The 57,671-nt window shown below is 71.9% G+C and carries 48 protein-coding genes (2 of these 48 only partly in view); 28 read left to right on the top strand and 20 right to left on the bottom strand.

The genetic code is table 11. The features are described 5' to 3' along the window. On the top strand, positions 1-1,058 hold the 3' portion of the coding sequence (locus A3Q37_RS03995) for an XdhC/CoxI family protein (RefSeq protein WP_065477550.1). The gene continues 85 nt to the left of window position 1, outside the view; 1,058 of the gene's 1,143 nt are visible here — the last part of the coding sequence; its start codon lies beyond the left edge, outside the window; its stop codon occupies positions 1,056-1,058. A 204-nt stretch (positions 1,059-1,262) separates the two neighbouring features. Beyond that, positions 1,263-4,928, top strand: coding sequence for a S8 family serine peptidase (locus A3Q37_RS03990; protein WP_079137646.1), 3,666 nt, complete (start codon positions 1,263-1,265; stop codon positions 4,926-4,928). A gap of 58 nt (positions 4,929-4,986) precedes the next feature. On the opposite strand, the gene A3Q37_RS03985 is transcribed toward A3Q37_RS03990, so the two are convergent. Beyond that, positions 4,987-5,847, bottom strand: coding sequence for a DUF3626 domain-containing protein (locus tag A3Q37_RS03985; protein ID WP_065477548.1), 861 nt, complete (start codon positions 5,845-5,847; stop codon positions 4,987-4,989). 73 nt (positions 5,848-5,920) lie between these two features. Here A3Q37_RS03985 and A3Q37_RS03980 point away from each other — a divergent pair, with 73 nt between their 5' ends. Next, entirely contained in the window at positions 5,921-6,586 is a 666-nt protein-coding gene (locus tag A3Q37_RS03980; RefSeq protein WP_065477545.1) for a hypothetical protein, read from the top strand. Between the two features lie 94 nt (positions 6,587-6,680). Here the strand turns inward: A3Q37_RS03980 and A3Q37_RS03975 are convergent, their stop codons facing one another. The 3 genes from A3Q37_RS03975 to A3Q37_RS03965 all read right to left on the bottom strand — a co-directional run bounded on the left by A3Q37_RS03975 (position 6,681) and on the right by A3Q37_RS03965 (position 9,828). Further along, complete coding sequence (locus tag A3Q37_RS03975) at positions 6,681-8,234, bottom strand: peptidoglycan-binding protein (protein WP_065477543.1); 1,554 nt, start codon at positions 8,232-8,234, stop codon at positions 6,681-6,683. A 245-nt stretch (positions 8,235-8,479) separates the two neighbouring features. Beyond that, the gene (locus A3Q37_RS03970) at positions 8,480-9,211 is read right to left on the bottom strand and encodes a nitroreductase family protein (protein ID WP_065477541.1); all 732 of its coding nucleotides are present in this window, start codon (positions 9,209-9,211) and stop codon (positions 8,480-8,482) included. 158 nt (positions 9,212-9,369) lie between these two features. Beyond that, positions 9,370-9,828, bottom strand: a complete 459-nt coding sequence (locus A3Q37_RS03965; protein ID WP_065477538.1) for a nitroreductase family deazaflavin-dependent oxidoreductase — start codon at positions 9,826-9,828, stop codon at positions 9,370-9,372. Positions 9,829-10,077: 249 nt separating this feature from the next. Between A3Q37_RS03965 and A3Q37_RS03960 the strand changes: the two genes are divergently transcribed. From A3Q37_RS03960 to A3Q37_RS03950, 3 genes are read left to right on the top strand one after another with little or no spacing between them, the layout of a single operon-like run. Further along, positions 10,078-10,311, top strand: a complete 234-nt coding sequence (locus A3Q37_RS03960; RefSeq protein ID WP_030585195.1) for an acyl carrier protein — start codon at positions 10,078-10,080, stop codon at positions 10,309-10,311. Then, entirely contained in the window at positions 10,308-11,573 is a 1,266-nt protein-coding gene (locus A3Q37_RS03955; RefSeq protein ID WP_065477536.1) for a beta-ketoacyl synthase, read from the top strand. The genes A3Q37_RS03960 and A3Q37_RS03955 overlap by 4 nt, the downstream gene beginning before the upstream one ends. 22 nt (positions 11,574-11,595) lie before the next feature. Continuing rightward, positions 11,596-12,516 carry an alpha/beta fold hydrolase gene (locus tag A3Q37_RS03950; RefSeq protein WP_065477534.1) on the top strand — a complete coding sequence of 307 codons (921 nt, stop codon included), beginning with the start codon at positions 11,596-11,598 and terminating at the stop codon, positions 12,514-12,516. A gap of 39 nt (positions 12,517-12,555) precedes the next feature. On the opposite strand, the gene A3Q37_RS03945 is transcribed toward A3Q37_RS03950, so the two are convergent. Further along, positions 12,556-14,967 (bottom strand): endonuclease/exonuclease/phosphatase family protein, encoded by a 2,412-nt coding sequence (locus A3Q37_RS03945; RefSeq protein ID WP_065477532.1) that lies wholly within the window; start codon positions 14,965-14,967, stop codon positions 12,556-12,558. A 548-nt stretch (positions 14,968-15,515) separates the two neighbouring features. Here A3Q37_RS03945 and A3Q37_RS03940 point away from each other — a divergent pair. The 8 genes from A3Q37_RS03940 to A3Q37_RS03905 all read left to right on the top strand — a co-directional run bounded on the left by A3Q37_RS03940 (position 15,516) and on the right by A3Q37_RS03905 (position 26,905). After that, the gene (locus A3Q37_RS03940; protein WP_065477530.1) at positions 15,516-16,823 is read left to right on the top strand and encodes an ROK family transcriptional regulator; all 1,308 of its coding nucleotides are present in this window, start codon (positions 15,516-15,518) and stop codon (positions 16,821-16,823) included. 377 nt (positions 16,824-17,200) lie between these two features. Further along, entirely contained in the window at positions 17,201-17,701 is a 501-nt protein-coding gene (locus tag A3Q37_RS03935; protein WP_065477528.1) for a flavin reductase family protein, read from the top strand. Positions 17,702-17,723: 22 nt separating this feature from the next. Beyond that, complete coding sequence (locus A3Q37_RS03930; protein WP_065477526.1) at positions 17,724-18,806, top strand: ABC transporter substrate-binding protein; 1,083 nt, start codon at positions 17,724-17,726, stop codon at positions 18,804-18,806. Between the two features lie 73 nt (positions 18,807-18,879). Further along, entirely contained in the window at positions 18,880-19,773 is an 894-nt protein-coding gene (locus A3Q37_RS03925; protein WP_065477523.1) for an ABC transporter permease, read from the top strand. Continuing rightward, positions 19,749-20,498, top strand: coding sequence for an ABC transporter ATP-binding protein (locus A3Q37_RS03920; protein WP_065477522.1), 750 nt, complete (start codon positions 19,749-19,751; stop codon positions 20,496-20,498). The genes A3Q37_RS03925 and A3Q37_RS03920 overlap by 25 nt, the downstream gene beginning before the upstream one ends. A 163-nt stretch (positions 20,499-20,661) precedes the next feature. Beyond that, positions 20,662-22,038: an LLM class flavin-dependent oxidoreductase gene (locus A3Q37_RS03915; protein WP_065477520.1), complete on the top strand. Its 1,377-nt coding sequence runs from the start codon at positions 20,662-20,664 to the stop codon at positions 22,036-22,038. Further along, positions 22,035-25,874: an ABC transporter ATP-binding protein gene (locus A3Q37_RS03910; RefSeq protein WP_218064543.1), complete on the top strand. Its 3,840-nt coding sequence runs from the start codon at positions 22,035-22,037 to the stop codon at positions 25,872-25,874. The genes A3Q37_RS03915 and A3Q37_RS03910 overlap by 4 nt, the downstream gene beginning before the upstream one ends. Continuing rightward, on the top strand, positions 25,871-26,905 hold the full coding sequence (locus tag A3Q37_RS03905; protein WP_065477518.1) for an aldo/keto reductase: 1,035 nt from the start codon (positions 25,871-25,873) through the stop codon (positions 26,903-26,905). Before A3Q37_RS03910 ends, A3Q37_RS03905 begins: the two co-directional genes overlap by 4 nt. A 28-nt stretch (positions 26,906-26,933) precedes the next feature. Here the strand turns inward: A3Q37_RS03905 and A3Q37_RS03900 are convergent, their stop codons facing one another. After that, positions 26,934-28,013, bottom strand: a complete 1,080-nt coding sequence (locus A3Q37_RS03900; RefSeq protein WP_065477516.1) for a glycoside hydrolase family 5 protein — start codon at positions 28,011-28,013, stop codon at positions 26,934-26,936. A gap of 234 nt (positions 28,014-28,247) precedes the next feature. Here A3Q37_RS03900 and A3Q37_RS03895 point away from each other — a divergent pair, with 234 nt between their 5' ends. Both A3Q37_RS03895 and A3Q37_RS03890 read left to right on the top strand, forming a co-directional pair. Then, complete coding sequence (locus tag A3Q37_RS03895; protein ID WP_065477514.1) at positions 28,248-29,702, top strand: MFS transporter; 1,455 nt, start codon at positions 28,248-28,250, stop codon at positions 29,700-29,702. A 41-nt stretch (positions 29,703-29,743) separates the two neighbouring features. Further along, complete coding sequence (locus tag A3Q37_RS03890) at positions 29,744-30,796, top strand: glutathione S-transferase family protein (protein WP_065477512.1); 1,053 nt, start codon at positions 29,744-29,746, stop codon at positions 30,794-30,796. Between the two features lie 10 nt (positions 30,797-30,806). On the opposite strand, the gene A3Q37_RS03885 is transcribed toward A3Q37_RS03890, so the two are convergent. Then, positions 30,807-31,685, bottom strand: coding sequence for a DMT family transporter (locus tag A3Q37_RS03885; protein WP_255311726.1), 879 nt, complete (start codon positions 31,683-31,685; stop codon positions 30,807-30,809). Positions 31,686-31,806: 121 nt separating this feature from the next. On the opposite strand from A3Q37_RS03885, the gene A3Q37_RS03880 reads away from it, so the two are divergent. After that, a complete protein-coding gene (locus tag A3Q37_RS03880) occupies positions 31,807-32,943 on the top strand; it encodes a winged helix DNA-binding domain-containing protein (protein WP_065477507.1) in 1,137 nt (378 codons plus the stop codon). 29 nt (positions 32,944-32,972) lie between these two features. Here A3Q37_RS03880 and A3Q37_RS03875 read toward each other — a convergent pair whose 3' ends face one another. Beyond that, a complete protein-coding gene (locus tag A3Q37_RS03875) occupies positions 32,973-33,815 on the bottom strand; it encodes a response regulator transcription factor (RefSeq protein WP_065477505.1) in 843 nt (280 codons plus the stop codon). A 129-nt stretch (positions 33,816-33,944) separates the two neighbouring features. Here A3Q37_RS03875 and A3Q37_RS03870 point away from each other — a divergent pair, with 129 nt between their 5' ends. Together A3Q37_RS03870 and A3Q37_RS03865 are read left to right on the top strand one after the other, a co-directional pair. Further along, positions 33,945-35,621 (top strand): AMP-binding protein, encoded by a 1,677-nt coding sequence (locus tag A3Q37_RS03870; RefSeq protein WP_065477502.1) that lies wholly within the window; start codon positions 33,945-33,947, stop codon positions 35,619-35,621. Further along, entirely contained in the window at positions 35,618-37,225 is a 1,608-nt protein-coding gene (locus A3Q37_RS03865; protein WP_065477498.1) for an AMP-binding protein, read from the top strand. Before A3Q37_RS03870 ends, A3Q37_RS03865 begins: the two co-directional genes overlap by 4 nt. 33 nt (positions 37,226-37,258) lie before the next feature. On the opposite strand, the gene A3Q37_RS03860 is transcribed toward A3Q37_RS03865, so the two are convergent. From A3Q37_RS03860 to A3Q37_RS03850, 3 genes are all read right to left on the bottom strand, one after another. Then, on the bottom strand, positions 37,259-37,456 hold the full coding sequence (locus A3Q37_RS03860; RefSeq protein WP_010072609.1) for a hypothetical protein: 198 nt from the start codon (positions 37,454-37,456) through the stop codon (positions 37,259-37,261). 9 nt (positions 37,457-37,465) lie between these two features. Continuing rightward, positions 37,466-38,095: a GNAT family N-acetyltransferase gene (locus tag A3Q37_RS03855; protein ID WP_065477497.1), complete on the bottom strand. Its 630-nt coding sequence runs from the start codon at positions 38,093-38,095 to the stop codon at positions 37,466-37,468. 81 nt (positions 38,096-38,176) lie between these two features. Then, the gene (locus A3Q37_RS03850) at positions 38,177-38,887 is read right to left on the bottom strand and encodes a hypothetical protein (RefSeq protein WP_065477495.1); all 711 of its coding nucleotides are present in this window, start codon (positions 38,885-38,887) and stop codon (positions 38,177-38,179) included. Positions 38,888-39,147: 260 nt separating this feature from the next. Between A3Q37_RS03850 and gcl the strand changes: the two genes are divergently transcribed. After that, positions 39,148-40,932 (top strand): glyoxylate carboligase, encoded by a 1,785-nt coding sequence (gene gcl / locus A3Q37_RS03845; RefSeq protein WP_065477493.1) that lies wholly within the window; start codon positions 39,148-39,150, stop codon positions 40,930-40,932. Here gcl and A3Q37_RS38285 read toward each other — a convergent pair. Next, complete coding sequence (locus A3Q37_RS38285) at positions 40,820-41,755, bottom strand: alpha/beta fold hydrolase (RefSeq protein WP_369691441.1); 936 nt, start codon at positions 41,753-41,755, stop codon at positions 40,820-40,822. The genes gcl and A3Q37_RS38285 overlap by 113 nt on opposite strands. Positions 41,756-41,860: 105 nt before the next feature. Here A3Q37_RS38285 and A3Q37_RS03835 point away from each other — a divergent pair, with 105 nt between their 5' ends. Further along, positions 41,861-42,421, top strand: a complete 561-nt coding sequence (locus A3Q37_RS03835; protein ID WP_065477491.1) for a TetR/AcrR family transcriptional regulator — start codon at positions 41,861-41,863, stop codon at positions 42,419-42,421. Between the two features lie 495 nt (positions 42,422-42,916). Here the strand turns inward: A3Q37_RS03835 and A3Q37_RS03830 are convergent, their stop codons facing one another. The 8 genes from A3Q37_RS03830 to A3Q37_RS03795 all read right to left on the bottom strand — a co-directional run bounded on the left by A3Q37_RS03830 (position 42,917) and on the right by A3Q37_RS03795 (position 52,992). Then, positions 42,917-44,374: a catalase gene (locus tag A3Q37_RS03830; protein ID WP_065477489.1), complete on the bottom strand. Its 1,458-nt coding sequence runs from the start codon at positions 44,372-44,374 to the stop codon at positions 42,917-42,919. A gap of 233 nt (positions 44,375-44,607) precedes the next feature. Beyond that, positions 44,608-45,501 carry a 2-hydroxy-3-oxopropionate reductase gene (locus A3Q37_RS03825; RefSeq protein ID WP_065477484.1) on the bottom strand — a complete coding sequence of 298 codons (894 nt, stop codon included), beginning with the start codon at positions 45,499-45,501 and terminating at the stop codon, positions 44,608-44,610. An 88-nt stretch (positions 45,502-45,589) separates the two neighbouring features. After that, positions 45,590-46,429: a TIM barrel protein gene (locus A3Q37_RS03820; protein WP_065477481.1), complete on the bottom strand. Its 840-nt coding sequence runs from the start codon at positions 46,427-46,429 to the stop codon at positions 45,590-45,592. A gap of 252 nt (positions 46,430-46,681) precedes the next feature. After that, entirely contained in the window at positions 46,682-48,130 is a 1,449-nt protein-coding gene (locus A3Q37_RS03815) for a cellulose binding domain-containing protein (protein WP_065477958.1), read from the bottom strand. A gap of 49 nt (positions 48,131-48,179) precedes the next feature. Continuing rightward, the gene (locus A3Q37_RS03810; RefSeq protein ID WP_065477479.1) at positions 48,180-49,790 is read right to left on the bottom strand and encodes a beta-N-acetylhexosaminidase; all 1,611 of its coding nucleotides are present in this window, start codon (positions 49,788-49,790) and stop codon (positions 48,180-48,182) included. Between the two features lie 61 nt (positions 49,791-49,851). Then, a complete protein-coding gene (locus tag A3Q37_RS03805) occupies positions 49,852-50,697 on the bottom strand; it encodes a carbohydrate ABC transporter permease (RefSeq protein WP_065477477.1) in 846 nt (281 codons plus the stop codon). Then, positions 50,694-51,686, bottom strand: coding sequence for a carbohydrate ABC transporter permease (locus A3Q37_RS03800; protein WP_065477475.1), 993 nt, complete (start codon positions 51,684-51,686; stop codon positions 50,694-50,696). The genes A3Q37_RS03805 and A3Q37_RS03800 overlap by 4 nt, the downstream gene beginning before the upstream one ends. Positions 51,687-51,723: 37 nt before the next feature. Further along, positions 51,724-52,992 carry an extracellular solute-binding protein gene (locus tag A3Q37_RS03795; RefSeq protein ID WP_065477474.1) on the bottom strand — a complete coding sequence of 423 codons (1,269 nt, stop codon included), beginning with the start codon at positions 52,990-52,992 and terminating at the stop codon, positions 51,724-51,726. 281 nt (positions 52,993-53,273) lie between these two features. On the opposite strand from A3Q37_RS03795, the gene A3Q37_RS03790 reads away from it, so the two are divergent. The 7 genes from A3Q37_RS03790 to pucL form a co-directional block, all read left to right on the top strand. Next, entirely contained in the window at positions 53,274-54,113 is an 840-nt protein-coding gene (locus A3Q37_RS03790; protein ID WP_065477472.1) for a GntR family transcriptional regulator, read from the top strand. A gap of 124 nt (positions 54,114-54,237) precedes the next feature. Further along, entirely contained in the window at positions 54,238-55,446 is a 1,209-nt protein-coding gene (locus A3Q37_RS03785; protein ID WP_176711338.1) for a lactonase family protein, read from the top strand. Between the two features lie 122 nt (positions 55,447-55,568). Further along, entirely contained in the window at positions 55,569-55,808 is a 240-nt protein-coding gene (locus A3Q37_RS03780) for a hypothetical protein (protein WP_065477470.1), read from the top strand. Then, positions 55,805-56,203 carry a helix-turn-helix domain-containing protein gene (locus A3Q37_RS03775; protein WP_065477468.1) on the top strand — a complete coding sequence of 133 codons (399 nt, stop codon included), beginning with the start codon at positions 55,805-55,807 and terminating at the stop codon, positions 56,201-56,203. Before A3Q37_RS03780 ends, A3Q37_RS03775 begins: the two co-directional genes overlap by 4 nt. A 164-nt stretch (positions 56,204-56,367) precedes the next feature. Then, positions 56,368-56,904 (top strand): 2-oxo-4-hydroxy-4-carboxy-5-ureidoimidazoline decarboxylase, encoded by a 537-nt coding sequence (gene uraD / locus A3Q37_RS03770; RefSeq protein WP_065477466.1) that lies wholly within the window; start codon positions 56,368-56,370, stop codon positions 56,902-56,904. Positions 56,905-56,924: 20 nt separating this feature from the next. Next, the gene (gene uraH, locus A3Q37_RS03765) at positions 56,925-57,314 is read left to right on the top strand and encodes a hydroxyisourate hydrolase (RefSeq protein ID WP_030710199.1); all 390 of its coding nucleotides are present in this window, start codon (positions 56,925-56,927) and stop codon (positions 57,312-57,314) included. Between the two features lie 7 nt (positions 57,315-57,321). Beyond that, positions 57,322-57,671: the 5' portion of a factor-independent urate hydroxylase gene (gene pucL, locus A3Q37_RS03760; RefSeq protein WP_065477464.1), read on the top strand. 574 nt of this gene lie beyond the right edge of the window; only the first 350 of its 924 coding nucleotides appear in the window; its start codon is at positions 57,322-57,324; the stop codon falls past the right edge of the window.

The following is a 57,671-nucleotide window of genomic DNA, read 5'->3' as shown; positions in this document are numbered from 1 at the left end:
GCGCGCCCCGGCAGCCCGGCGCGGCCCTCGCCGTCGACCGCGACGGCACGGCCGTCGGGTCGGTCTCCGGCGGCTGCGTGGAGGGGGCCGTGTACGAACTGTGCCAACAGGCCATGGAGGACGGCCGGCCCGTCCGTGAGCGCTTCGGCTACAGCGACGAGGACGCCTTCGCGGTCGGCCTGACCTGCGGCGGCATCATCGACATCCTGGTGACCCCGGTCCGGGCGGACGACCCCGCCCGGCCGGTGTTCGCCGCCGCGCTCGCGGCCGCCGCGGAGGGGACGGCGGCCGCCCTGGCCCGGGTCACGGACGGGCCCGAGGACATGCTCGGCCTGCCGCTCCTGGTCCGCCCCGACGGGAGTTACGAGGGCGGGCTCGGCGGCCACCCGGCGCTCGACCGGACCGCCGCCGCCGAGACCCGGGCCCTGCTGGACGCGGGCCGCACCGGACCGCTCGCCATCGGCGCGGAGGGCTCCCGCTGCGGCCGGCCCATCGAGCTGCTGGTCGAGTCCAGCGTGCCGCCGCCCCGCATGATCGTCTTCGGTGCCATCGACTTCGCGGCGGCCCTCGTCCGGGCCGGGAAGTTCCTCGGCTACCGGGTCACCGTCTGCGACGCCCGCCCGGTCTTCGCCACCGCCGCCCGCTTCCCCGAGGCCGACGAGATCGTCGTCGAGTGGCCCCACCGCTACCTCGCCGGGACCGAGACCGACGCCCGTACCGTGCTCTGCGTCCTCACCCACGACGCCAAGTTCGACGTACCGCTCCTGGAGGCGGCCCTCCGGCTCCCGGTGGCCTACGTCGGCGCGATGGGCTCGCGCCGCACCCACCTGGAGCGCAACGACCGCCTCCGCGAGGTCGGGGTGTCCGAGCGCGAACTCGCCCGGCTGCACTCGCCGATCGGCCTCGACCTCGGCGCCCGTACGCCGGAGGAGACGGCCCTGTCCATCGCCGCCGAGATCGTCGCGGTCCGGCGCGGCGGCAGCGGCGTACCGCTCACCGGGGCCCACACCCCCATCCACCACGACAGCAGCGGACAGCCGCTCGCCTCGGTGGCCTGAAACGCCCGTCACCACCCCGTCCGTCCCGGGCGGGTTACCGCCACGGCGGTTTCCCGCCCGCCCGGAACGCAGCGGTCACCCCGGATCAACCGGTAGATCAGCTGCATGACTTCTTCCCCCTCCTCCGTTCCCGGCCGGGCGAGATCCGCTCGCCCGGGACGCAGAGCCCTGCTCCTGGCGACCTCGGCGGCCCTCCTGGGCGGCATGCTGGTCCCCTTCGCCGGTGCGGGCACCGCAGGCGCGGCCCCGGTACCGGGCGCCGACGCCCAGCGCCCCGCCCCGCGCACCGAGAGCCATACCGTCACCCTGGTCACGGGCGATGTCGTGCGGTACGTGGACGGCCCCGGCGACCGGGACACCGTCACCGTGGACCGCCCCGACGGCGCGAGCGGCGGCGTCCGTATCCAGCAGGCGGGCGAGGACGTGTACGTGTTGCCCGACGAGGCCACCACGCTGATCGCGGCGGGCACCCTGGACCGGCGGCTGTTCAACGTCTCGGCCCTGGTCCGGATGGGGTACGACGACGAGGGCACCGGCGCCATTCCGGTCATCGCCACCTATCCGCCCGCCCGCGCGAAGACTCTGCCCGTGGCCCCGCGCGGCGCGAAGAAGGTCCGGACTCTCGCCTCCATCCACGGGGCGGCGCTCAGCGCCGACAAGGACGGGGCGCGCACGTTCTGGGACGCCATCACCCGTACGCCGAGCGCCCGTTCGCTCGACGGGGGGATCGCGAAGCTCTGGCTGGACGGCCGTTCCGAGGCACTGCTCGCCGAGTCTGTGCCGCAGGTGAGGGCCCCCGAGGCGTGGGCCGCGGGCTTCGACGGCAAGGGCACCAAGGTCGCCGTCCTGGACACCGGCATCGACGCCGGCCACCCGGACGTCAAGGACCGCCTCGTCGGCTCCCGCAGCTTCATTCCCGGCGAGGAGGTCGACGACAAGCACGGCCACGGCACGCACGTCGCCTCCACCATCGCCGGATCCGGCGCGGCGTCCGACGGCGCGAACAAGGGCGTCGCCCCGGCGGCCGACCTGCTCGTCGGCAAGGTCCTCAGCGACGAGGGCTCCGGCGCGGACTCCGGGATCATCGAGGCCATGGAGTGGGCGAAGGCCGAAGGGGCCGACATCGTCTCCATGAGCCTCGGCTCCCCGGTGCCCGACGACGGCACCGACCCGATGTCGCAGGCGGTGAACTCCCTCTCGGCGGACGGCGGTCCGCTCTTCGTGATCGCGGCGGGCAACGCGTACGGGGCGGGCACGATCGGCTCGCCCGGCTCGGCGCAGCAGGCGCTCACCGTCGCCGCCGTCGACAAGGGGGACGGCCGCGCCGACTTCTCCTCCATGGGCCCGCTGGTCCGCTCGCACGGACTGAAGCCCGACCTGTCGGCCCCCGGCGTCGACATCGTCGCCGCGGCCTCGCAGTCCGTCCCCGGCACCGAGGGCATGTACCGGTCGATGTCCGGTACGTCGATGGCGACGCCCCATGTCGCGGGCGCGGCAGCGATTCTGAAGCAGCGTCACCCCGACTGGACGGGGCAGCGCATCAAGGACGCGCTGATGACCTCGTCCAAGAAGCTCGACGCGTACACCCCGTACGAGCAGGGCACCGGCCGGCTCGATGTGAAGGCGGCGATCGACACCACGATCGAGGCCACCGGCTCGGTCGAGGTCGCCTCCTACACCTGGCCGCACAGCCCGTCCGACGAGGTCGCCGAGCGCACGATCACCTACCGCAACACGGGTGACGCGGACGTGACGCTGAACCTGGCCACCGACACGGACGAGGCGGCCTACACGCTCTCCACCGACCAGCTGACTGTCCCGGCGGGTGGCACCGCCGAGGCGGTCCTCTCCCTGGACCCGGCGAAGGTCGCCGTCGACACCACCTTCTCCGGCCAGGTCGTCGCCACCGACGCGGCGGGCACGGCGGTCGCGCACACCGGCTTCGCGCTCACCAAGGAGAAGGAGCTGCACGATCTGACACTGAAGCTCCGCGACCGCTCGGGCAGGCCGATGGACGGCCTGGTCGTCCTCGGTGAACTGGGCGACCCGCAGCTCGGCCTCGTCCAGATCAGCGGCGGCGAGACCACGCTGCGCCTGCCGCCGGGCAACTACACCGCCTGGGCCTCCGTGGACGTCGACGGCGACCGCCCGGACTCCAAGGCGGTCGCGTTCCTCGCGGCCCCCGAGACGATCCTCACCGGTTCGACCACGGTCACCCTCGACGCGTCCAAGGCCCGCAAGGTCAGCGTGCGCACCCCGAAGGAGACCGAGACCCGCCAGCTCCGCTACGACATGGCGCGCACCGCACCGAACGGCACCGTCCAGCGTGACGCGTACCAAATACCGCTCACCTACGACCAGTTGTGGGCGAGCCCCACGAAGAAGGTGAAGGAGGGCGACTTCAGCTTCCTGACCCGCTGGCGGCAGGGCGAGGAGCTGATCGACGTCGAGGCCGACGGCCGTGACGTACCGGTCCACGTCCAGGGCGGCGCGGCGGTGGCCGAGAACAGCAGGCAGAAGCTGACGGCGGTGTACGCGGGCAAGGGCGCACCGGCCGACTACCAGCGCCTGAACGCCCGCGGTAAGGCCGTCGTGATCACCCGCAGCGCCGGTGTCACCCCCGCCGAACGCCTCGCGGCCGCGCTGGCCGCCGGGGCCAAGGCCCTGTTCGTCGTCAACGACGAGCGCGGCGTGGCGATGGAGAGCTACACGCCGTGGGGCGAGCAGACGACGATCCCGGTCGCCTCGGTCCAGAAATCCGCAGGCGAGAGCCTGATCAGCGCGGCGAAGCGCGGCAAGAAGATCCAGACCAACCAGAAGAAGTTCGCGGACTACCTGTACGACCTGGTGGACCGCCACGACGGCACGATCCCGGACCGCTCACTGGCGTTCGCCCCGTCGGCCAGGCAGCTGGCGAAGGTGGAGAACACCTTCTACGGCCACAGGAAGACGCTCGGCGGCGGCTACCGCTACGACATCCCGGACTACGGTCCCGGCCTCGGCTTCGAGGAGTACGAGCAGTTCCCGGACGTCCGCACCGAATGGGTCAACCCGCTGCCGGGCGACTCCTTCTGGTACGAGAACCACTCGGTCCTCAACGCCGACCAGTCCGACCGGGCCCACGAGATGCGCAGCGCCGAACTGGACTACCGGGCCGGCAAGGACTACCGCGCCGAGTGGTTCGCCCCGGTGACCCGCCCCCGCCTGGGCACCGGCTACTGGGGCCCGTTCCGCACGGTGAACAACGACCTCCAGTTCAACATCACCCCCTGGACGGACGCGGGCGCCGGCCACTCCGGCTCGATGCCGGAGAACGAGTACGACACCACCTCGTACGCCTTCTACCAGGGCGACACGGAGCTGAAGAAGGGCGCGGGCCGAGCGGGCTACATCGGCGACCTCTCCGCCGAGAAGCGCCCCTACCGCCTGGTCATCGAATCCGAACGCGACGCGAAGACCTGGAAGACATCGACCCGTACGCACTCCGAGTGGGGCTTCGTCTCCGGCGCCCTGGACGAGTCCGTCCCCTACCAGGCCGACATCCCGCTGCTCCAGCTGGACTACGCCGTCGACACCGACCTGGCGGGCGACGTCCGGGCGGGCCGCACGACGGAGATCGGCATCGCCTCCGGCACCCAGGAATGGCTGCCGGACGCGGTGAAGGCGAACAAGGCCACGCTGTCGGTCAGCTACGACGACGGCAAGAGCTGGACCGAGGTGAGGCTGAGCAAGAAGAAGACCGGCGAGTGGACGACGAAGCTCCGCACCCCGTCGAAGGGCGCGACCTCGGTCTCGCTCAAGACCCACGCGGAGGGCCCGGGCGGCCTGGTCGTCGACCAGGAGATCATCCGCGCCTTCGGCCTGAAGTGACGCGCTGACCTGGTCCCGCACCCCCTGGGGAGGGAGTGCGGGACCAGGTGTGTCGGGCTCAGGCCGGCAGGACCGCGGGCACCCGTCCGAACCGGGCCAGCAGATGCCAGACCCGCTTCAGGTCCTGCGCGTCGTACCGGCCGGCCCGCACCGCGTCACCGATGATCCGGGCGTCGAGCCACCCGTCGACCGCCAGGGCGGAGCCGAGGGCGACGAACTCGGGCCCCCGGTAGCCGGGATGCCGCCGCAGCTCCGTCACGGAGAGCCGGAACCCGGGATGCCACTCGACGGGGCAGGGCAGCAGGCGGGCCGCGGCCTCCACCGCCGTCCCCCGGTGGGCCGGGTCGAGCACCAGCGCCTCCACGTCGCGGTCCAGCCGGACCGGGGCGTGGATCTGCGCCTCGACGTAGTCGTCCAGGGCGTCACGGTCATCCGCGGCCGCCAGCTCGACGAGCCCCGACATCCGGGCCGCGACCCCGAAGTGCACGGGTTCCGCGGCGCTGTCGGGGTAGCAGAACGTGGCCGCGCCGAGGACCTCCGGCACCAGCCTGAAATGCGCGGAACCGAACCGGGGCGCGCCGCCGAACGGCGTACGACCCAGGTCCAGCGCCCCGTAGACGGGCCGCTCGACGGGCTCCGCCCGGTCGTACGCGCCGCCGAAGATCCGGCTCTCCCAGCGCCACCGGTCGCCGCCCGGGTGCGCGGTGAGCCCCCCGTTGCTGGTGCCGGTCACGAACTGGGAGACGTACAGACCGTCCCCGCCCAGCCGTTCGAGGATCGGCATCCCCGCCACCGCCCGGTCGGGGTGGAAGTTCAGGGTGACGCGCGGCCCGGGGGCCAGGGGAGCGCCCGAGGACAGCGAGGAGACGTGCTCCAGCGCCCGTCGGCGGGGAGAGGGGACCGGGAGATCGGCGTTCATCGTGACAGTGTGCCCGGACGGGTTCGGGGGAGCACTTGAATACCCGGCCCGGCCGGTGCGGTTGGATATGCCCATGAGCGTTCACGATGTGGCCCGCGGGCTGCCGGGCATATCCGCCCTCACCGATCTCTGCCGTTCCCTGGCGATGCTCGACGCGATCCTGTGTCCGGAGTGGGACCACCGCTGGCACGGCTTCGACGCGCAGTGGTCGCCGACCGAGGCGATGGCCTCGATGCGGGACGGGGCGGGCGGGGAGTACTCCGTCGTCTTCTCCGCCGCCGGCGCGTACGCCCGGGGCTTCGACCACGAGTCGCCGATGAGCCCGTACGTGGACGACGCGCCGTGGCCCGGGGTGCTCGACGAGGTGCCCGAGGTGTTCCGCCGTTACGTCGACGAGCCGTCGTTCTGCGACGAGTTCGGGCTGCCCGTCGTCACCGCCTGCCTCTGGCGTGAGAGCGGCGACGAGCGCTGGCGGGCGGGGGACGTGGAGTTCCCGGAGGAAGGGGAGGACTCCGACGGGGCCGACTGGCTCTTCCAGCTCCTGGTGACGGGGACCCCCGAGTCGTACCGCGAGTGGGCCGAGGACCACTTCGAGGCGACCGTCGACCTCGAAGCCGTACGCCATGTCTACGCGCTGCGCCCGCTGACGGACGAGATCGTCGCCGCGCTCAATCCGGAGCGGGTCCCCGCCGAACTGGCGGAGGACATCAAGGAGATCGGGTATCCGGTCGGCGCGTGAGTCGGTGAGCCGGTCGGGGCCCTCGCGGCCCCTTGCCCGCGTACGGGCCCGGGCTGGCCCCTCCGTGTTCGGAGAGGCCCGCCCGGGCCCCTGTTCACTTGCCGTTCTGCAATGCCTCCCACGTGGCCGGGCCGACCTCGCCGTCCACGCCCAGCTTGCGGGTGGTCTGGTAGCTGCGGACCGCCGTGTCCGTGGTCGGGCCGAAGCTGCCGTCCACGCCCACCGTCTTGCCCAGTGCCGCCGTCAGGGCGCGCTGGAGGCGCTTCACCGCGTCGCCCGAACTGCCCTGCTTCAGCAGCGGGGTCGTGCCCGCCGACAGCAGGGCCGTCCAGGTCTTCGGGCCGACCTTTCCGTCCGCGTCGAGGGAGCGGTCCCGCTGGAACGCCTCCACCGCGCTCTTCGTGGCGGGGCCGAACTGGCCGTCCACCGCGCCCGGGTTGTACTCCTGCTCGGTCAGCAGCGTCTGGACGGCGGTCACCTGCGGGCCCGACGAGCCGGACTGCTGGAGGGTGTAGAGGGGGAACGTCAGACCGTCGCCGCCGTTGCCCGGGTCACCGCCGATCAGCTCCATGTAGTAGTTCCAGTCCCAGTGGGGGCCGGGGTCGGTGTGGTCGTTGCCGGGCACCTCGCTGTGGCCGACGATGTGCGCCCGGTCCTTCGGGATGTTGAACTTCGCGCTGAGGTGGGACGTCAGCGCGGCCGACGAGCGGTACATCGCGTCGGTGAACCAGGCCGGTTCGTCGACCCACCCCTCGTGTTCGATCCCGACGGACGAGGCGTTGGCGCTGCGCGCGTGCCACGCCGTGTCCTGGTCCCGGACCGTCTGGGTGACCTCGCCGTCCGACGACCGGATCACATAGTGGGCGCTGACCTGGGACGCCGGGTTCTGGAACCAGCTGATGGAACCCGCGTACGAGCCCTGGGTGACATGGACGACCACCTTGTCGACGGTCGCCGTGCGGTTTACGGCGAAGTTCTCGGCGTGGGCCGGCACCCAGCGTGCCGAGGGGTAGTCCTCGCTCTGCGCGTAGACGTCCGACGCCGACACCTCGTCCTTGTCCGGGTCGACCGGCCGCGAGGGTACGAGGACCTCCTCGCCGCCGGCCACCGTCGCGGACACGCCGTCGGCGAGGAAGGCGAAGACCGCGTCCGCGTAGAGCGCGGCGGCCGGGCCGTCGGCGGCGCTGTAGCGGGCCACCGCCGGATACCAGGCGTTCACGTCCCGGCGCTCGGCGGCGTCCAGGCCCAGCGCGTCGGCGTGGTCGCGCAGTACGGCCGCGCCGCCGAGGATGTTGGCCGTCGTGTCCCGGCGCAGCCGGGCCGCGCTCTCGCCGGTCAGCTCGGCGGCCTTCTCCAGCGAACGGTTGGCGGGGTTGCTCGCCAGGTGCATCACGCCGTAGCCGTTCGCCTGGCTCGGCTTGCCCGCGTGTCCGTTCAGCCGGGACTCGCCGTAGCCCACGGCGGCCAGCAGATCGCGCGGTACGCCGTACTCTTGCGACGCCTCGGCGAAGGCACGGTTCATCGGATCGGGCGTGTCCGCCCGGGGCGCGGCGTTCGCCGGCTGCCCGGTGGCGAGAAGGGCCGCGGCGGTGAGGGCCGCCACGGCACAGGCGCGGGCCCGGGTTCGGGCGGCGGTGCGTAGGCGCATCAGGGCTCCTGCTCTGTGGGAGGAAGAAAAAAGCCCTCGGGCCCGGGTGGGCCAGAGGGATGCCGAACCCGGCCAGGCTATCGATCTGAGTGGAGCATGACAAAGGGGCGCACCGCTGTCCCCGCTGGCAACATCCTGCAAATTCCCGGGAGTTGGCCGAGCCGCTGCGCCTGTCGGGTGACATCGAGCGTCACCCGACAGGGGTGCCGGTACCGGTTGACGCGGAGCGAGGGGGCGCCCAGCCGTTACCAGCGGTCGCGGTGGATGACGTCCGCCACCGGCCGCCGCCGGACCGGCCCGAAGTTACCCGCGGGCCACCCCACCGGAACGGCGGCGAACGTCGCCATGTCCTCCGGGATGCCCAGCTCCTTCTTCCACTCCTGCTCCAGCATCAGATGCCAGATGGTGATGTTCGCCGCCAGCCCCAGCCCCCGCGCCGCCAGCAGCAGGTTCTGCACCCCCGGATAGACGCAGGAGCCCTCCGCCAGCGCCTGGAACCGGGTCTGCGTGGTCATCATGTGCTCCGTGCCCGCCGGGCCGAGCGCCCGCGCCGACGCGGCGAGTCCCTCCTCGTCCAGGCGCGGCTCCGGGAACCGGTAGCACGGCACGATCAGCACCGGGGTGTCGGCGAAGTGGTCGCGCTGATACTCGATCGCCGCGACCATCCGGCCGTACGCCGCCTCGTCCATGCCCTTGGGCGCGTACTTCCCGGTCGTCGCCAGATACGCGTCCACGCACCGCTTCCACAGCGGGGCGAGCCGTGCCATCACCTGGCGGTCGGTCACCACCACGTACTCGTAACACTGCATGTTGCCGCCGCTGGGCCCCCAGACGGCCGCCTGTATCAGCTGCTCGACCAGCTCCTCCGGCACCGCTTCCGGCTTGAGGCGGCGCATGGCGCGCATCGTGGACATGGTGGCGAAGAGAGCGGGGCCGCCGAGGGCGGACGGGTCGGCCTGAACCGTTTCCATAGTCATGATCGCGGAGTTTACGGTTCCGAACGGCGCGCCAGAAGGGTTCGCGGCAAGGGCTCTTGGCACATGCCCCGGCGGCTGCCCCCGGCGGCCGGACTTCGCGCCCTTTGCACCCGACCGCCCGGGCACCTGGCCCGCCGTCCCACCCCCGGCCCGCCGGCTCAGGTCCGCGTGAGCCGCACCACCGGGATGTCCCGGTCCGTGCCCGCCTGATACTCCCCGTAACGCGGGAACAGCTCCACCAGCCCCGGCCAGACCCGCGCCTTCTCCTCGGCCGGCAGTGTCGCCGCGACCGCCCCGAACCGCTCGGTCTCCACCCGCAGTTGGACCTCCGGATTCGCCTGGAGGTTCAGATACCACAGCGGCGGACGGTCCGAGCCCCCGTTGGACGCCACGATCAGATAGTCCTCGCCGTCCCGCCCGTACATCAGCACCGTGCGCCGCACCGTCCCGCTGCGCCGGCCGACGTAGTCCATCAGCAGACAGGGGACACCGAGCTGGGTCGTGCCCTTCGTGCCGCCGGAGGACTCGTACAGCTCGGCCTGCCGGGCGACCCAGTCGGCGGGGCTCAGCGCGACCTCCGCGGTGTCGTCGCGATCGCCGTCCTGCTCGGCCGTCATGGGCTTCTCCTTCTCTCGTGCGCTCCCGTACGGGCTCCGCCCCCATCCTGGCACCCCACCCGCGCCGCACCCCGGATTCGTACACCTGGACAGCCCTCCCACCGCACGGGGGAACGCGGACCGGGAGGCCGCCCGCGAAGGCGTATAAAGGGTCCTTCCGGAGCAGCCGGCGTCCCCCGATGGCCCCTCCCCCCACCTCCCCTCACCACGCGGCAGGCGTCACCGCGTCACCGAGCCCAGGAGAGCCGCATGAGCACGTCGGAAGAGATCAGCACGCTGCTGGTGACGAAGTTCGGAACCGACCCCGAGGCCATCCGCCCCGATGTTCCGCTGCACCGGCTGCGGCTGGACTCCCTCGCCCTGGAGGAGCTGCGGCTGCACATCGAGGACCGGCTCGACGTGGACCTGGAGGACGTCGCGCTCACCTCGCGCGACACCGTCGGCCGCCTCGTCGAGGCCGTGCACGGGAAGGTCACCGCATGAGCGCGGCCGCCGCGGCTCCCTACCGCCGGGCCCCGCTCGCCCCGTTCGCCGCCGCCGTCACCGGGGTCGGCCTGGTCACCTCGGCCGGTACGGGCGTGGCCGCCGCCTGGCACGGCGTCACCGAAGGCCTCGCGCCGGCCGCCGCACCCCGGCCCGAACTCGACGGTCTGCCCTGCGACTTCTTCTACTCCGTCACCGACTGCGACCCGGCGGCCGTCCTCGGCGTCGCCACCCAGCGGCTGATGGACCGCTTCGCCCAGTTCGCCGTCATCGCCGCCCGTGAGGCCGTCGCCGACGCCGGACTCGACCCGGCCGTCTGGGACAGCGCCCGCGTCGGCGTCGTCATCGGCTCCGCCCACGGCGGACTGCCCTTCTACGACGAACAGGCCGCCGCGCTCGCCGCGCGCGGCCCCCGCCGCGTCTCCCCGAAGCTCGCCCCGCTCAGCGTCGTCAACGGCGCGGCCAGCAGCGTCAGCCTGGACCTCGGCGTCCACGGACCCAGCCAGGCCGTCTCCACCGCCTGCTCCTCCGGCACCGTCGCCATCGGCACCGCCCACCAGATGCTCCGCTCCGGAGCCTGCGACATCGTCATCACGGGCGGTGCGGAATCCACCTGCACCCGCCTCCTGCTCGCCAGCGCGTGCAGCCTCAAGGCCGTCTCCACCCGCCGCGAGGACCCCGCGGCCGCCTGCCGCCCCTTCGACACCCACCGGGACGGCTTCGTCGTCGGCGAGGGCGCGGGCCTGCTCGTCCTGGAACACCCGGACCACGCCCGCGCCCGGGGTGCCACCGTCCGCGCCCACGTGAACGGTTACGGGGCCTCCAGCGACGCCCACTCCGCCGTCGCCCCGGACCCCGACGGCCTCGGCATCGAACGCGCCCTGCGCACCGCCCTCGCCGACGCGGACCTCTCCCCGGCCGACGTCGGGCACGTCAACTCCCACGGCACCTCGACGCTCTCCAACGACCTGATCGAGGCGACGATGCTGCGCCGGGTCCTCGGCGACAGCCCGCTCGTGACCTCCACCAAGGCGATGACCGGCCACACCCTCGGCGCGGCGGGCGGCATCGAGGCCGCGCTCACCGTGCTCGCCCTCCAGCACCAACTGGTCCCGCCGACCGTCAACCTGGACGCCCCCGACCCGCGGATCCCGATCGACGTGGTCGCCAAGGAAGCCCGCGCCGCCGCCTTCGACTGCGCCGTCAAGACCTCGCTCGGCTTCGGCGGGCACAACGCGGCACTCGTCCTCACCAGGTCCTGAGCGGAAGGGAACGCAGCAGCACATGCCCGAGGAGATCATCCGGACCCTGTCGGCCGACGGAGTGCGCTACGGCTACCGCGTCCTGCCGTACGACCGGAGCGGCGGCGCCACCCCCCGTACCGAACCGACGCTCATTCTCGGCGGCGCGCTCCAGGGCATGTTCGGCTGGCCCCAGATGGACGACCACCTCGGCCCCGCCGCCGACGTCGTCACCGCCGACCTGCCCGGCATGGGTGGTGCCGACCCGCTCCCGCCCGGGCCCAGCGCCGATCTGCTGCGCCGCGCCGTCCTCGGCATCGCCGACGACCTCGGCGCTCCCCGGCTCAACGTCTTCGGCTTCTCCTACGGCACCGCCATCGCCTTCGGCTTCGCCCAGCACCATCCGGAGCGGGTGGCCCGGCTCGCCCTCGGCGGGGTGCCGGTCCACATCGACGCCGCCCAGGTCGCCTGCTGGGAGCGGGCCCGGCGGCAACTGGCCGCCGGGGACCGTGAGGGGTTCGCCGTCACGGCGGCCGACGCGCTGATGTGCCTCGACCCCGAACGCCCCGTACACCGACGTGAGTTGGCCCGGCGCTATGTGCGGCGCTCGTTCCTTCACGCGCTCACCCACTCGCCCCACGCCGCGGACTCGCTCCACCGGGCGCTGGCCGACCGGCCCGACTTCACCGGCGGGCTCACCGGCGTACCGGCGCTGGTCTTCGCGGGGGAGCACGACACGGTGACCTCGCCCGCGCGGCAGCGGGAGTTCGCCGCGACGATCGACGGCAGCCGGTTCCTGACGATCGGGGAGTCCGACCACTGGGTGGTCCTGGAACGGGCCGAGGAGGTGGCCTCGCTGGTCACCGGGTTCTTCACCGGGCGGGAGCCGACGGCAGCAACTGCCTTGTCTGCCAGCGCTGTTGTGCTGCCGCGCCAGGCCACGGCCCCGGCCGGGCGGACCTGAGCTTCGGTCCGCGACGGCCGGGGCCGGGTGCCCCGCGACCTACCAGGGCCAGAGGCCGCCGGACTTGATCCGCACCACCTGCGGGTCGTGGTCGCTCGCCTGGTCGGCGAACTCGGCGTTGATGTGCACCACGTCGTAGTCGAAGCGGCGGACGCCGGGGCTCGTCAGAATGTGGTCCAGCGTCTGCGAGTTGCCGTCGAAGACATAGCTGTACCGCTCGCCGGCGGGCAGCGTCGAGATCAGCGGCTTCAGCACCTTCCCCTTCGTCAGCGCCTTCATCGTCGGCGAGAACTCGAAGTCGTTGAAGTCCCCGAGCGCGACGACCTGCGCCGACTTGTCCGCCTTCAGCAGCGAGGCGACGAAGGTGTTGACCTCGGCGGCCTGCTGGATCCGCTTCGTCTCCGAGGACCGCGTCGGCTCCTGGTAGCGGCCGTGCAGCGGCTGGTCGCCGCCCTTGGACGCGAAGTGGTTGCCGATGACGAAGACCGGCTTGCCCCGGAAGACGAACTCGCCCACCAGCGGCTTGCGGCTGTCCGCCCACGCCGGGCTCGCCGGGTTGATCCGGCCCGGGGAGGCCGACAACTTGACGCCCAGCCAGGTGTCGACGGCCCGCACCGGCGTGGTGGCGTCGCCGCCCGGCCGGTCGGTGAACGAGACCCGCTTCGGGTTGTAGAGGAAGACGTTACGGATGTTGCCGCCCGGCTCGCCGCCGTCCTTGTTGTTCTCGGGAGCGATGTAGCGCCAGGCGTAGCGCGGCCCGCCCTTCGCGACGACCGCGTCCGTGAACCGCTTCAGCGTCTCCTCGGACCCCGTCGTACCGTCGTTCACCGCACCGTTGTCGTCCTGGATCTCCTCCAGCGAGACGATGTCGGGGGAGGACAGGTTGACCGCGACACCCTCGGCCAGGGTGTCGAACTTGGCCTGGTCGTCGCCCGCGTCGAGGTTCTCCACGTTGTACGTGGCGACCGCCAGCTCGTCCTTCTTCTGCTTGCGGGTCACCTCGCGCCGCAGCTTCTTGTCGACGACCGTGCCCAGCTCGGTGGCCTGCACGTTGTAGCCGCCGTAGCTCGCGTAGTCGAGTACGCCGGTGGTGCGGCCCTTCAGCACGTCGCCCACGTTCGCCGCGGGGATCGGCTGCGCCGGGTCCAGCGACATCACCTTGAGGCGGCCGGTGTTCTGGTCCTCGTACGAGGCGTAGAGCGTGCCGCCGCGCCGCGTCGGGTTCTCCTTCGGCTTGACCGTCACCCAGATCTCGTCGTACGCCGTCGTCGCCCCGGTCACCCGGGTGTCGGCGATCCGGACCCGGGAGCCCTCCAGCGCCTCGTACAGGTCCAGCGCGTAGCGGGCCGGGTCCAGCGGCAGCGCGTCGATCGCCCCGCCGTCCGCCGAGGGCACGTAACGGCTCGGCACCGAGCGGGCGTCGAGGACGACCGGGGCGGGCAGCGCGTTGCCGGAGGAGAGCACGGTGACGCGGGGCGCGGTGATCTGCGTGAGCGACTGGGTGCCGGTGCCCGGGTAGTACTCCGCGACCTTGCCGCTGACCAGGACGGAGTCCCCGGCCTGCACGGTCGGTGCGGCGGAACCGGTGTAGACGAACAGGCCCTCGCTGGTGCGCGGGTCGTTGTCGGGCGCGGTGTCCTGGATCCAGAAGCCGCGCGAGCCGCTGGTGCGTACGCCGGTGACGACGCCCGGGACGCCGGTCACCGCCGCGCCCTCCAGCGGGGAGACACGGGTCGTGCCCTGGATGTCGTGGATCCGTACGTCACCGGGCTCGGTGGGGCCGGGCTCCTCGGGCTCCTGCCCGCCGCCGGACGTCTCGCCCTTGGTGTTGACCGGGGTGGGCGCGCCCGCCGAGAGGTCGGCCGCGTTGTCGTCGGTGTCGGCGAGCGAGGCGGCGCGCGCGACGGACGCGGTGGCCGAGGCGCCGGGGACCGGGCCGCTGCCCTCCCGGACGACCGCGGAGCCGTACCCGACCAGATCGACGATCCGGGTGTCCGCCGCGCAGTCCGCCGCCGTCTTGCAGGTGAGCGGGGCCGTCCCCGAGACCAGGGCGACGGTGCCGCTGCCCGCCGCCATGGCGATCGTGCCGGTGGCGTCCGCGGTGGGCAGCGCGACCGTACCGCCGGTGCCCGCGGCCTGCGCGACCAGATAGCGGCCGCCGGGCGCGATCGACCCGGACAGCTCGGAGACCTGCCACTGCGATCCGGCCGACGGGCTGCCCGGCAGGTACTGGACGCTGAGGCCGCCGACCTCGAAGGGCGCGGAGCCGGCGTTGGCCAGCTCGACGAAGTCCCGGGTCAGCGTCGCGCCGGAGTTGCCCCCGCCGCCGTACACCTCGGAGATGACGGCGGTGGCCGACGGCGCCGCCTGGGCGGCGGGCAGGGCGGTCACCGCGAGAGCGACGGCGACGGCGCCGGTCAGCAGGACGGAACCGGATCTGTATATCTGCACGGGAGGAGCCCCCAACTGAACTGAGTGGTAGGGGCAAAAGCTATGCGCGTAGAACAGGGCATGACAAGGCATCATCGGTTAATTCCCGGCATCAACCGGATGGAGAGCAGGTCTCCCCGGCGCCGCGCGAAGGCCGCCCGCCCGCTTCGTACGCCCGCCATGCCGCTGCCACGCCCCCGCTACGCGCCTGTCACGTGCGGAAACAGTGGAAACAGGAGGGCAACGCGCCCTGCTGAGACGGCCGTCCACCATACGGTCAACGGTTTGACCGGGTTACGCCGTTCCGGCTACGTTGCGCGCCATGCAGCGATCCGCACACCTGACGACGCGAGGTCATGTCGACCTGAAGCGCGTGTGCTCCGCGGCGTGTCACCGGGCCTGAACGCACCCCGCCCGCCGCGACGGCCACCGGAGCCCTTCCGGAGCGCGCCCGGGCAACCGTTCCACGGGAGAAGCCGCGACCCGGAGGGTTTTCGGCACGAGGCTCCGGCTCCGTCCGGACGCCTTCCCGCACGGCCCGCTGCCATCGAGGACCTGTGAAGACACCAGTGAAGCGTCCGCCCGTGCCCCACCGCCGCGCCACCACCCCGCTGCGTCGCTCGGACATCCCGGCCGCCGGGCCCGCCCGCCGCGCCCAGGGCACCGGCTCCGTGCTGAGCGCGATCCTCGACCACGGGCCCGTCGCCCGCTCCACCGTCGCCCGGCTCACCGGCCTCTCCCCGGCGGCGGTCACCGGCCACGTCGGGCAGCTGCTGGCGCGCGGGCTCGTCCGGGAGGGCGCGGAGACCGCCGGGCCCAAGGGGCTCGGCCGCCCCCACATCCCCGTGGAGATCGACACCGGCCGCTACCTGGTCGCCGGGGCCCATGTCGCCGTCGCGCACTCCACCGTCTCGCTGATGGACCTGCGCGGCCGGATCGTCGCCGAGGACCGGCAGCCGCACGCCGTCGGGGCGAGTGGCCCGTACGCCACCGTCCCCGACGGCTCCCCGCGCGGCCTGGCGACCGGGCCCGCCCTGCTGCGCGACCTCGCCGACCGGCTGCCCCGGCTCGTCGACGCGCACGCCGCCGGCCGGACCGTCCTCGCCCTCGGCTTCGCCACCGGGCACCGGGTGGACCCGGCCGCCGGGGTCGTCGTCGAACATCCGCACCTGGGCTGGCGGGACGTCCCGGTGCGCGAGATCCTCGAAGCCGCCACCGGCCTCCCGGTCCATGTGGACAGCCACAGCCGGGCGTTGGCCCGGGCCGAGCAGCTGTTCGGCGAGGCGTCGACCCGGGGCAGCGCGGTCCTCCTCTTCGTCGGGGCCGTGGTGGACGCGGCGTTCGCCAGCTCCGGGAGCCTGCACCTCGGCCCCCGCTCCGGCGCGGGCAGCGTGGCCCATCTGCCGCTGGGGTCGGGCGGATCGGGCGGGGCCGAGCCCTGTTCCTGCGGGCGTACCGGCTGCCTCCAGTCGGAGGTGTCCGAGCGGGCCATGGTGCGCCGGGCCGCCGAACAGGGCCTGATCGTCGGCTCGTTCACCGAACTGCTCGACGGGGCCCTGGCCGGCGACGAACGGGCCCTCGGGCTCTTCCGCCGCCGCGCCCTGCTCGTCGGCCGGGCGGCGGCCCTGCTGCTGGACATGTTCGACCCGGAGGTCCTCGTGGTCGTCGAGCCGGGAGCCGGTCGGCTCCCGGAGTGCCTGGCGGATCTGCGGGCCGAGGTGGCGCGGCGCTCCTGGGTCTGCGACGACCCCGAACGGGCCGTGGTGCCCAGCAGCTTCACCGGTTCGGTGCTGGCCACGGCGGGCGGCGCGGTGGCGCTCGGCGCGCTGTACACGGACCCGCTGGGGCCCTGGCCCGCGCTGCCCGCCGTCTCCTGAACCCGCCTCCTGGACCCGTCCGCGGGACCCGTTCCGCGGCCGGTGCGGAACCCGACTTAATTCAGAACGTTGCATTGTTGACCGGCCCGACAGACCCACAGGACAATGGATTCATGACCAGCCGACAGCGTATTCAGCAGAGCGTGCCCCGCACGGTGCGCCGCTGTCGCCCGGCTGAACCGGTGAGGAATTTCTCCCGGCCCTGTCGTTGTCGCTCCTGTCCGGGTTCCTGACAACGTCCCGTCGCATTTCTGACGCCTTGCCGCTCCAGTCCTGGCGGATTCCGTAACGGCCGCAACAGGTGGCAGCGCCTTTGTTTCTGTGCGCCCCCGTGCGCCCATTTCCCGTATTCCCCTCCTTCCTTCCCGGGAGAGACGTTGACCGTCACCGTGCCTTCCTACGCCCCCGTCCATTCCCCCGACCGTTTCAAGCAGATCTTCCGCCGCTACCCGGCGGGCGTGGTCGTCGTCACCGCCGACTCCGGCCGCGGACCCGTCGGCTTCACCGCCACCTCGCTCACCTCGCTGTCCCTGGACCCGCCGCTCGTCTCGTACGGCATCGGCACCTCGACCTCCTCCTGGCCCCATGTCGAGGTGGCGGCCTCCACCGTCGTCAACTTCCTGGGCGCCGACCAGGAATCGATCGCCCGCACCTTCGCCACCAGCGGAATCGACCGGTTCGCCGCCCCCACCCGTTGGCGCCGGCTGCCCGGGGGTGAGCCGGTGCTCGACGGGGTGGCCGGCTGGCTGCGGCTGGAGACCGAACAGATCGTGCCCGCCGGCGACCACCGCATCGTCATCGCCCGGGTCACCGAATCCTGGCTCGACGAGGGCCGCAGCCCGCTGCTGTTCCACGACGGCTCCTACCACTCCCTCTGACCGACCCCAGAAAGCGCACCCCATGCCTCGTCACCGGACCAACGACCTTTCCGCCACCACCCGAACCGTGGGCCGCAGGTCCTTTCTCGCCCTCGCCACCGGAACGGTTATCGGCCTTGCCGCCTGCTCTCCGCAGGCCAAGACCGTGGCCAGTTCCGAACCCGCCGGAAAACTCCCTTCGGGCGCACCGCCGCCGGGTACGAAGCTGACCGTCGCGGTCCGTACGACGCGTCTTCAGCTGGAACCGGCAGGGCTGAAAAAGGATTTGGCGTTCACCGTTTCCGAATGGCCGAACCTCAGCGCGGGACCCGACATCATCCAGGGATTCCGGGCGCAGTCGATCGACCTCGCCTCCAACGCCGGAATTCCCCCGATCCAGGCCAAGGCCATCGGCGTCGACACGAAGATCGTCGCCGTCCAGGTGCGCCCCCGGCCCATCTACACCTTCGCCACGGCTCCGGGCTCCGACATCGCCTCAGTGGAGGACTTCCGGGGCAAGAAGATCGGCTTCTCGCAGGGCCAGGCCCAGGGCGTCGTCGTCCTGCGCGCCCTGAGGGAGGCCGGGCTGAAGAACAGCGACGTCGAACTCGTCGCGCTGCCCAGCACCCAGTTCCTCACCGCCCTCCAGTCCCAGCAGGTCGACGTGGCTCCGCTGGGCGAGCCGACCCTCACCAAGTACCTCGACCAGTACGGCAAGGACGGCGCGACCGGCGTCAAGACCGACGTGGTCGACCTGCTCACCGTGCTGTGGGCCCCGGTGGAGGTCCTCAACGACCCCGCGAAGGCCGCCGCCGTCCGCAGCTTCGTCCCGCTGTGGGCCAAGGGCCTCGTCTGGGCCTGGGAGAACTCCGACGAGTGGATCGACACGTACTACGTGAAGGACCAGGGCGTCTCCGAGGCCGACGGCCGGCGCATCGTCTCCTCCCTCCACCAGCCGCAGTTCCCGGTCAGCTGGGACAAGGCGATCGCCTGGGAGCAGGAGACCGCCGACCTGATGGCCGAGGGCGGCTTCGTGCCGAAGCAGGACGTCGCCGACCTCTTCGACCGCCGCTTCGAGGGCCTGGCCGCCGAATCCGTACCCGCGAAGTACCGGGAGACGTCATGACCGACCGGCCCGCATCGACCGCGGGAGACGCCAGGGCCGACCGGTCCGTACCCGCCGACCACCCGGAGACGTCATGACCGACCTGCTGCCCACGGCCCGCCCCGGTGGCGGGCCCGCCGTCCTCACCAAGAGCGCCGCACCCCCGCAGGAGCCGCCCCAGGACCCCGGCACCCGGGCCGCCCGGTCCACCCGGCGGCGGCTCGGGCCCGGCCGGTCCCTGCCCTTCGGGCGGCTCATCGGCCCCGCCCTGCTCGTCGCCCTGTGGTGGGCCGCCTCCGCCTCCGGCTACCTGGACCCGCGCATCCTGTCCGGGCCCGGCACCGTGATCTCCACCGCCGGGGACCTGGTCGCCACCGGGCGCCTCCAGGACAACGTCCTCATCTCCCTCCAGCGCGCGGGACTCGGCCTCTTCTTCGGCGTCGTCAGCGGAGTCGTCCTCGCCGTCGCCGCCGGGCTCAGCCGCACCGGCGAGTACCTCCTCGACGGACCGCTCCAGATCAAACGCGCCATCCCCTCGCTCGCCATGCTGCCCCTGCTGATCCTCTGGCTCGGCATCGGCGAGGAGATGAAGGTGACCGTCATCGCGCTCGGCGTCGCGGTCAGCATGTACATCAACACCTACGCCTTCCTGACCTCCATCGACAGCCGGTACGTGGAGCTTGCGGAAGGACTCGACCTCGGCCGTGCCCAGTTCATCCGCAAGGTCGTCATCCCCGGCTCGCTGCCCGGCTTCTTCGTCGGCCTGCGCCTCGGCGTCACCTCGTCCTGGGTCGGACTGATCGTCGTCGAGCAGATCAACGCCACCAGCGGTATCGGCTACATGATGTTCCAGGCCCAGCAGTACGCGCAGTCCGACGTGATCATCGTGGGCCTGGTGGCCTACGGGATCTTCGGCTTCGCCTCCGACGCGGGCGTACGTGCCATCGAGAGGAGGGCCCTGTCATGGCGACGCACCCTGGCGGGCTGATCACGAAGGCCGCGCCCGCGGTCCGGACGCGGCGACTGGTACGGAAGTTCGGCGACCGGGTCGTTCTGAAGGAGCTGGACCTCAGCGTGGCGCCGGGGGAGTTCACCGCCCTCCTCGGCCGCAGTGGATCCGGTAAGTCCACCCTGCTGCGGGCCGTCGCCCGGCTCGACCACACCGTCGAGGGATCGGGCGAACTCACCGTCCCCGAACGGGTGTCGCTCTCCTTCCAGGACTCCCGGCTGCTGCCCTGGCTCCGCGTCCTGGACAACGTGACCCTCGGGCTGCGCGGCCCGGGCGCCCGCGAACGCGGCCTCACCGCCCTGGAGGAGGTCGGCCTCGCCGGCCGCGACCGCTCCTGGCCGCACGAGCTGTCCGGCGGCGAACAGCAGCGCGCCGCCCTCGCCCGCGCCCTGGTCCGCGAACCCGAACTCCTCCTGGCCGACGAGCCGTTCGGGGCACTCGACGCGCTGACCCGGATCAAGATGCACGGCCTGCTCCGCGAACTGTACGAGCGCCACCGCCCCGCCGTCCTCCTGGTCACCCATGACGTGGACGAGGCCGTGGAACTGGCCGACCGGGTCCTGGTCCTGGACGAGGGGCTGATCTCCGTCGACCTCGCCATCGATCTGCCCACCCCGCGCTCGCGCCGCGACGCCCGCTTCCAGGAGTACCGCGACACCCTGCTCACGGCCCTCGGGGTCGCCCAGCCGCCCGCGCCCGCCTGACGCGGGTCCTCACCCCCGTACGCCCCGGGAACCCCGCCCGCGCCCGCCTGACGCGGGTCCTCACCCCCGTACGCCCCCGGAACCCGGCCTGCGCCCGCCTGACGCGCGGTCCCCACCCCGTACGCCCCCAGAAACCTCCACCCGCCCCTGCCTGGAGACACCCATGCCCGCAGCCAAGACCCGCAAGCAGCTCCACCTCAACGCCTTCCTCATGTCCACCGGACACCACGAGGCGTCCTGGCGGCTCCCCGAGAGTCCCGCCGAGGCCGGCTCCGACATCGCGCACTACAAGAACCTCGCCCGGATCGCCGAACGCGGGCGCCTCGACTCCCTGTTCCTCGCCGACAGCCCGGTCCTGATGGGCGACCCCGGCCGCCGCCCCGCCGCCAAGCTGGAGCCCACCGTCCTGCTCACCGCGCTCGCCGGGGCCACCGAGCACATCGGGCTCATCGCCACCGCCTCCACCAGCTACAACGAGCCCTACAACCTGGCCCGCAGGTTCGCCTCCCTCGACCATGTCTCCGGCGGCCGGGCCGGCTGGAACATCGTCACCACCGCCGGGGCCGACGCCGCCCGCAACTTCGGCCTGGACGACACCCCGCTGCACCGCGAGCGCTACCGCCGCGCCGCCGAGTTCGTCGAGGTCTCCACCAAGCTCTGGGACAGCTGGGCGGACGACGCCGTCGTCGCCGACAAGGAGAAGGGCGTCCACGCGCTCGCCGACCGGGTCCGGGCCATCGACCACCGGGGCGAGTTCTTCCGCGTCGACGGACCCCTCAACGTCCAGCGCCCGCCGCAGGGTTACCCGCTGCTCGTGCAGGCCGGATCCAGCGAGGACGGCAAGGACTTCGCCGCCCGCTACGCCGAAGCCGTCTTCACCGCCCAGCAGACCCTGGAGGAGGGCATCGCCTTCTACAAGGACGTCAAGGCGCGTTCCGTGGCGCTCGGCCGCGACCCCGACACCATCAAGATCCTGCCCGGCATCGTCCCCGTCATCGGCGACACCGAGGCCGAAGCCCGAGAACTGGACGCCGAGTTGGACCGGCTCATCGTCCCCGAGTACGCCAAGCGGCAGCTCGCCCTGCGCCTCAAGATCGCCCCCGAGGATCTGGACCTGGACGCCGAACTCCCCGAGGACATCCCCACCGAGGACGAGATCGAGGGAGCCAAGAGCCGCTACACCCTCATCGTGGAGCTGGCCCGCCGCGAGAAACTGACCGTACGTCAACTCATCGGGCGGCTCGGCGGCGGACGCGGCCACCGCACCTTCGCGGGCACTGCCGTCCAGGTCGCCGACACCATCGAGCACTGGTACGACAGCGGGGCCGCCGACGGCTTCAACATCATGCCCGCCGTGCTCCCCTCGGGCCTGGAGGTCTTCGTCGACCGGGTCGTCCCGATCCTCCAGGAGCGCGGCCTGTTCCGCACCGAGTACACCGGCTCCACCCTGCGCGAGCACTACGGCCTGCCGCGCCCCGCCAACCAGCTCTTCGACACGGCCACCGCCCCGGCCGGCCCGGTCACGGCGGGCGCCCGGTGACCGACTGTACGACGCGCAGCGGTGCCGCCACTCTGCCGCAGAGCGGCGGCACCGCCCCGACCCCCGCCCCCGGCTGGGCCCGGCGGCTGCTCGCCTACTGCCTCCGCCACCGCACCGACCTCCTCCTCGCCTTCGGCGCCGCGCTCTTCGCCGCCCTGGCCACCGCCACCCTGCCCCTCGTCCTGCGCCATGTCGTGGACGGGGTGGCGGACGGCACCACCGCCTCCCTCACCCCCTGGATCGCCCTGCTCGCCGCCCTCGGGGCCGTCCGCTTCGGCGCGAGCTTCACCCGCCGCTACCGCTCCGGGCGGCTCTCCCTCGGCGTCCAGTACGACCTGCGCAACGACGCCTTCGCCGCACTCCTGCGGCTCGGCGGCGCCCAGCAGGACGGCCTGCGCACCGGGCAGGTGGTGAGCCGGTCCATCTCCGACATCACGCTCGTCCAGACCCTGTTGCAGTTCCTGCCGAACCTCACCGGCAACGCCCTGATGTTCCTGTGCTCGCTGGTCTTCATGGCGCTGCTCTCGCCCCTGCTGACCGTCGTCGCCCTCGTCGTCGGCCCCCTGCTCTACCTGATCGCCCTGCGCAGCCGCCGCGACCTCTTCCCCGCCAACTGGCACGCCCAGCAGGAGGCCGCCGAGGTCGCCTCCACCGTCGAGGCGACCGTCACCGGCGTCCGCGTCGTCAAGGGCTTCGGCCAGGAGGGCCGCGAACTGGCCGGCCTGGAGGAACGCGCCCGCGGCCTCTTCGCCTCCCGGCTCCGTGTCGTCCGCTTCACCGGCCGCTACAACCCGGCGCTCCAGGCCGTCCCCGCCCTCGGTCAGGTCGCCGTCCTCGCCCTCGGCGGCTGGATGGCCCTGCACGGCCGGATCTCGCTCGGCACGTTCCTCGCCTTCACCACCTACCTCGGCTCCTTCGTCACCCCCGTACGCCAGGTCGCCACCCTCCTCACCGTCTGGCAGCAGGCCCGCGCCGGAGCCGAACGCGTCCTGGAGGTCGTCGACGAGGCCCCCGTCATCACCGACGCCCCGGCCGCCCGCGACCTGCCCGACCGGCCGCCCGCACTCTCCTGGCAGGACGTCACGTTCCGGCACGGCGACGGACCGCCGCTGCTCGACGGCTTCACGCTCGATGTCCGGCCCGGCGAGACCCTCGCCCTGATCGGCGCCGCCGGATCCGGGAAGTCGACCGCCGCCGCCCTGCTGCCCCGGTTCTACGACGTACCCTCCGGGACGGTCGCCGTCGACGGCACCGACGTACGGCAGCTCTCCCTCGCCTCCCTGCGCTCCCGGATCGGCTACGTCTTCGAGGAGAGCCTGCTCGTCTCCGACACCGTGCGCGCCAACATCGCCTACGGGGCGCCGGACGCCACCGACGAGCAGATCCGCGCCGCCGCCCGGACCGCCCGCGCCGACGCGTTCATCGAACGGCTCCCGCAGGGGTACGACACCGTCGTCGGCGAACAGGGGCTGACCCTCTCCGGCGGCCAGCGCCAGCGCATCGCGCTCGCCCGCGCCCTGGTCGGCGACCCGGCGATCCTCATCCTCGACGACGCCACCTCCGCCATCGACGCCCGCGTCGAGGCAGAGATCCACGCCGGGCTCCACACGGAGACCCGCCGCCGGACGACGCTGATCGTGGCGCACCGCCGCTCCACCCTGGAGCTCGCCGACCGGATCGCCGTCCTGGACGGCGGACGCGTCGCCGACATCGGCACCCTGGACGAACTCCGGTCCCGCTCCGCCCTGTTCCGTACGCTGCTGTCCACCGCCGAGCCCACCGCATCCGAACCCGTGGCGCAGGCCCCGGCGGGCGGGGTGACCGCGGACCTCTGGCTGCGGGACGCGGCGGCAGAGGGCGACACCGACGAGTCCACCGCCGTCCGGGCCGCCCAGGCGCTCGCCGAGGCCGCCGCCACCTCCGGACCCGGGCGGGCCGGACCCGGCGGCGGAGTTCTCGGCTCCGCCCCGCCCAGCCCCGAGCTGATCGCCGGACTCGCCCGCCTCCCGCTGCCCGAGGCCGACCCGAAGGTGCCCACCGAACAGGCCGTCGCCGCCGACCCGGCCTTCCACCTCGGCACCCTGCTGCGGCCCTTCCGCCTCCCGCTGGCCCTCGGGCTGCTGCTCGTCGCCCTCGACGCCGCCGCCCAGATCGCCGTGCCGGTCCTCGTCCGCCACGGGATGGACCACGGCGTCGCCCGGCAGGCCGGCGGCGTCCTGCTGGCGGCGGCCGCCACCGCGTGCCTGGTCGTCGCGGGGAACTGGCTGATCGGGATCGCCCAGGTCCGCACCACCGGACGCACCGGCGAACGGCTGCTCTACACCCTGCGGGTGAAGACCTTCGCCCAGCTCCAGCGGCTCGGCCTCGACTACTACGAGCGGGAGCTCGGCGGCCGGATCATGACCCGGATGACCACCGACGTGGACGCCCTGTCGAACTTCCTCCAGACCGGGCTGATCACCGCCGTCGTCAGCCTGCTCACCGTCCTCGGTGTGCTGGTCGCCCTGCTGGTCATCGACGCGGGCCTCGCTGTCGTCCTGCTCCTCGCCCTCCCCGTCCTGATCGGTGCCACCGTCCTCTTCCGCCACTACTCGGTCCCCGCCTACCGCGAGGCCCGCGAACGCGTCAGCGCGGTCAACGCCTGCCTCCAGGAGAACGTCACCGCCATCCGCGTCACCCAGGCGTTCCGCCGCGAGGAGCGCAACGCCCGCGACTTCGCCCAACTGGCCTGGGGATTCCGGGACTCGCGGCTGCGCGCCCAGCGGTACATGGGCACGTTCTTCCCGTTCGTGGAGTTCCTCGGCACCCTGTCCGCCGCCGCCGTCCTGGCTGTCGGCGCGGGCCAGGTCCGCTCCGGCGAACTGAGCGCGGGCACCCTGATCGCCTTCCTCCTCTACGTGGAACTGTTCTTCTCGCCCATCCAGCAGCTCTCCCAGGTCTTCGACGGCTACCAGCAGGCCGTCATCGGCCTCGGCCGCCTCCGCTCCCTGATGCGCACCCCCACCGGCACCCCGCCCGCCGAACAACCGCTGTTGGTAGGGAAGTTGCGCGGCGAGGTCGAGTTCGACCATGTCTCCTTCGGTTACGCGGGCGGCGGCGGGCGCGAAGTCCTGCACGGGCTGCGGCTGCGCATCGCCCCCGGCGAGACCGTCGCCCTGGTCGGGGCCACCGGCGCGGGCAAGTCCACCGTCGTCAAACTGCTGGCCCGCTTCTACGACCCGACCACCGGCACCGTACGCGTCGACGGCCACGACCTTCGCGACCTCGATCTGCCCGCCTTCCGGCGCCGGTTGGGACTCGTCCCGCAGGAGCCGTACCTCTTCAGCGGGACCGTACGGGACGCCATCGCCTACGGGCGGCCCGACGCCACCGACGCCGAGGTCGAGGCCGCCGCCCGGGCCGTGGGCGCGCACGACATGATCGCCGGACTCCGGCTCGGCTACCTCACCCAGGTGGGGGAGCGGGGCCGGGCCCTGTCCGCCGGGCAGCGCCAGCTCCTCGCCCTGGCCCGGGCCGAACTCGTCGACCCCGACGTCCTGTTGCTCGACGAGGCCACCGCCTCGCTCGACCTCGCCACCGAACGCCGGGTCGCGGCCGCGACGGACGCCCTGTGCCGTCGCCGTACGACCGTGGTCGTCGCCCACCGGCTGACCACCGCCGCCCGCGCCGACCGGGTCGTCGTCCTCGACGCCGGAACCGTCGTCGAGAGCGGCACCCACACCGAACTTCTCGCGGCCCGGGGCCCCTACCACCAGTTGTGGGAGGCCTTCCGGCAGACGCCGCAGGACCACTCCACCGCCACCACCAATGAACTCGTCAAGGAGAGTGCCAGATGACCGAATACCGCAACCTCGGCCGCACCGGCGTCCAGGTCAGCCCCCTCGCGCTGGGCACCATGATGTTCGGCGCGCGCGGCAACACCGATCACGACGACAGCGTCCGGATCATCCACCACGCCCTGGACTCCGGCATCAACTTCGTCGACACCGCCGACGTCTACTCGCAGGGCGAGTCCGAGACCATCGTCGGCAAGGCGCTCGCGGGCGGCCGGCGCGACAACGTGGTGCTGGCCACCAAGTTCCACGGACGACTGGGCGACGACCCCAACGAGTTCGGCAACAGCCGCCGTTGGATCATCCGCGAGGTCGAGAACAGCCTGCGGCGGCTCGGTACCGACTGGATCGACCTCTACCAGGTCCACCGCCCCGAGCCCGACACCGACTTCGACGAGACGCTCGGCGCGCTCTCCGACCTGGTCCACCAGGGCAAGATCCGCTACATCGGCACCTCCACCTTCGAGCCCTCCGCGATCGTCGAGGGTCAGTGGACCGCCGAGCGCCGGGGCCGCGAACGCGTCGTCGCCGAGCAACCGCCGTACTCGCTGCTGGCCCGGGGCATCGAACGCGAAGTGCTCCCGGTGGCGCAGCGGTACGGGCTCGGCGTGCTCTCCTGGAGCCCGCTCGCGGGCGGCTGGCTGACCGGCCGCTACCGCAAGGGCGGCGAGCAGCCGGTCTCCAGCCGCGCCGACCGCCAGGCCGCCCGGTTCGACATCGCCGCGCCGGAGAACGCCGCCAAGCTGGAGGCCGCCGACGCGCTCGCCGTGCTCGCCGATGAGGCCGGGCTCACGCTCGTCCAACTCGCCCTGGCCTTTGTGCTGGAGCACCCGGCCGTCACCTCGGCGATCATCGGGCCGCGCACCTTCGAGCAGCTGGAGAGCCAGCTCGGCGCCGACAAGGTGAAGCTCAGCCGGGACGTCCTCGACCGGATCGACGAGATCGTCCCGCCCGGCGTCAACCTGTCGGCGCGCGACGCCGGTTACACCTCGGCGGTCCTCACCGACGCCTCCCTGCGCCGCCGTACGGCCTGACGGCGCGGGGAGCGGGTCGGGGTCGGGTTCACTGACGGATGCGGTCGCGGATCCAGACCCCGGCCTCCTTCAGGACCCCGGTCCCCGTCCAGTCGCTCCCGCTGCACGTGCCGGTCTTGAAGACGGCACCGGAGCGGTGGTCGTCGGAGTAGTTCCAGTTGGTCCAGGAGATGTTCTTGCGCTTCATCAGATCGAGGTAGCGCTGCGACATCGTGAAGTCGTTCGCGCCCTCGCCCGCGTAGTTCTGCGTCCCGAACTCCGTGACGAACACGGGCAGTCGGTCGGATGCCCGGTCGAGCGTGTTCAGGTACTCCTCGCGGTGCGAAGCCGCGTAGAAGTGGAAGGTGTACATGATGTTCGAGGCGTTGACGGGGTTGTTCACGACCTCCGACTCGTTCGATCCCTCGGACACCCCGAAGGACGACCAGGCGCGCGTGCCGACCAGCACGACGGCGTCGGGGTCCTCGGCCCGGATCACCGGGATGATCTGCTCGGCGTACGACTTGATGGCCGACCAGCTCACCCCCGAGGGCTCGTTGGCGATCTCGTAGAGCACCCCCGGGTGGTCCTTGTACTTCTTCGCCATCGCCGTGAAGAAGGTCTTGGCCCGGTCCAGGTTCGCGTTCGGGTCGCCCGGCGTCAGCATGTGCCAGTCGATCACCGCGTACATGCCGCGCGCGTGCGCCGCGTCGACGAACTTCTGCGCGCGGGCGGTGAATCCGGCCGGGTCCGTCTCGTAACCGCCCTCCTGTACGTAGGTGGAGACGCGCAGCACGTCGGCGCGCCAGTCCTGGGCGAGCGCGTCGAGCGAGCCGTCCGTGACGCACTGGGCGTACCACTGGGTGCCGTGCGTGCTCATGCCGTTGAGCGCGACCGCCTGGCCGGAGGCGTTGCAGAGCTGACGGCCGCAGACCGAGAGCTGCCCGTTGGCGGCGAGCGGGGTGGCGGCGGTGGGAGCGGCGGGGGCCGGGGCGGCTCCGGCGCGGACGGGAGCCATGAGCGCGGTGACGACTCCGAGCGCGGACGCGGCGAGCAGGGCCTTGCGGGCCATCCTGCGGCGGCCGGTCGTGGCGGCGGGGCCGGTGGGGGGAGTGGGGCGCTGGTGCATGGTGGTGCTCCCTTCGGAGGGGGGTGGGAGGCGCCATGTCGGCAGAACTGAAAGTAAAGCTTCCTTCCAATTGGCGTCAACGGTGGTGGGAAACTTTCCTTCCTATTAACGCGCTTGGCGGAAGGGCCCGTTGGGTTCCCGGGGCCCGCTGTCGCCGGTGTCGCCGGGCCGCGGGCGTGGACACGCCGGGCCGGACCCGTCCCGGACGCGGAGACACCCCATAAGGTGCGAACCATGGCACGGAGCGCGGCGCAGCCCGGGCCGGCCGGGGGCGACGCCGCCCCGGACGGCCCCGACCCCCGGCGTTGGCAGGCACTCGCCGTCTGCCTGGTCGCGGGCTTCATGACCCTCCTGGACGTCTCCATCGTCAATGTCGCCCTCCCCTCCATCCGGGAGGGCCTGAACACCCCGGAGTCCGACCTCCAATGGGTGCTCTCCGGTTACGCCCTCGCCTTCGGCCTCTTCCTCATCCCGGCCGGACGGCTCGGCGACGCGCGGGGCCGCCGGGCGGTCTTCATGGCCGGACTCGCCCTGTTCACGCTGGCCTCCGCCGCCTGCGGAGCCGCCCAGTCCAGCCTGTGGCTGGTGATCGCCCGTCTGGTCCAGGGCATCGCGGGCGGTCTGATCTCCCCGCAGATCTCCGCCCTGATCCAGCAGATGTTCTCCGGGCGTGAGCGCGGCCGGGCCTTCGGCATGTTCGGCACCGTCGTCGGCATCTCCACGGCCGTCGGCCCGCTGCTCGGCGGACTGCTCATCCAGGCCGCCGGACCGGACCACGGCTGGCGCTGGGTCTTCTACGTCAACCTCCCGCTCGGCGTCGCCTGCCTCCTGCTCGCCCACCGGCTGCTGCCCGACACCCCCTCCGCCACCCAGGTCCGCCCCCGCGACCTGGACCCGTTCGGCGTGCTGCTCCTGGGCGCCGGGGTACTGGCCCTGCTGCTGCCGTTCGTCCAGGCCCAGCAGTGGCCCGGCAACACGAAATGGCTGCTGCTCGTCCTGGCCGCCGCTCTGCTCGCCGCGTTCGTGGCCTGGGAGTCGCGGTGCACGGGCGGCCGCGTCCAGCCGGTCCTGGACCTGTCGCTGTTCCGGCTGCGCTCCTACTGGCTGGGCTGTCTGCTGATCCTGCTCTACTTCGCCGGGTTCACCTCGATCTTCTTCGTCACGACCCTCTACCTCCAGTCCGGCCTCGGCTACTCCGCCCTGCTCGCCGGACTCGCCATCACCCCCTTCGCCCTCGGCTCCGGCGTCGCCGCGTCCATCGGCGGCCGGCTCGTCGGCCGCTTCGGCCGCCCGCTGGTGGTGGCGGGCCTGGCCATGGTCGCGCTCGGCCTCGCGGGCACCGCCCTCGCCGTCCACCTGGTCCCCGGCACCGGGGCGGGCTGGGCCATGGCCGCCCCGCTGCTCTTCGCCGGCCTCGGCAGCGGCCTGGTCATCGCCCCGAACCAGACCCTGACCCTCGCGGAGGTTCCCGTCCACCGGGCGGGCAGCGCCGGGGGCACCCTCCAGACCGGTCAGCGGGTCGGCTCCGCGATCGGTATCGCCGCTGTCGGCGCGGTGTTCTTCGCCCAGGTCGGCCCGGACGGCTGGGCCGACGCGTACGACCACGGGCTCATCGTCTCCGTCGCGTTCGTGCTGGCCGCCCTGATCGTGGCGGTGGCCGATGTCGGGGCCGGCCGACGGGGCAGATGACGTAACGAGCGACAGGACACCGACGCATCGAGGAGCGCGGCATGAACGACACGACCACGGACACCACCGGGGACGACAGCGCCGGGAGCGAGGGCAACGACTCCTACGGTCACAAGCCGTTCAAGCGGTCCAAGAGCCACTTCCCCGACCGGATCACCGCGGACGGCCGGGACGGCTGGCCCGTCGAGGCGGGCCGCTACCGGCTCGTCGTCAGCCGGGCCTGCCCCTGGGCGAGCCGCGCCCTGGTCTCCCGGCGGCTCCTCGGCCTGGAGGACGCCCTCTCCCTCGCCGTCGCCGACCCGATCCAGGACGACCGCAGCTGGCGCTTCACCCTCGACCCGGACGGCAAGGACCCCGTCCTCGGCATCCGCTATCTGAGCGAGGCCTACGACGCCCGGGAGCGCGACTACCCCGGCGGTGTCAGCGTGCCCGCGATCGTGGACGTACCGAGCGGACAGCTCGTCACCAACGACTACCAGCGGATCACTCTCGACCTCGCCACCGAGTGGACCGCCCTGCACCGCCCCGGCGCCCCCGACCTCTACCCCGAACCGCTGCGCGCGGAGATCGACGAGGTCATGGAGGGCATCTACCGGGACATCAACAACGGCGTCTACCGGGCCGGTTTCGCCAGCTCGCAGCAGGAGTACGAGGAGGCGTACGAGGCCCTCTTCGCCCGCCTGGACCAGGTCTCCGCCCGCCTCGCCGACCGTCGCTACCTCGTCGGCGACACCGTCACCGAGGCCGACATCCGCCTCTTCACCACTCTGGTCCGCTTCGACCCCGTCTACCACGGCCACTTCAAGTGCAACCGGAACAAGCTGACCGAGGACCCCGTCCTGTGGGCGTACGCCCGCGACCTCTACCAGACGCCCGGATTCGGCGACACCGTCGACTTCGACCACATCAAGCGGCACTACTACCAGGTGCACACGGGCATCAACCCGACCGGCATCGTCCCCGCCGGCCCGGACCTCTCCGGCTGGACCACTCCGCACCACCGCGAACAGCTCGGCGGCCGCCCCTTCGGCGACGGCACACCCCCGGGGCCCGTGCCGGAGGGCGAACGGGTCACCCCGCCGGACGCCGGCTGAGTCGGCCCGGTCACCGCACGCGCGGCGGCGGAGGCGGTGGCGCGAGCGTGCCCCTGGCCAGCGGCGTACGGGCCAGGCGCACGCACCCCGTGGCGATCAGGGCCAGCGCGACCAGCTCGGGCAGCAGCCACCACCCGGTCCGCAGCTCCTCGTCGAACAGCGTCACCCCGAACAGGATGCTGATCAGCGCGTCCCCCAGCGTCAGCATCGGCTGAACCGCCACCAGACTGCCCGCCTGTAGCGCGTTCTGGAGCAGGAACAGCGCGCCCACCCCGGCCGCCGCCGTGGCGTACAGCTGCCAGGACGCCAGCAGCGCGACCACCCCGCCGTCGTCCAGGTTCGCCATCGCGTCCTTCATCAGCGCGGCCGTCAGCGCGTATCCGCAGGCGGCGGCCAGACCCAGCAGCGCCGCCCGGGGGTTGCCCCGGAGGCGGAGCGCGGCGAGGATCAGCCCCGCCTCGAACACCCCGGTCACCAGCAGCGCCGGAATCCAGGCGAGGTTCTCCACCGTGTCGCTGCCCTCGACCGGGGCGGCCGCCGCCATGCCGAGCGCCAGGCCCGCCGTGACCGCCGAGACCCCGGACCAGACGGCCGCGTCCGCCCGCACCCGCATCACCAGACCGGCGACCAGCAGGGTCAGCGGCAGCTCGATCACGAAGATCGGCTGGACCACCGCGATCGGCCCGGTGGCCAGCGCGGTCGCCTGGCAGACCGCCGCCACGATCACCAGACCGATCCCCGCCAGCCACACCTTCTGGCGCACCAGACGGGTCATCAGCGACAGCCGCATCGCGTCGCTGTCGGGCACCTCCATCGCCGCCCGGCGCTGGAGCACCGAGGCGGAACCGTTGCTGAGGGCGGTCAGGACGGCGAACAGGACACTGATCACCCGGCCCATCATGGCCGCGGCCCGCCCGGGGCGCGCGGCGCGGAGGTCCGGTGGGCGTAAGGCGCGTAACCCCGCTACTTGCGGACCGGATCCGACCGCAAGCCCCGGTAGCGTGCGGACCATGGCCGCGAAGACGCACCGCACCGCCGCACCGCCCGCCGTCCTCTCCACCCGGGCGCTGAACCGCGCGACCCTGGACCGTCAGCTTCTGCTGCGCCGGTCACCGATGTCCGCGAAGGACGCGGTCACCCACCTCGTCGGGCTCCAGGCGCAGAACACCAAGCCGCCGTACTTCCAGCTGCACGCCCGGCTCGCGGAGTTCGACCCCATGGAGCTGTCCGCCCTGATGGAGTCCCGGGAGGCCGTGCGGACCGTCTCCCTGCGCTCCACCCTCCACACCCATACGGCGGACGACGCGCTCATCCTGGTCCCGCTGGTGCGGGCACCGCGCGACCGGGAGCTGAAGTCTTTCCGGCGCGGGCTGGAAGGCGTGGACCTGGACCGGCTCGCGGCGGTGACCGAGGAGTTCGTCGAGGAGCGCCCGCGCCCGCTGGGGGAGTTGCGCGAGGAACTGCTCACCCACTGGCCGGACGCCGACCCCCTCGCGCTCTCCGTCGCCGCCCGCTGTCTGCTGCCGATGGTCCAGGTCACCCCGCGCGGACTGTGGGGCCGCAGCGGACAGGTCGCCCTGACTACCCTGGAGCACTGGCTCGGCCGGTCCGCCGAACCCGCGCCCGGGCTCGACGCGACTGTGCTGCGCTACCTGGGCGCGTTCGGGCCCGCCTCGGTGATGGACTTCCAGTCGTGGGCGGGCCTCACCCGTACCAAGGAGGTCTTCGAACGGCTGCGGCCCGGGCTGCGCACCTTCCGCGACGAGCGGGGCGTCGAGCTGTTCGACCTCCCGGACGCCCCACGCCCCGACCCGGACACCCCGGCCCCGCCGCGTTTCCTGCCCGAGTTCGACAACGTCCTGCTCGGCCACGCCGACCGCACCCGCGTCATCCCCGAGGTCAACAAGGGACGCAATGGGAAGGGCAACCAGACGTACGGCAGCGTCCTCGTCGACGGCTTCCTCGACGCCCTCTGGCGCGTCGACCGCGAGGGCGGGACGGCGGTCCTGACCGTCCAGCCGCTGCGGAAACCGACCCGGGCGCAGCGGACGGAGATCGCCGAGGAGGCGGCCGGGATGCTGACGGTGATGACGGACGCGACGGACCACGACATCCGGTTCGGTACGTTCGTGGACTTCAGCGACTGAACGGACCGGGCAGCGGCCCGCAGGTCAGGTCAGGGCAGCAGCCCCGCCCGGCGGGCCGCCACCACCGCCTCCAGCCGGGTGTGCGCCCCCAACTTCCGCATCGCGGACCGCAGATACCCCTTCACCGTCTCGGGCCGCAGCCCCAGCCGCTCGGCCGCCGCCGCGTTCGTCGCGCCCGCCGCCACACACGCCACCACGTCCACCTCGCGCGGGGCGAGACGGATCTCCCGGGCCGTGGACGCCCTGGCCCCCGACGCCGAGGCGAGCCGCCCGCAGACGTCGAGCAGCTCTTCGCGCAGGGCCGGGTCCACGACCTTCGGCACCAGGGCGCGCAGTTCGCGATGGGCCTCCCGTACGTCCTCCCAGCCACCGGGGACCGCGTCCGGATCGCTCACCCGCTCCCGGCCCGCCGCCAGCAACTGCCGTGTCGAGTCCCGTACCGCGAGCGACTGCTCCACATCACGGGCCGCCGCCACCACCGCGTCGAACGTCCGGTCGCCGAGCGTGACCGGCGTACGCAGCGCCCCGTACAGCACGCCCCGCACCGCCCGCCGGACGACGACGGGGACCGCGACGACCGACCGCAGGCCCTCCGCCGCCACCGCCGCGTCGTACTCATGGCTGATGTGGCGGGACGTGGCGTAGTCCGTCACCGCGCAGGGCCGGGACAGTGCGATCGCCTTGCCGCCCAGGCCGCTCCCGGCGGAGATGACGAGACCTCGCAGGGCGCTGGTCTGCGCCCCGCTCAGCTCGGCGATCCGGGCGTGCCGCGCGTCCGACAGCAGACCGCCGAACACCACGGGAAGCCCGCTCGTGCGGCGCAGCCTCGACAGCGCTGCCTGCATCTCCACCGCATCGACCGCTTCCGGCACTCCGACGCCCCTCCGCCCCGGCCCGCGCAACCCCCGGGCGGGGGAGCGGACCACCCCCGTCCGGGGGTGGTGAGACCTGGGTCACTGTTTACATGATGTTAGGCGACCGGTCCGTAATGAGGAGGGCACATGTCGGCAACCAGCGCGACCGAGACGTTCCGGGCCGCCCGGGACTTCCTGCTGGAGCACCGCGAGGACTACGAGCGGGCGTACGCCGGTTTCCGCTGGCCGCGGGCGGACCACTTCAACTGGGCGCTGGACTGGTTCGACGTCATCGCCGAGAACAACGACCGCACCGCCCTGCACATCGTGGAGGAGGACGGCCGGCGCACCGAGGTGTCCTTCGCCGCGATGGCGGAGCGCTCCGCCCGGACCGCCAACTGGCTGAAGGCACAGGGCGTACGGGAGGGCGACCGCATCCTCGTGATGCTCGGCAACCAGGTCGAGCTGTGGGAGACCGCGCTCGCCGCGATGAAGCTGCGCGCCGTCGTCATCCCCGCCACGCCGCTGCTCGGCCCCGCCGATCTGCGCGACCGGGTGGAGCGCGGCCGGGTGCGCCATGTGCTGGTGCGGGACGCGGACACCGCGAAGTTCGACGAGGTCCCCGGCGACTACACGCGCATCGCGGTCGGCGAGGAGGTGCCGGGCTGGCGGCCGTACGCGGAGGCGGCCGAGGCGCCCGCCGCGTTCACCCCCGGCCGGGAGACGGACGCGGACGAACCGCTGATGCTCTACTTCACCTCGGGCACCACCGCCAGCCCCAAGCTGGTCGAGCACACCCATGTGTCCTATCCCGTGGGCCACTTGGCGACGATGTACTGGATCGGCCTCAAGCCCGGCGACGTACACCTGAACATCTCCTCGCCCGGCTGGGCCAAGCACGCCTGGTCCAACCTCTTCGCCCCGTGGACCGCCGAGGCCACCGTCTTCATCTTCAACTACACCCGCTTCGACGCGGGCCGGCTGATGGCCGAGATGGACCGCTCGGGCATCACCAGCTTCTGCGCCCCGCCCACGGTCTGGCGGATGCTCATCCAGGCGGACCTGGGCCAGTTGACGACCCCGCCGCGTGAGGTCGTCGCGGCCGGTGAGCCGTTGAACCCGGAAGTCATCGAGACGGTCCGGCGGGCGTGGGGCGTCACCATCCGGGACGGCTTCGGACAGACCGAGACCGCCGTCCAGGTCGCCAACAGCCCCGGCCAGCCCCTCAAGACCGGCTCCATGGGCCGCCCGAGCCCCGGCTTCACCGTCGAACTCCTCGACCCGGTGACCGGACAGCCCGGGGCGGCCGAGGGCGAGATCTCCCTCGATCTGTCCGACCGTCCCGTCGGCCTGATGACCGGCTACCACGGCGACCCCGACCGCACGGCCGAGGCGATGGCGGGCGGCTACTACCGCACCGGGGACATCGGCGCCCGCGACGAGGACGGCTACATCACCTATGTCGGCCGCGCCGACGACGTGTTCAAGGCCTCCGACTACAAGATCTCGCCGTTCGAGCTGGAGAGCGCCCTGCTGGAACACGAAGCGGTCGCCGAGGCCGCCGTCGTGCCCGCCCCCGACCCGCTGCGCCTCGCCGTCCCGAAGGCGTACGTCGTCCTCGCGGACGGCTGGGAGCCGGGACCGGACACCGCGAAGGTCCTCTTCGCGCACTCCCGGGCGGTCCTCGCCCCGTACAAACGCATCCGCAGGCTGGAGTTCGCGGAACTGCCCAAGACCGTCTCGGGCAAGATCCGCCGCATCGAGCTCCGTGAACGCACCGCACTCGGCACCGGCGCCGAGTTCGACGAGGGAGACCTGAAGTGAGCCTGCTTTCGTACGCACATGGCGTGGGCGACACCGCGCTGCTCGGCGACACCATCGGCCGCAACCTCGACCGGACGGCCGCCGCGCACGGCGACCGCGAGGCCCTGGTCGATGTGGCCTCGGGCCGCCGCTGGACGTACACGGAATTCGTCGCGGACGTCGACGAGCTGGCCCGGGCTCTGATGGCGTCGGGGGTGGCGAAGGGCGACCGGGTCGGCATCTGGGCGGTCAACTGCCCCGAGTGGGTGCTCGTCCAGTACGCCACCGCCCGGATCGGGGCCGTCATGGTCACCGTCAACCCGGCCTACCGCGCCCACGAGGTGGAGTTCGTCCTGAAGCAGGCCGGCATCTCCCTGCTGATCGCCTCGCTCGCGCACCGAACCAGCGACTACCGAGCCCTCGTCGACGAGGTCCGCGGCAACTGCCCCGACCTGCGGGCCGTCCACTACATCGGCGACCCGTCCTGGGCGGAGCTGACGGCAGCCGCCCCCGCCGTCACACGCGAACAACTGGCCGCCCGCGAGGCGGAGCTGTCCTGCGACGACCCGATCAACATCCAGTACACCTCGGGCACCACCGGCTTCCCCAAGGGGGCGACGCTCTCCCACCACAACATCCTCAACAACGGCTATTTCGTGGGGGAGACGATCGCCTACACCGAGGCGGACAGGGTCTGCCTCCCGGTGCCCTTCTACCACTGCTTCGGCATGGTGATGGGCAACTTCGCCTGCACCTCGCACGGCGCCTGCATCGTGATCCCCGGCCCGTCCTTCGAACCCGCCACCGTGCTCGCCGCCGTCCAGCAGGAGCGCTGCACCTCGTTGTACGGGGTGCCCACGATGTTCATCGCCGAACTGAACCTGCCGGACTTCGCCGCGTACGACCTCTCCTCGCTGCGCACCGGGATCATGGCCGGGTCCCCCTGCCCGGCGGAGGTGATGAAGCGGGTCGTCGCCGAGATGCACATGGCCGAGGTGTCCATCTGTTACGGGATGACGGAGACGTCACCCGTCTCCACCCAGACCCGCCGCGACGACGACCTGGAGCGCCGCACCGGCACGGTGGGCCGCGTGCTGCCGCACATCGAGGTCAAGGTCGTCGACCCGGTCACCGGCGTCACCCTGCCGCGCGGCAGCTCGGGCGAACTGCGCACCCGGGGCTACAGCGTGATGCTCGGCTACTGGGACCAGCCCGACCGCACCGCCGAGGTGATCGACGCGGGGCGGTGGATGCACACGGGGGACCTCGCGGTGATGGGCGAGGACGGTTACGTCCAGGTCGTCGGCCGGATCAAGGACATGATCATCCGGGGCGGCGAGAACGTGTACCCACGGGAGATCGAGGAGTTCCTGCACGGCCACCCGAAGATCGCCGACGTCCAGGTGGTCGGAGTCCCGGACGAGCGGTACGGCGAGGAGATCCTGGCCTGCGTCATCCCCCGGGACCCGGCCGACCCGCCCACCCTGGAGGAGCTCACCGAGCACTGCCGGGAGCGGCTCGCGCACTACAAGATCCCGCGCAGGCTGCGGATCCTGGAGACCTTCCCGATGACGGTCAGCGGGAAGGTCCGCAAGATCGAGCTGCGCGAGACGTACGCGGACTGAGCGGGACGGGAGTGAGCGGGCGGGGTGCCCGGGTCAGGCGGCTTCGATGATGTCGGGGTCGCCCCGGGTCGCCGCCGCCCACTCGATGAGCAGCACCTCGTACGTCGCCGCCTCCACGGCGGACCAGTCCGGTCCGGTGGCGTCGACGAGCGCGCGGATGGCCTCGTTGGCCTGCTCGGCGGCGGGCGCGGGGCGGTCTGCGGGGTGGGAGCTGTCGGGGAGTAAAGCCATGCGCACAGTTTAAGGGCCGCCACTGACAGCGAGGGCTCCCGAAGCGCCCGAGGCCCCCGAAGTGTCCGGAACCGGTGGGGTCTTCGTGGGCTTCGGGGCCGGCGAGGGCCGGGGGACGGCCGACAGGTCGCGGCGCATGCAGACCCGGGGCCAGCGGTCCAGCCCGTGCTGGGCCTCCTCGGCGCGGATCGTCCGGAGCCCGTCGGTGAGTTCGGGCTCGGTCAGGATCCGGAAGCCGATCCGGGCGTAGTACGGGGCGTTCCACGGCACGTCGGTGAAGGTGGTCAGGGTGAGGGCCGTCATACCCCGCCGCGCGGCCAGGGCGGCGAGGTGGGCGATGAGGTCCCGCCCGATGCCCCGGCGGGCGGCGGCCGGATCGACCGAGACCTGCTCGATGTGCAGGGCGTCGTCGACGGGATCGGCGAGCACATAGCCGAGCGGCCGGTCGCCGGTGGCGGAGAGGGGGTCGGTGGCCACCCAGCAACGGCCTGCCTGCCGGTAGCTCTCCAGCAGGTCGAGCGGGGGCGGATCGTCGTCGGCCACGAAGGCCATGCCCAGGGCGCGGAACGGTTCCCCTGCGGCGCGCTCGATCTCCTGGAGCAGCGGGAGATCCGAGCGTCTGGCGGAGCGGATACGCATGTACTCAGTGTGCCGCGCCGGAGGCCGGACCGGTACGCGGGTGGCCGGATCCGCCTCCCCGGCGGCGCCCGGGTCGTCCGTTCAGGCGCCCGTGCTCACCAGTTCGTCGGCAGGGCTGTTCACCGGCTGCGGGGTCCCCGTGAGGTCCAGGACGAAGAGCGGAAGACCGACGCCGTCCGCGCGGGCCCGGGCGTCGGCGGCGTACCCCGCGAGGGAGAAGAACACCCCGGTCGCCGAGGCGCCCAGCGCGTTGAGCCAGAGGGTCTCGACCGCGCGCAGCGTCGCCGGGCGGGTGCTGGAGTCGACCTGGGCGATGACGCCGTCGCCCCGCAGATCGATGCCGGAGGCCGGGCCCGCGCCGGGCCGGCCCACGTCGCGGAAGCCGAGCCAGGCCAGATACAGGCCGGCCGCGCTCACCGCGTCGTGGCCCGTACGGATCGTCATCGGGCGGAACGTCGGGCGCGGGTGCGCGGCGGTGCGCGGCAGGGGGATGTGGGCCGGCGAGACCGGCGCGGCGGGGGACGGGGCGGTGGCCACCGGGCGGACCGGTATCCGCAGGACGGTCCCGCACGGGCAGCACAGCTCGGGCTGCGGCCACTGGTCCTCCCGGGCGCAGGACGAGCAGCGGACGGTGACCCAGACGTCGTTCCAGCTGCGGTGGCCGACCCGGACCGCCGGGGCGTCGGGCAGCAGCGGCGGGGCGGTGGGCATGCCGCACGGGCAGGGGTAGGCCGGTGTGCTGTAGGCGTGGTCCCGGTGGCAGACGGGGCACCGGACCGGCACGGACTCCACGTTTCTCTCCCTCCGGCACGGCCGCGCGACCGACTCCGCTCCGTGCCTGACTCGTCACACCATCGTCCACCAGGAGCGAGGCTCTGGGGAGGGGATTGACGTACTTCGTGCGGTGCGCGCACCGGTGTACGGCCTTGACGGCGATCGCCCCAGCTTCTAGATTGCTTCCATATAGCAGAACTAAGTTTCCGTAATACGGAATTGGTGCTCTCAGGTGGCGCGACAGAGCCCGACTCCACCAATCCCGAGCAGGAGCTTCCATGCCTCGTATGACCGCTGCCCGAGCGGCAGTTGAGATCCTGAAGCGCGAAGGCGTCAGCAACGCGTTCGGTGTTCCGGGCGCGGCGATCAACCCCTTCTACGCGGCCCTGAAGGCCTCCGGCGGGGTCCACCACACGCTGGCCCGCCACGTCGAGGGCGCCTCCCACATGGCGGAGGGCTACACCCGGGCCGAGGCCGGCAACATCGGCGTCTGCATCGGTACGTCGGGCCCCGCGGGCACCGACATGATCACCGGGCTGTACTCGGCCATCGCCGACTCCATCCCGATCCTCTGCATCACCGGCCAGGCGCCGACGGCCGTCCTGCACAAGGAGGACTTCCAGGCCGTCGACATCGCCTCGATCGCCAAGCCGGTCACCAAGGCCGCGACCACCGTCCTGGAGGCCGCGCAGGTCCCCGGCGTCTTCCAGCAGGCCTTCCACCTGATGCGCACCGGCCGGCCCGGACCGGTCCTCATCGACCTGCCGATCGACGTCCAGCTCACCGAGATCGAGTTCGACCCGGAGCTGTACGAGCCCATCCCGGTGCACAAGCCCGCGGCCTCCCGCAAGCAGATCGAGCGGGCCGTGCGGATGCTGAACGACTCGGAGCGCCCGGTGCTCGTCGCGGGCGGCGGCATCATCAACGCCGACGCCTCCGAACTGCTCGTGGAGTTCGCCGAGCTGACCGGCGTCCCCGTCATCCCGACCCTGATGGGCTGGGGCATCCTCCCCGACGACCACGAGCTGAACGCCGGCATGGTGGGCCTCCAGACCTCCCACCGCTACGGCAACGCGAACTTCCTGGAGTCCGACTTCGTCCTCGGCATCGGCAACCGCTGGGCCAACCGCCACACCGGCAAGCTGGACGTCTACACCCAGGGCCGCACCTTCGTCCACGTCGACATCGAACCCACCCAGATCGGCAAGATCTTCGCCCCGGACCTCGGCATCGCCTCCGACGCCAAGGCGGCGCTGACGCTCTTCGTCGAGGTGGCGCGCGAACTGAAGGCGGCGGGCGAGCTGAAGGACCGCTCGGCCTGGGCCGCCTCCACGCAGGAGCGCAAGGCGACCCTCCAGCGGCGGACGCACTTCGACAACGTGCCGCTCAAGCCGCAGCGCGTGTACGAGGAGATGAACCGGGCGTTCGGCCCGGAGACCCGTTACGTCACCACGATCGGGCTCTCCCAGATCGCGGGCGCGCAGATGCTGCACGTGTACAAGCCGCGCCACTGGATCAACTGCGGCCAGGCGGGTCCGCTGGGCTGGACGATCCCGGCCGCGCTGGGCGTCGCCACGGCGGACCCGGAGGGCACGGTCGTCGCCCTCTCCGGCGACTACGACTTCCAGTTCATGCTGGAGGAGCTGGCCGTGGGTGCGCAGCACCGCATCCCGTACGTCCACGTCCTGGTGAACAACTCCTACCTGGGCCTCATCCGCCAGGCGCAGCGCAACTTCGACATCGACTTCCAGGTCAACCTGGAGTTCGAGAACCTCAACTCGCCGGAGCTGGGCGTCTACGGCGTCGACCACGTCAAGGTCGTCGAGGGCCTGGGCTGCAAGGCGATCCGGGTCACCGAGCCGGACCAGCTGCTGCCGGCCTTCGAGGAGGCGAAGAAGCTGGCGGCGGAGTTCCGGGTGCCGGTCGTCGTCGAGGCGATCCTGGAGCGGGTCACGAACATCGCGATGAGCGGCACTGACATCGCGTCGGTGAACGAGTTCGAGGACCTGGCGACGGACCCGTCCCATGCCCCGACGGCGATCCGCCCCCTGACGGCTTCCTGACGGACCCGTCACCCACGAGGGCCCTTGGCCCGGAGCCGTGCTCCGGGCCAAGGGCCCTCCGTGCGTCTCCGTTCAGGCGGATGCGCGCGCCGCCCAGAAGCGCTCCAGCGCCTCCGCTCCCCGGTCGGGGTCCTGGACCATCCAGTAGTGGGTGAGCCCGTCCAGTTCCTCCGTCCGTGCTCCGAGGCGGGCGGCCACCTCGTGGTCCAGCGCGGGCCGCGCCATCAGATCGCCGGTCGGGACGAGGACGAGGCCGGGCGCCGGGGCGGGGCCGTCGAACTCCCGGCCCCAGTCGGCGTGGAGGTGGGGCCGGGCCGACCGGTAGAGCGCGAGGACGGCCGCGCTCATCACCTCGTCGTGCACGGCATCGACCTCGGTCGCCAGTTCGGCGCTCATCCCGCGGGGGCGCAGGAAGTCGCCGAAGGACGGGCTGTCGGGGGAGTCGGTGCGCAGCGACGCGAGCAACTCCTCGCCCTGCGGGCTCTGCTGGAAGATGACGGCCGCCTCGTGCCACCGGTAGTCGGGGTGCCAGCCATGGGCCACGTCCGACACCCAGCTGCGCACCGGAACGTCGTACGCGGAGACGACCCGCATCGCCAGGTGCGCCCCCCCAGTCGTGGCCGACCAGGTCCACCGGTCCGCCGAGCGCGCGCAGTTCGTCCGCCAGCCAGGCGGCGTACGCCTCCTTGCCCGCCAGGCCGGCCGGTCGCGGGCTGCCGAATCCGGGCAGTCGCAGGGCCAGGGTGGGGCGGTCGATCCGCTCCCGGAGGGCGTTCCAGACGGCGGGGGTTTCCGGCACTCCATGGACGAACACGACGGTCATGACGGCTCCTGGCAGAGAAGTGGATTATCTATCCACTTGACCGTAGCAGCGAGCTGATAAGTTATCCACATCGGTTGTCGAGGAGAGGTGCGGAGGAGGGGTGCGATGAGGGCCGACGCCGTACGCAACAGGGAGAAGGTCTTCGACGAGGCCCGGCGGGCCGTCGCCGACGGGGAGACCGGGCTGACCCTCAACGAACTCGCGCGCAGAGCGGGTGTGGGTGTCGGGACGGTCTATCGCGTCTTCCCCACGCAGCGGGCGATGCTGGAGAGCGTCTTGGAGGAGGCGGTGCGCCGGCTCGCCGACGCGGCCGAGGAGGCCCGGGGGCGGCCCGATCCGGCTTCGGCCCTCGTGGACTTTCTGCGCACGGCGCTCGCGGCGGCCCTCGATCGGCCCGGCCTCATGGACGTGCTGATCACCGGGTCCGACGAGACGGAGTCCCTGAGCCGGGCCAAGGGGGAGCTGGTCGCGGCGGTCTCGGGTCTGCTCGGGCTGGTGCGCCCGGAGCCCGCTCTCACCGGTGAGAATCTGCTGAAGCTGCTGTGCGGGCTGGTGCATGCGGTGGGGGAGCATCCGGTGGAGCGGAGGGCTGCGGCTGCCGATGCGTACCTCGCGCTGCTGCGGGGCGGCTTGGCCCCGAACTCCAGCGCGCCGCCCGGCCCTTGAGGGCGCGCCCGGCATTCCAGCCCGCCTGACCCTCCCAGCCCGCCCGAGCGCACTTCCAGCCTGCCCGGCGTTTGAGGGCGGAACCCTGGGGCGGGTGGGCCTGAAACCCTTCGGGCAGCGAATAGCCCGTGTCCCTACACGGAGGGTGCGGCCCGACCACCGCAAGGGTTCCGTCCTCAAACGCCGGACGGGCTGAAATGGTGCGGCCCCACGGGCTGGAAGGTGCGGGCCCACCGCGAGGGGGCGGGCCGGGCGCGCAGAAGGGCGTGGAGTACGGGACCGTATCCGTACTCCACGCCCTCGTTCAGGGGGTGACAGGGACCGCGGCGGCGGCGATCGGCCCGGGCGAGGGCGTCTTCTTCAGGTCAGAAGACGGTCCCCGGGCCTTCACCACCGCACTGGCATCGCACAGCCGCCGCGGCCTCGTCGTCCTGCCCGTCCCGCGCGGCACCCCTCATCCGGGTGCGCGGTACGAGCAGGGGCACAACAGGAGGCTCAGTCCTCGCGCAGGGCGCGGACCGCCTCCTCCACCCGCTTGCCGTAGTCGGCGTCGGCGGCGTGGAAGTGGGCGAGGTTCTTCTCGATCACGTCGTCGCGGGTGACCTGCGACAGGCCTCCGGCGATGTTCGCGACCAGGCGGCCCTTCTCGTCCTCCGACATGAGCCGGAAGAGTTCGCCCGCCTGGAAGAAGTCGTCGTCCTTGGTGTGGGCGGGCGCCTCGTGCGTGCCCGTCCAGCCGTGGATCGCGAGCGGCGCGGCGAGCGCCGCGTCGGTCTGCGCCGGACCGGCGTACGAGTTGGGCTCGTAGTTCTTGTCGTGGCGCGAGCCGTTCCGCGTCGCGTGCAGCCCGTCGCGGCCGTAGTTGTCGACGACCGCCGTGCGCGGCGCGTTCACTGGCAGCTGGGTGTGGTTGACGCCCAGGCGGTAGCGGTGCGCGTCCGCGTAGGCGAACAGCCGGCCCTGGAGCATCTTGTCCGGGGAGGGACCGATGCCGGGCACGAAGTTGTTCGGCGAGAACGCCGCCTGCTCGACCTCGGCGAAGACGTTGTCCGGGTTACGGTCCAGGACCAGGCGGCCGACCCGCTGGAGCGGGTAGTCCGCGTGCGGCCACACCTTGGTGAGGTCGAACGGGTTGAACCGGTAGTCCGCGGCCTCGGCGGCCGGCATCACCTGGACGTACAGCGTCCAGGACGGGTTGACGCCCCGCTCGATGGCCTGGAGCAGATCCGTCTGGTGCGAGTTGGCGTCCTTGCCGACGAGCTCGGCGGCCTGCTCGGCGGAGAGGGACCGCACGCCCTGGTTCGTCTTGAAGTGGTACTTGACGAAGAAGGCCTCGCCCTCGGCGTTCGTCCACTGGTAGGTGTGCGAGCCGTAGCCGTTCATGTGGCGGTACGAGGCGGGGATGCCGCGGTCGCCCATCAGCCAGGTGATCTGGTGCGTCGCCTCGGGGGCGTGCGCCCAGAAGTCCCAGACGTTGTCCGGCTCCTGCTTGCCCGTGAACGGGTCGCGCTTCTGCGAGTGGATGAAGTCGGGGAACTTGATCGGGTCCTTGATGAAGAACACCGGGGTGTTGTTGCCGACCAGGTCGTAATTGCCCTCGTCCGTGTAGAACTTGAGGGCGAAACCGCGCGGGTCGCGGACCGCGTCCGCGCCGCCGAGCGAGTCGGCGACGGTGGAGAAACGGAGGAACGTCTCGGTGCGTTTGCCGACCGACGAGAGGAAGTCGGCGCGGGTGAAGCCCGTGACGTCGTCGGTCACCTCGAAGTAGCCGTACGCACCCGAACCACGGGCGTGCACCACGCGCTCCGGGATGCGCTCACGGTTGAAGCGGGCGAGCTTCTCCAGGAGGTGCTGGTCCTGGAGGAGGATCGGTCCACCGACACCGGCGGTGGCGGAGTTCTGGTTGTCGGCGACCGGGGCGCCTGACTCGGTCGTGAGCACACGCTTAGCCATGTGGCGGGATGACCTTTCGTACGAGCTGCTGACGGCTTGAGGAGCGTAGATTCGCCGCGGAGAGAACGTCAACAGTTTGTTGAAAACGAAGTGTGTGGTTCCGGGCCGCGGCAGCGCCTGGGCGCGACAGGACAGGTGTCAGCGCCACCGCGGCCCGGAGATCAGGAGGCCCGTCGTGTGCGGGCCGTGGCCCCGTACGAGGCCAGGGGCTCCTTGCGGAGCCGGAGGGAGGGTCAGACCTGGGAGCCGGACAGCCGCTCGACCGAGCGCAGCAGCGCCGAGTGGTCCAGCCCGCCGTCGCCCTGGGCGCGCAGCGAGGCGACCAGCTGGGCGACCACACCGCCGACGGGCAGGGCCGCGCCGACGTTGCGGGCGGCGTCCGTGACGATGCCCATGTCCTTGTGGTGCAGGTCGATTCGGAAGCCGGGGGCGAAGTCCCGCTTCAGGAAGTTGTCCTTCTTGCGGGTCAGCACGGTCGAGCCGGCGAGCCCGCCGTTGAGGACGTTGAGCGCGGCGGTGAGGTCGACCCCGGACTTCTCCAGGAAGACCACGGCCTCGGCGCAGGCCTGGATGTTGACCGCGACGATCAGCTGGTTGGCGGCCTTCACCGTCTGGCCCGAGCCGTGGGGCCCGCAGAGCACGATCGTCTTGCCGAGCGCTTCGAGCAGCGGCTTCGCGGCGTCGAAGTCCGCCTGCTCACCGCCGACCATGATGGAGAGGACCGCCTCGATGGCGCCGGCCTCGCCGCCGGAGACCGGCGCGTCCAGGACCCGGATGTCCTTCTCCGCCGCGTTCTTGGCGAGGTCGACCGAGGTCTGCGGGGTGATGGAGGACATGTCCACCAGCAGCGCGCCGCGCTTCGCGTTCTCCAGGATGCCGTCGGGGCCGTACGCGATGGCCTCGACCTGCGGCGATGCGGGCACCATCGTGATGACGACATCCGCGTCCCTGACCGCGTCCGCGATCGAGGAGGCGCCGGTGCCGCCGGCCGCGACCAGCCGGTCGATCTTGTCCTGCTCCAGGGTGTATCCGGTGACGGAGTAACCGGCCTTGATCAGGTTCTCCGACATGGGGGAGCCCATGATGCCGAGACCGATCCAGGCGACCTTGGGGAGGTTGTTGCTCATGAGGGTGCCTTCCTGAAAAACGTGTGTACGTAAGGGGGTTGGGCGCGACCCCGTGGCCGCCCCGGCCCGTCCGCAGCGAGGGGCCCGGTCAGCGGTCCGCTCGGGCGGAGACCGGGAGCCAGTCGAAGGCCTCCGCGCTCGGCCGGTCGCCCGGCTTGTACTCCAGGCCGACCCGGCCGGTGTACCCGGCGTCCTTCAGCTCGTCGAGCAGCCGCTCCAGCGGGAGCGAACCGGTGCCCGGCGCGCCGCGGCCCGGGTTGTCGGCGATCTGGACGTGGCCGGTCTTCGCGGCGTACGCCTTGATGACCTGGCTCAGGTCCTCGCCGTTCATCGACAGGTGGTAAAGGTCCAGCAGGAACTTCGCGTTCCCGAGGCCCGTCGCCGCGTTGACCTTGTCGACGACCTCGATCGCGGCTGGTGCGCTGACCAGCGGATAGAGCGGCGACTCCGGCTTGTTCAGGGTCTCGACCAGGAGGATCGCCCCGACGCGGTCCGCCGCGCGGGCGGCCAGCACCAGGTTCTCCAGGGCGAGCGCATCCTGAACCTGCGGGTCCACGCCCTCGACGCGGTTGCCGTACAGCGCGTTGAGCGCCGTGCAGCCGACCGAGGCGGCGAAGTCGGCCGCCACCTCGATGTTGGCGCGGAAGCGGTCCGACTCCTCACCGGGCACGGAGAGCGCGCCGCGGTCGGGGCCGGGCAGCTGTCCGGCGTAGAAGTTCAGTCCCACCAGCTGCGTGCCGGCGTCGTCGAGCGCCTTCTTGAGGGCGTCGAGCTCCGCCTGCGGCGGGGTGGGGGTCTCGATCCAGGGCCACCACAGCTCGACCGCCGTGAAGCCCGCCGCGGCGGCTGCCGCGGGACGCTCCAGGAGCGGGAGTTCCGTGAAGAGGATCGAGAGGTTCACATCGAAGCGCTGGTCCGGGTATCCCATGAGGGTTTCGGCGCTCCTTCCGTATTGCGGAAGTTAGTTTCTGCTTAACGGAAGATTGCCCGGAGGGAGGCAGGGCTGTCAAGGGGGTCCCGCAAAATTCGCCCCGGTCGGCGGCGTACGTCACTGGCGGCGCGAGTGCCTTCGGACCTGCGGACCCGGGCCCCGCCGGGCATACGAAAGCGGGGCGGGGGCCGCCGTCGACCCCTGCCCCGCCCGGTTCTCACGCCGTACGCGCCGCTCGCGCGCCGGGCGCTATCCCGCCGGAACCGTGTCCTCGAAGCTCGTCCCCGCGTCGCGGTACGCCCCGACCATCGCGTTCACCTGGGAGGGGGTGAGCACCTGGTCCTTCACATGCAGGACGTAGTCCACCTGCTGGTCGTAGGCACGGGGTGTCGTGCTCGGCTGGCCCTCCAGATCGATCAGCCACTGGTTGAAATTTATCGACATAGGCCGCTCGGGCAGATACGCCGCCCCGTGCGTCCCGAAGTGCTGGCCGTCGACGTAGTACGTGATCTCGTTGTCGTCGATCGTCACCACCAGGTCGTGCCAGCCCGCGTACGACTGCCGCGACTCGCTGTGCGCGTTGACCGCCTCCCACGGGTCGGGCCGGTAGGTCTCCCACGAGGTCGTGTAGAGGATGTTCGCCGGCTCGCCCCAGCCGCCGTTCGGCAGATACTCGAAGTCGTACTCCGCGTAGTCGTCCGCCATCGGCGCCGTGAGGTCGTTGATGGTGAAGAAGGTCTGCACGATCCGGTCGCCGTCCGGGCCCGAGCGCGGGGCGTCGCTGAACTTCACCCGCGACGCGTACGTCCCGTTCTTGAACTTCATCGACTGTGTCAGGATCTCGGTGTGCTTCGTCGAAGCCCCGGTGCCCGCCGTCGACGTCTCCAGGTTCATCACCGTGTTTCCGCCCTGGTCGGCGAAGGTGACGTTCTCCGGGGCCCAGGTCGCGCCCGGGACGCCCGGGCCGCCGGAGTTGGACCGTACGCTCCAGCCGTTGGCGTTGATCTTCGGGTCGGTGTGCGAGCTGTAGTCGAAGTCGTCGAACAGCCGGGGGCCGTCAGCCGGCGGGTCGGTGGGCGGGTCCGTCGGGTCCGGCGGATCGGTCGGGCCGTTGCCGCCGGGCGCCTCGCCCCACACGGTCGCCCCGGAGACATGCGCAGTCACCTTGGACCAGTCGCCGTACGCGGCCTGCTCCGGGCCGAAGGAGTAGTCGTCGGACTGGACGAGCGAGGCCCAGGACGCCTGGTGGAACCGGAGCTGCATGTCCCCGGTGTCCGCGCCCGGTGCCAGCGAGCCCGCCCCGGCGGTGAAGCCGATCTCCAGATAGCGGTCGGCGGTGGCGGTCGGGTTCGCGAGCGTCCCGAACGTACCGGTGATGTTCGCGCACCCCTTCACCGCCCAGGAACAGGCGAACCGGTAGGCGGCGGACGCCGAGTCGGCCTTGAAGTAGTAGCGGACCTTCACGCTGCTCAGCGGTACGGACGTGGAGCCGGAGTTGCGGACCTTCAGCCACGGCTCGCTCTGGTCGGCGCTCGCACCGGACGCGCTCGTACGGTACTGGACCACGATCCCGTCGGCCGCGGCGGACGCCGAGGACGGAAGGGCGGCGAGACCGGTGGCGGCCAGGGCCACGGCGGCGGCCGAGGCGGCGGCGGTGCGCAGCCTGGACCTGCGCGGGTTCCTGCGTGATGTGTTCACGGGTGTGTTCACAGGCGTGTTCCTCTCCGGAACGGTGGTGGGGGAGTGGTTACGGGTGGAGTCGCGCTGTTCCTGCGGAGGGGGACGCGTACGCGGCCGTCGCGAGCGACCGCGCGTCCAGCGGGCGGTAGGGGACGCCCAGGGCGTCCAGCCGGGCGGTGTGGTGACGCAGCCGCTCGACGAACCCCGGCCAGTCGCCGCGCCCGCCGGACCAGGAACGGTCGGCCAGCGCGCAGAGCCGGGGAAAGCTGAGGTACTCGATCTCCTCGGGGGTACGGGCGTACTCCGTCCACAGCTGGACCTGGGTCCCGAGCACCCGGGCCCGCTCCGCCTCCGGCCAGTCGTGCGGCGCCGGTTCGTAGCCGTGGACCGTGTGCAGGGGGACCGGCGCCCCGGGCTGGGCGACCGGCTCGGCCGGGTCCGCGGACTGGGCGTAGTCGAGATAGGTCGCCCGGTGGTGCGCGGCGATCACCTGATGGCCGCGGCGGGCGGCGGCCCGGGCGTGCGTGGCGTCGCGCCAGGTCATCACCGTGAACTCCGGGGGGAGTTCGGCGCCGTTCTCGACCCAGCCGAGCGGGATCCGGCCGCGCTCCACCAGGAACGCCCCGACCCGGCCCATGAACCAGCCGTGCAGCTCGGCCGGGCCCGCGAGCCCGAGGGCCGCCGCGCGCTCCCGGGCGGCCGGGCTGTCCTCCCACTCGGTGGTCGGGCACTCCTCGCCGCCGATATGGATGTACGGCGACGGGAAGACGTCCATCACCTCCTCCAGCACGGCCCGGCAGAAGTCGAAGACCCCTTCGTGGACGCCGAGGATCGTGTCGCACACCCCCCAGCGGGTCCACACGTCCAGCTGCCGACTCGGATGGTTGCCCAGCTCCGGGTAGGCGGCGAGCGCGGCCCGCACATGGCCGGGCATCTCGATCTCCGGCACGACGGTGATCCCGCGCTCCGCCGCGTACCGCACCAGGCCCCTCAACTCGGCCTTGGTATACGCGCCTTCGTGCGGCACCGCGTCGAAGTGCGCCCCGTCCGGACCGGTCGGACCCTTCTGCGACCGGGCCCGGCGGGAGCCGACCGAGATCAGCCGGGGGTAGGCGTCGACCGGCATCCGCCAGCCCTGGTCGTCGGTGAGATGGAGATGCAGCACGTTCAGCTTGTGCAGCGCCAACAGGTCGATGTACCGGTGCAGATAGCCGATCGGCTGGAAGCGCCGCGCCACGTCCAGCATCGCCCCGCGCCACGGCCGGTCCGGTACGTCGGTGATCTCGACGCAGGGCAGCTCCCAGGATCCGGTGCCCGCCGCCCCGCCCGACAGGGCCTCGGCGGGCAGGAGTTGGCGGATCGTCTGGATGCCCCGGAGCAGCCCGGTGCGGTGGGCGGCGCGCAACTGGAGCGCCTGGGGGGCGACCGTCAGCCCGTACCCCTCCTCACCGAGGCCGCCGAGCCGGTCGTCCAGGGCGAGGACGACCCGGCCGTCGGGCGACGGCGCGAGGGGAAGTCCGGCGGGGCGGCCGACCAGGGTGCGCAGCAGGTCCGCCGCCGGTTCCGCGCCCGGCAGCGCGCGGACGGTGGTGTCCCGGTCCAGGGTGAGCCGGCCGCCGAGCGAGGAGATCTTGCCGGGGTGGGGGAGGAGGGAGAGGGCAGGGTGCGGTGCGGGCACGGGCGTCTCCGTGTTCGGTTCGCGGACGGGGTACGAGGGGTCGGGCGGGGTTCTGTGCTGCTCAGCCCTTCACGGCACCGGCGGCGAAGCCGGACGTGACATGGCGCTGGAGCAGCAGGAAGATCACCAGGGCGGGCAGCGCGAAGAGGGTGGAGGCGGCCATCGTGGCGCCCCAGTCGGTGCCGAAGGTGTTCTGGAAGGACGACAGCCAGACCGGCAGCGTCCGGTTGTCCTGCTGCTTGATGATCAGGAAGTTGGCGTAGGCGAACTCGTTCCAGGCGGTGATGAAGCCGAACAGCGAGGTCGCCATCAGCCCCGGCGCCAGCAGCGGCATCGCCACCCGCCGGAACGCCCCGGTCCGGGTGCAGCCGTCGACCTGCGCCGCCTCCTCCAGCTCCGGCGGGATCGTCCCGATGAAGCCGCGCAGCACCACGACGGTGAACGGCAGCGTGATCATGAAGTAGATCAGCGTCAGCGTCGGCAGCCGGTCGAGCATGTTCGTGTCCCGGGAGATGATGTAGATCGGGATGATCAGCGACTCCCAGGGCGCCATCTGCGCGATGAAGATCATCAGCATGAACTGCCGCCGGCCCCGCCACCGCAGCCGCGCCACGGCGTACGCCGCACCCAGCGCCACCAGCAGCGCCAGCAGGACCGCCCCCAGCGTCACGAGGATGCTGTTGCGCCAGAACAGCGCGAACCCGTCGGCGTCCACGGCCCGTTGGAAGTGGTCGAGGGTCCAGGTGTGCGGAAAGAGCTGCGGGTCGGCGGACTGGATGTCCTTGGACGGCTTGAAGGCCGTGGAGATCATCCAGTACACGGGGAAGAGGCAGATGACGACGGTCACGGCGGCGGCGAGGTGCAGCGGAAGGCGCCGGAGCCGAAGGCGTACGACAGGTGGGTTCATCGGGTCTCGTCCTCCTGGCGGAGCATCTGGCGGAAGTAGAGGACGAGCACCCCGGACATCAGGACCACGGTGACCATCGAGGCGGCGGAACCGAGGTCGTACCGCTGGCTGGAGAGTGCCGTCTGCACGGCGTAGACCGGCAGGATCGTCGTGGCGTCGCCCGGCCCGCCCCGGGTCATCACCCAGATCTGGACGAACGCCTTGAACGTCCAGATCACCTCCAGCGACACCACCAGCAGGAAGATCGGCCGCAGGATCGGAAAGGTGACCGAGCGGAAGATCCGCCCCGCGCCCGCCCCGTCGAGCCGCGCCGACTCGTACAGCTCGGGGGAGACGGTGGTCAGCGCCGAGTACAGGGTGATCGCGGCGAACGGCACCGACTGCCAGACGATCAGCGTCACCAGGATCGCGAAGGCGGCGGTGCCGTTGGCGAACCACGGATAGCGGTCGAAGGAGTCGAGGCCGAGCGAGGTCAGCGACCAGTTGACGATGCCGAACTCCGAGTGGAACAGCCACTGGAAGACGGTCGTCGCCGCCACGACCGGCATCGCCCAGGCCAGCACCAGCGAGCACAGCACCACCGTGCGCCCGATCCGGCCCAGCCGCTCCACCATCAGGGCGACCAGGGTGGCGATCACCATGATCAGGACGACGTTGACCGCCATGAAGAGGAAGGTGCGGCGGACCACCTCCCAGAAGCGGGGGTCCGTCAGCAGCGTCCGGTAGTTCCGCAGACCGACGAACTCCGCCTCACCGGCGATCAGTTGGCGCAGCCGGAAGTCCTGGAACGAGATCAGGACGGCCCGGACCAGCGGGTAGACCAGCAGATAGAGCATGCCGCCGGCGGCGGGGGCGACCAGGGCGTACGGCCAGAGTCCCTGGGCCCGTCCGGTGCCCCGCCGCCGGGGCGGGGCCTTGCGTACGGCGAGGCGTGGGGCCGGGCGTCGCCGGGGGGTGCGGGGTGCGGTCCGTTGGTCGACGACCGGCACGGCACGCCTCCTCCTGCTGTTCCGGGTAGGGGACGGGTCAGGAACCGGCGTTCATGGCCCGGGTGATGTCCTGCGAGGCCTTCGCCGCCTCCTTCGCCGGATCGCCCCCGGTGAGCACGGCCGTCATGTAGTCCTTGATCGGGTTCTCCGCCTCGACCGCCGCCCAGCCCGGGGTGTTGGGCGTGGCGTGCCCGTTGGCCGCGCCGACCGCCATCGCGGCGGCCCCCGGATCGTCGGCCACGGCGGATGCCAGGCTGGTCCGGTTCGGTACGTAGCTCATGGCGACGGCGAGCTTCTTCTGCCAGGTGTCCCCGGTCAGTTCCTTGATGAAGGTGACCGCCTCGTCGGGATGGGCCGCCGCGGCCGGCACGACCAGGTCGGAGCCGCCGGTGAAGACCGCGCCCGGGGTGTCCGCCGTCTTGCCCGGGATCGGGAAGAAGGCCAGCTTGCCCTTGAGTTCGGGGTTCTTCTCCGCGATGACGTTGGCCCCGCCCGGGGTCGAGATGACCTGCGCCACCTGGCCCTGGGCCATCACCTCGGCCTGCGGCGGGTCGTCCTCGTCGGAGTCCTTGGGGCCCTTGCCGAGCGCCTGGAGCTTTTCGTAGAACTCCATGCCGCGCAGCGCCTCGGGGGTGTCCAGCGCGCCGGACCACGTCCCGCCCGACTCGGTGGCGAGGTCGCCGCCCTCGTCCCAGATGAACCCGGCCAGCGCGTACCACATCTGTCCGGGCAGGTAGATGCCTTGTGTGCCGCCCTTGTTGAGCTTGGTCGTGGCCTCGATCCACTGCTCGCGCGTCTTGATCTCCGCCGCATCGACGCCCGCCTTCTCGAAGAGGTCGGTGCGGTAGATGACCACCCGGTTCGCCGCGTAGTACGGGATGCCGTACTGCTTGCCGTCGTACGAGCCCGGCTCGGCCAGACCGCTCAGCCAGTCCGCGCCGTTCAGCTCGTCCTTGTGGTCGCTGAGGTCGAGCAGCCCGCCGCTCTCCGCGTACTGGGCGACCTGGGTGTTGCCCGCCTCGATGACGTCCGGGGCGTCGTTGCTGGCCAGGGCGGCGGTGATCTTCTGGCCGATCCCGTCCCACTCCTGGATCTGGATCTTCACGTCGATCGTCGGGTGGCGCTTCTCGAAGTCCGCGGTGAACTCCTTCTGGAACTGCGCCGAGACGCTGTCGCGCATCAGCCACACATCCACCGTCGTCCGGCCGTCCCCGTTCCCGGAGTCCGGTCCGGACGACGAACTACAGGCACTGAGCGCGGCAGTGAGGGCAAGCACGGACCCACCGGCGAGCAAGCGGTACTTCACGGTTCACCTCGGAAGCAGAACGGATCGGACGGACCTGACGAGGCCTGACCACCTGACCAGTGAGACTTACTGGACAGCTCGCCTGTCGGTGGTGGATGAAGGTGGCATAGACCAATGGGGTCGTCAACCCCCTGCGTACAAAGGGAATTTGGTGATCTCGGCGTAACGTGAGTGACCGAACCGGTCCCGGCAGGCGCTACACTTCGCCTGACCAGCAGGCCAGTTGGGGTGGCAAGATGGTCAACTGGTAAGGAAAGATCCAGCCGTCGGGAGGGGAGACCATGGACGCGGACGTGCCGGGAACGGTGCTCAAACGGGAGCGGACCCGCGATGCCGTACTGGAGCTGATCGAGTCGCGCAGCCCCGGGGACGCCATCCCCTCCGAGCGCGCCCTGTGCGCCCTGCTCGACGTGTCCCGGCCCACCGTGCGCGCGGCGGTCGACGAGCTGGTCGCCGCCGGTCTCCTGGTGCGCGAACACGGCCGGGGCATGTTCGTCGCCCCTGCCAAGATCACCCAGGAGCTGGTCGCCGGGGACCGCGCGCTCAGCGTGCCGCAGGCGGCGGGCGCCTGGTCGAGCCGGCTGCTGGAGTTCACCACGCTCCAGGCGGGGGCCCGCGTCGGCCGCAAGCTGCGCATGTCACCCGCCGCCGAGATCGTCTACGTGGCACGGCTGCGGCTGGTCGACGGGGCGCCGATGGCCATCGAGCATCTGCACATCCGGGCGGAGCTGGTGCCGGGACTCAGCGCGCAGGAGCTGGAGAGCGGCGACCTGTACGAGCATCTGCGCGCCACCCACGGCGTGCATGTCCACGAGGCGGTCCAGGCGATCGAGCCGACCGTCGTCACCCGCGCCGAGGCCGGGCTGCTCGACGTGCCGGAGCTGTCCCCGGCGCTGCTCTTCGAGCGGCTGACCTCCGACACCACGGGCCGTCCGGTGGAGTACGTCCACTCGCTCTACCGGGGCGACCGCTACCGGATCGTCTCCCGGCTCGCGCTCGGCCCGGCGGCGGAGGTCGCCCCCGATCTGGAGGGACATCACCCGGGCATCCCGCCCGGCGACTTCGCGCACGGCGACGCCATCGCCTCGTCGACCAGGGGGGACATCCAGGCGGGAGCCTGATCGCCCGCCACCGGCTGCCGTTGCGCAGAACGCAACTCATGTTGCACCTCTTGCCGTGCGGGCGTCGGCGGGCCAGGGTGGCGGACGCATCCGAAGCAGCCGACCCCCACCCGAGGTGCCTCGCATGAACCCGTCCCCCCACGCATACTCCGGCCCCGACCGCCCCGCCCCCGACCGCCCCGCCCCCGGCCTCACCGGCCGTCGCGGCTTCCTCGGCGGCCTGCTGGTCACCGCCGCCCTGGCGGCCGCGGGGTCCGCCCCCGCCCACGCGGCCGCCCGGCCCGCCGCCCCGCGCGCCACCCGCCCGCTGCTCCTCGGCACGTACACCTCCGAGGCGGGAGGCGGCGCCGGCCTCGGCACCGCCGCGTACGACACGGCCACCGGCGCGATCACCCCCGGCCCCGTGATCACCGGCGTCGACAACCCCTCGTACCTGGCCGTCCACCCCTCCGGCGCCACCGTCTACGCGGTCGCCGAGCAGGACCCGGGCGCGGTCACCGCCGTGCGGCTCGCGCCGGACGGGACGTACGAGGTGCTCGGCAGCCGCCCCACCGGCGGCTCCGGGACCACCCACCTTTTCGTCCACCCGTCCGGCCGCTGGCTGCTGAGCGCGGACTACGGCTCCGGCAGCGTCGCCGTGCACCCGATCGCCGAGGACGGTTCGCTCGGAGAGCGCACCGACCTGGTCGTCCACAGCTCGCCGCCGCCCGGACCCGGCCAGGGCGGGCCGCACGCCCACCAGATCGTCACCGCTCCCGACGGCGGCCATGTCCTCGCCGTCGACCTGGGCACCGACACCGTGTACACCTACGCGCTGGACGAGTCCGCCGGGACGCTCACCGAGGTCTCCCGCGCCGCCCTGCCGCCCGGCTCCGGCCCCCGCCACCTGGCCTTCCACCCCGGCGGGCGCTTCGCCTACCTGGCCTGCGAACTGGACAACACCCTGGTCGTCTGCGCGTACGACCCCGACACCGGCGCCCTCACCCCGGGACCCGGGCAGTCCACCGGGACGGGATCGGGCACCAGCTACCCCTCCCAGCCGGTCGTCACCGGCGACGGGGCGTACGTCTACCTCGCCAACCGGGGCCCCAACAGCCTCACCCGTTACGCCGTGGAGGACGACGGGGCGGCCCTCCGGCTGCTGGACACCGTGCCCGTCGGCGGCGACTGGCCCCGGCAGCTCGCCCTGTCCCCGGACAGCTCCCTGCTCTTCGCCGCCAACCAGCGCTCCTCCACCGTCACCGTCTTCGGCGTCGGCCCCGACGGCTCCCTCACCGCCGTCGGCGACCCCTTCCCGGCGCCGGTCGCGGTCTGCGTCCTGCCGCTCCCGTGACCACCGCCGTACGGGGCCCCGCGCACACCGGGGGCGGGGCCCCGGACAGCGGTTACAGTCGTGGCCGAGCCGCGCGCCCGCACCCGCGGCGAGGACATCAGGGAGGCACAGTGCGCTTGAGGGTGGAATTCACCACCGAGCCCTTCGATCTCGACGAGGCGCCCACCCACGCGGTGGTGGCCCGGGAGGTGATCCAGGGCGCCGAGCTGGACGCCGTCGACGTCGGCCCCTTCGGCAACACCGCGGAAGGCGGCGCGGACGAGGTGCTCACCGCCGTGGACTCCCTGCTGCGCCAGGCCCTCGCCTCCGGCGCCACCCGGGTCTCCCTCCAGGTGAACGTGATCGGGGAGGAGATCCGGTGACCGAATCCGCCGATCACGCTCCGGTCACCGTCGACCACCCCTTCGTATCGGCCGTCAAGCCGCTCGTCGACGCGATGGGCGCCGAGCTGCTGGGCCCCGAGCAGGCCCAGCCGGACGACGTGGTGCTCGCCTGGGAGGGCCGGGACGTCATAGCCGTACGGCTGCCCCAGCTCTCCGACTCGCTGGACCACATCCTCGCCGCGATGGAGCGACGGCACGGGATGCCGCTCGCCGACCTGGACCGCAAGGCCAAGCAGAGCGTCGTCCGGACCCTGGAGGCACGCGGTGCCTTCTCCGTACGACACGGGGTGGAGACCGTGGCCGGTGCCCTGGGCGTATCCCGGTTCACCGTGTACAACTACCTGAACCGGGAACATACGGCCAAGGGTGAGTAGTTGGCCGAACCCGCCGAACACGCAGGAAAGCCGCCGTCCGCATGCCGGGACGGCGGCTTTCTTCGTTCGCGATATTTCAACAAAGTGTTGACGTCGTGTTGCGGAGGGCGTTAGCTATCCGCAGCCCGAACAACGCACAGCGAAAAACAGCCACGGAGGCTCCCGTGACTTCGAGCTCCACACCGGGCCTCACCCGGTTCAACACCCTGGCGGACGGCGAGGCCACCCCCGCACTGCACGAGGTGTGTGCCAGTGCGACCTGGGGAAACAGCATTCTCGCCGGGCGTCCGTACGCCACCGAAGAAGCCCTGCTCGCCGCGAGCGACGCCGCGACGGCGAAGCTCACCGCGGCGGACCTGGCCGACGCGATGGCGGGCCACCCGCCGATCGGCCGCCCGAAGCCCGGCGACCCGACCTCCTCCCGTGAGCAGCGGGGGATGGCCGGCGCCTCCGAGGAGCTCAAGACCGAGATGCTCGAACTGAACCTGGCCTACCAGGAGCGGTTCGGACATGTCTTCCTGATCTGCGCCACCGGCGCCACCGGTGAGCAGATGCGCGACGCGGTGAAGTCCCGGATCGGGAACTCGCCCGAGCAGGAGCAGGAGATCGTGCGCACCGAACTGGGCAAGATCAACCGCATCCGGCTGACCCGTCTCGTGACGGAGGCCCTCGCAGAGGACGCTCCCGCACAGGACTCTTGAGATCTAGGAGAGTGACGGTCTTGAGTACCGACACGACCGCATCGGTGTCCACCCACATCCTGGACACCAGCATCGGCCGCCCCGCCGCGTCCGTCGCCGTCTCGCTCGCCGCCCGCAGCGGGAGCGACGCGCCGTACGTCACGCTCGGAGCGTCCGCGACCGATGCGGACGGGCGTTGCAAGGACCTCCCGGCGCTGCCGGAGGGAACGACCCACGTACGTCTCGCATTCGACACCGAGACGTACTTTTCCAAGAAGCAAGCCGAGGCGCAGCAGGACGCCCCCCGCGTAAGGGACAGCGGCGCGTTCTTCCCGGAAGTGACGATCGCCTTCGCGGTCGTGCCGGGCGAGCACTATCACGTACCGCTGCTGCTCAACCCGTTCGGCTACTCCGTTTACCGAGGGAGCTAGCACCGACATGCCCACGATTCTCGGCCAGAACCAGTACGGCAAAGCAGAGAACCGCGTCGTAAAGATCACGCGGGACGGCGACACCCACCACATCAAGGACCTGAACGTCTCGGTCGCCCTCTCCGGCGACATGGACGACGTCCACTACTCCGGCTCCAACGCGAACGTCCTGCCGACCGACACCACCAAGAACACGGTGTTCGCGTTCGCCAAGGAGCACGGGATCGAGTCCGCCGAGCAGTTCGGCATCCACCTCGCCCGGCACTTCGTCTCCTCGCAGGAGCCGATCCACCGCGCCCGGATCCGGATCGAGGAGTACGCCTGGGAGCGCATCGCGACCTCCGACGGCAACTCCAA

The sequence above is a fragment of the Streptomyces sp. PTY087I2 genome, assembly GCF_001687325.1.
Lineage (GTDB): Bacteria > Actinomycetota > Actinomycetes > Streptomycetales > Streptomycetaceae > Streptomyces.
This window is presented reverse-complemented; position numbering and strand designations above follow the sequence as displayed.

Coding starts and splice junctions, on each gene's coding strand:
- A3Q37_RS03990 (WP_079137646.1), top strand. CDS start 1,263: ATGCTGGTCCCCTTCGCCGGTGCGGGCACCGCAGGCGCGGCCCCGGTA.
- A3Q37_RS03985 (WP_065477548.1), bottom strand. CDS start 5,847: ATGAACGCCGATCTCCCGGTCCCCTCTCCCCGCCGACGGGCGCTGGAG.
- A3Q37_RS03980 (WP_065477545.1), top strand. CDS start 5,921: ATGAGCGTTCACGATGTGGCCCGCGGGCTGCCGGGCATATCCGCCCTC.
- A3Q37_RS03975 (WP_065477543.1), bottom strand. CDS start 8,234: ATGCGCCTACGCACCGCCGCCCGAACCCGGGCCCGCGCCTGTGCCGTG.
- A3Q37_RS03970 (WP_065477541.1), bottom strand. CDS start 9,211: ATGACTATGGAAACGGTTCAGGCCGACCCGTCCGCCCTCGGCGGCCCC.
- A3Q37_RS03965 (WP_065477538.1), bottom strand. CDS start 9,828: ATGACGGCCGAGCAGGACGGCGATCGCGACGACACCGCGGAGGTCGCG.
- A3Q37_RS03960 (WP_030585195.1), top strand. CDS start 10,078: ATGAGCACGTCGGAAGAGATCAGCACGCTGCTGGTGACGAAGTTCGGA.
- A3Q37_RS03955 (WP_065477536.1), top strand. CDS start 10,308: ATGAGCGCGGCCGCCGCGGCTCCCTACCGCCGGGCCCCGCTCGCCCCG.
- A3Q37_RS03950 (WP_065477534.1), top strand. CDS start 11,596: ATGCCCGAGGAGATCATCCGGACCCTGTCGGCCGACGGAGTGCGCTAC.
- A3Q37_RS03930 (WP_065477526.1), top strand. CDS start 17,724: ATGCCTCGTCACCGGACCAACGACCTTTCCGCCACCACCCGAACCGTG.
- A3Q37_RS03925 (WP_065477523.1), top strand. CDS start 18,880: ATGACCGACCTGCTGCCCACGGCCCGCCCCGGTGGCGGGCCCGCCGTC.
- A3Q37_RS03920 (WP_065477522.1), top strand. CDS start 19,749: ATGGCGACGCACCCTGGCGGGCTGATCACGAAGGCCGCGCCCGCGGTC.
- A3Q37_RS03915 (WP_065477520.1), top strand. CDS start 20,662: ATGCCCGCAGCCAAGACCCGCAAGCAGCTCCACCTCAACGCCTTCCTC.
- A3Q37_RS03905 (WP_065477518.1), top strand. CDS start 25,871: ATGACCGAATACCGCAACCTCGGCCGCACCGGCGTCCAGGTCAGCCCC.
- A3Q37_RS03900 (WP_065477516.1), bottom strand. CDS start 28,013: ATGCACCAGCGCCCCACTCCCCCCACCGGCCCCGCCGCCACGACCGGC.
- A3Q37_RS03895 (WP_065477514.1), top strand. CDS start 28,248: ATGGCACGGAGCGCGGCGCAGCCCGGGCCGGCCGGGGGCGACGCCGCC.
- A3Q37_RS03890 (WP_065477512.1), top strand. CDS start 29,744: ATGAACGACACGACCACGGACACCACCGGGGACGACAGCGCCGGGAGC.
- A3Q37_RS03880 (WP_065477507.1), top strand. CDS start 31,807: ATGGCCGCGAAGACGCACCGCACCGCCGCACCGCCCGCCGTCCTCTCC.
- A3Q37_RS03870 (WP_065477502.1), top strand. CDS start 33,945: ATGTCGGCAACCAGCGCGACCGAGACGTTCCGGGCCGCCCGGGACTTC.
- A3Q37_RS03860 (WP_010072609.1), bottom strand. CDS start 37,456: ATGGCTTTACTCCCCGACAGCTCCCACCCCGCAGACCGCCCCGCGCCC.
- A3Q37_RS03855 (WP_065477497.1), bottom strand. CDS start 38,095: ATGCGTATCCGCTCCGCCAGACGCTCGGATCTCCCGCTGCTCCAGGAG.
- gcl (WP_065477493.1), top strand. CDS start 39,148: ATGCCTCGTATGACCGCTGCCCGAGCGGCAGTTGAGATCCTGAAGCGC.
- A3Q37_RS38285 (WP_369691441.1), bottom strand. CDS start 41,755: ATGACCGTCGTGTTCGTCCATGGAGTGCCGGAAACCCCCGCCGTCTGG.
- A3Q37_RS03835 (WP_065477491.1), top strand. CDS start 41,861: ATGAGGGCCGACGCCGTACGCAACAGGGAGAAGGTCTTCGACGAGGCC.
- A3Q37_RS03830 (WP_065477489.1), bottom strand. CDS start 44,374: ATGGCTAAGCGTGTGCTCACGACCGAGTCAGGCGCCCCGGTCGCCGAC.
- A3Q37_RS03825 (WP_065477484.1), bottom strand. CDS start 45,501: ATGAGCAACAACCTCCCCAAGGTCGCCTGGATCGGTCTCGGCATCATG.
- A3Q37_RS03820 (WP_065477481.1), bottom strand. CDS start 46,429: ATGGGATACCCGGACCAGCGCTTCGATGTGAACCTCTCGATCCTCTTC.
- A3Q37_RS03805 (WP_065477477.1), bottom strand. CDS start 50,697: ATGAACCCACCTGTCGTACGCCTTCGGCTCCGGCGCCTTCCGCTGCAC.
- A3Q37_RS03790 (WP_065477472.1), top strand. CDS start 53,274: ATGGACGCGGACGTGCCGGGAACGGTGCTCAAACGGGAGCGGACCCGC.
- A3Q37_RS03785 (WP_176711338.1), top strand. CDS start 54,238: ATGAACCCGTCCCCCCACGCATACTCCGGCCCCGACCGCCCCGCCCCC.